Below are 57,671 nucleotides of genomic sequence, written 5' to 3' on the forward strand. Positions count from 1 at the left end.
ATCCACCTGGCCGGCCTCACCCACGGCGCGTTCACCCCCGACAGCGTGATCCTCGGCCCCGACGGACCCCGCGTCTGCGACATCGGCCTGGGTCTAACCGGCTCCGAGCCGGACTACCGCGCCCCCGAACGCCTGCACGCCGAACTCAACCCCGGCAGCATCCCCGCGCCCGGCTCCGGCAGGGCCGCTGACCTCTTCTCCTGGGCGGCCACCCTCGCCTACGCCGCGACCGGACAGCCCCCCTTCGAAGGCCAACCCGCCCACGTCATCGAAGGCCCCGCCAACCTCACCGGAATCCCTCCGGAGCTGGCCGCTCTCCTCGCCGCCTGCCTCGACAAGCGACCGCACGGACGACCCGACACCAAAACCGCCATGCTCCGCCTCCTCGGCGAAGAATCAGCAATCCAGATCACCGGGGAGAGCCGGGAGAGCCGTACGGCCGGTCCCGAAACAGGGCCGGACTCCCCGGGCGGAACCGCTCCGGCGGCCGGCACGGGAAACGACGCCGGAGCGCGAGCCGGAACCGTTCCGGGAACCGGAGCGCCACAGCCGACGGCGCCGCCGGCCTGGGGAGCTCCGGCACTGCCGGTGAACGCTCCCCCGGCGGACGCGCCCCCGGCTCCGGCAGCCGCACCGGCCGGGAACCGGCCGAAGAGCAGCCGTTTCCCCCTCGTGCTGGCCGCCTGCGTCGGTGTGTTCGCCCTCCTGTCCGGACTCGGGCTGTGGGCCGCCGGAAGTTCCGCCCCCCTCGGCGACGCGCAACGGGCGGCGGCCAACGAGAAGATCACCGATGTCCTCTCAGCGCCGGCGGGGCAGCGACAGGGTGGCGGGGAGGCCCCGGCGGACGGGATGACCACGCCCGGAGGCACCACAGCCGATCCTCAGGCCCCGGATGTCAGGCAGATACAGCTGCCCACGGAGAACCCCGCGGCCCCGTCGCCGGTCTCGTCCGTCGCCCTGCCGCCGAGCACGGTGCCGACGTACCCGGCGACCACGGCACCGGAGGCCAAGAAGCCCGGCGACGGAACCACCCCCACATCGACCGCCAAGCCCAAGAGCGCGCCAAAGAACACGGGGAATCCCAAGTCCGGTCGGACGTCCAAGCCGACCTCCAGACCCACGTCGACGCGTGCGCCCAAGGCGGACTCGGGGCGGAAGTCCTCGCAGGCTCCCGCCCCGACACCCACCAGAACGGCCCAGCCCATGAAGACCGCGCAGCCGACCAAGACCGCGCAGCCCGCGCAGCCGACCAAGACCGCACAACCCATGAAGACCGCGCAACCCACCTCCGCGCCGAAGCCGACGCAATCGACGCCCCCTCCCTCGCGTCCCAACCCCTACAGCCCGCAGCAGGTCTGCGGCTCGGGCTACTACGTGCAGCGGTCCGCCTCCTTCAGCGGCGGAACCGTCTACCAGCTCTACAACACCTCCACCGGCTCCAACTGCGTGGTCACCATGAAGAGCACCGATGTGGGCACCGCCACCTCGGTCTTCGCCACCCTCGAAGTCCAGGGCGGCGGCAGCAGGACCGACCGCGGCAACTACGAGTACTACGCCGGACCGGTCATCCTCTCCGCCAAGGGCAAATGCGTCCGCTTCACCGGCGGCGGCTCCACCGGCAGCACCGGCGCCGACTGGGCCAATTGCGGATGACCCAGTCGGCGGACCTGACCGGCCGGCTCGGTCCCGGCCGGCCAGGTAGCGCAACGCCACCGTTTACCACTGTCGATGATCTCGTTCCTTGATCACGCTTCTATGCTGATCGGTGACAGCGCACCTGGCGATGTGGAGGTGAGATGCAGACCCGCCGCGATCTTTACCAGGCGTACAAGCTGATGACTCAGCGTCTGGGCATGGCCCTGCTCCAGGGGGAGCCGGACCTGCCGGAGTCACCGATGCGCAGACAGAACGTGGCGATGTTCGGCGGCGTGCTCGTCGCGGTGCTGGTGGCCGCCGTCTTCGGCGTGCTGGGCCTGCTCCGTCCGGGCAATGCGACCGCGCTCACCGATCCGGGGACCGTGATCGTGGAGGAGGAGACGGGCGCGACCTTCGTCTACAGCGATCCGCAGAAGAAGATGATCCCCGTCGTCAACGTGACCTCCGCCAGGCTGCTGCTGGGCGAGCAGGAGGTGAAGGTGCGCACGGTCACCGCCGCCTCGATCGCGAAGTACACGCGCGGCACGCTGGTGGGCATCCAGGGCGCCCCCGAGTCGCTGCCCGCCCACGACCGCCTGGTCCGCACCCCCTGGTCGGTGTGCGTCACCGAGGGCGTGGAAACCAACGGCGAGCGCAGGCCGTACACCTCGCTGATCGGCGGGTTCGGCGTCGGAGGCAATCCGATCGAGCAGGGTACGGCCATGGTCGTCGCGGAAGGGGGCCAGGCCTGGCTGCTCTGGGCGGACCGGCGGATGCGCGTTCCCGCCAAGGGCGTGCGGGCGCTGACCCAGGGGCAGCCCCGCCAGGTCCCGGCCGCCTGGCTCAACGGGGTGCCCATCGGGCCTGACTTCCAGAGCCCGTCGATCCCGGGCCTCGGCGGCAGGACACGCGGACCCGACGGCAAGTGGTCCGCGGTGGGACGGGTGTTCACCGTGCCGGCGGTGACCGGCGGACCCGCGAAGTGGTACGTCCTGCTCGCCGACGGCCTGGCGGACCTCACCCCGACCCAGGCCACCCTGTTGCTGGCGGACCCCGTCATCAAGAAGGCGTACGGCCAGGCGGAGCCGCTGCCGAAGCCGTTGGCTCCCGCGACCGCGAACGGGATGCGGCAGTCCGGCACGCGTCTGGACGGCAGCGGGCTGCCCACGACCATGCCGAAGATCATCCCACCGTCGCCGACGAGCCCTCTCTGCGCCGTCTACTCCGACACGGAACGCGGCTCGACCCGGGCGGCGCTGACGGTCGGCAGCACGGCGCCCCTCCCTCAGCCGCCGAAGGGATGGTTCAACCAGAGCACCGTCGACCAGGTGACGCTCTCGCCGGGCTCCGGCGCCTTGGTGGGGACGCTGCCGGGGAACGGCAGGACGGACTCCGTGACGTCGCTCTACCTGATCGGCGACCAGGGGCGGCGGCACGCCATCCTGTCCGCGAACGTGCTTCCGAGCCTCGGCTACTCGTCGGAGGACATCGCCCCGCTTCCGGCGCAGCTCGTGCACCTGATCCCCGAGGGCCCCACGCTCGACCCCGCGGCCGCCCGCAATCCCGTCCAGGCCAACCCGTCGGCGGCGGTCTCCCCGCAGCAGCGATAGGCCCCGGGGGTTCGCCCGGCCCCGCGCCGTACGCGTGGGGCCCGCAGAGACGCGACGGTCAGACGATGCCGGGAACGATCCTGTCCATCGGCGACGGCATCGTCGGGTCTAACCGGAGGTCTTCTTCGTCAGGCCGGTTGCATTGTTGTACTGCAGGCCCGCCTGGGTGAAGTCGGGCTTCTTCTCCGGCAGGACCCTCATCCCCATGAACAGGTGTTTCTGGTTGTACTGAAAACCGTTGACCACCGCGAGGATGGCCCCGGCGCCGCCGACGAGCGTCATCTTCCTCTTGACAACGGCTTTGACGACAGTGTCGATCCTGTCGAGAACGGGGTTGATCATAAGATTCACCGCCGTCCTGTACGGAGGAAAGGGGTAGCTGACAATGAACGCCATCGCCATCGCGCTCATCGCTGCGGCCACGACGACGGCGAAATCGGCGCCCGCGTGATAGGCGAACGCCGTCTGGTCAAGTGTGTCGGCTGCGCCCTTACGACATTTCTGGTTCTCGTCCAGCGCCGCGGTGAAGGCGTCCGCCGCGGCGCTGAAGGCCTCGTAGGCTTCGCCTTCCCAGTGCTTGTCCGCCTTGACCTGATTCTTCAGACGGGTTATCTCGTCTCTGAGAGATACGAGATTGACCTCGGTGCCGCTCTCTCGCCATTCCTGCGCGCATTTCTTCATGCTGCCCGGGTTGGACACCATCAGGCCGAGCGCCGCGGCGATGGCCAACGCCTTCCGGCGCTTGAGGATCAGTGCGGCGGCGGCCGTCGTCGCCACCGCCCCCGCGTATTTCCAGACGTCGGCTTCATACTCCACGACGATTCCCCTCCGCCCTGCCGCTCCGCCGCGTCACTGCTCCTGGCCGATCACGGGAGGCGCCACGTCGATGTCGGCGTCCCAGTCGCTCTCGTCCCCGGTCAGTAAGGAGGATGTCTCCTTGTCCTCACCGGGGTTGCCACCGGCGCCTCCTCCCATCGGGGGCATCATGGGCGGGAACATCGAGCCGCCGCTCATGCCGGCTGCTCGCGGGCCGGTCAGAGGGGAGGAGCCTCCACCGCCTCCCGCTCCGCCGGGGAGGGTGGCGCCACCGGAGGTTGTACCGGCTCCCGTCTGACTCCCCTGATTCCCCGACCACGTTCCGGGGTCCGGAATCTTCGTCTGAGGCGTCGTCAGGCTGTTCGGATCGTAACCGGCCAGGTCGGTCAGCCTCGGGTCCTTGTTGGAGAGGTTGCCCAGGTCCGGGCTGGACAGCTTGTCGTTGACACCGCCCGGATCCAGGTTCGAGGTGTTCGGGATGTTCGGATTGAGGGAGTTCGCCAGATCGTCCTTCATACCCGGCACCTCCGGCATTCTCGGCACGTCTGGTCCGGTGTGGTTCAGATCGGGCAGCGTCCTGTTCCCCAGATCGGAATCGGGCAGCTTGCCACCGTCGAGACCCGAACCCGATGGCATGTTCCCCAGACCGGAGCCGGGCAGCTTGCCACCGTCGAGACCCGAACCCGATGGCATGCCCCCCGGATCGGAACCGGGCAGCTCCCTTGCTCCAGCACCAGGCTTGGCCGGACCAGAGTCTTTATCGTCAGATTTGGTTTTTTTCCGCTCTGTGTCTTCGGCGATCGAACTCTTCTCGTCAGCCGTCTTGTAAGCCTGGTCCGCCTGCGTCAGGGCCGTCTTCCATGAAGACAACGCGGATGCGGCGGCATCGAGGGCGTCGGCCGATGCTCCACAGGTGTTCTCATGGGCGAGGTCCAACCCGATGCCAACAACGCCGCATTTAGGCCATTGCAAGCCGTTATTCCGAGTTTTATTCGCTTTCTCTTTGAAGCCTGGGACGTACTCGCCGATGGAACTCCCCAGGGCCTTCACCTTCCCTTCGGTGAAGCCCACCTCTGGAGCGGTCATGCCGCGACTCCCCGACCGGCTGAGTTACCTGATGTCTCGCCCATCCCACCCCTCCGTTTCACGCTTCCCGGATGGATTCCCGGATCTCCGAGGCATGATCACATCGTCGGCGCAGGCCGATCGGACTCTGCCCCCGCAATACCGGCTACCCCGGCCAACCAGGGCAGAGGCGGCATCGCGGGAGACTAGCAGAGCAGTGGAGGGGTGCCTCCCTGATCGCCGCCCCAGACGTTATGGATCTCCTCAAGCCCGGGACCGCGCGGGCGGTCTTCCTGCTCCTCACCGGCCGCGCCACCCATACCGGGCATGAAGGGTGCCATCGACGCGCCGTTGCTCATCACGCCCCGCGACAGCACCGGAGAGGTCGCTCCTCCTGCCCCCGACCCCGCTCCGGGAAAACCGGTGCCCGCTCCGGGCCCGCCCAGCACCGGCGAGACGTTCGGAACGCTGGTCGTGATATGGGGGAAATTGGTCGTCGGCCCGATGTTCCCGACCGTGTTGGGCGGCGGCACGAGGTTCGTCGTCGGCTGGGTGGAGCTCGCCATCTCGGTGCTCCGAGGATCGTGCCTCTCGTCCCCGCCGATCACCGGCGACACGGTGCCGTCACCGCCCTTGCCGGTGCCGCCGTCCGAGCCCGGACCGCCGGACCCCGGGTCACCGGAACCGTCCGAGCCTGGGCCGCCCGTCCCCGGACCGTTCGAGCCGGGAGCGTCCGTTCCCGGCTGGTCCGTACCGGGACCATGCTGACCGGGATCGCCGGCCCCGGGATCACCGGAACCAGGACCGTGCGTACCGGAGCCGCCCGACCCCGTTCCGCCCGATCCGCTGCCTCCGGAGGAACCCGACCCGCCCGACCCACCGGATCCGGAACCTCCCGGCCAGGCGGAGGAGTCGCCCCCGCCCGCGCCCTGCGAACCGGACCCGGGCGAGCCGTCCTTGTATACCGAGCCTCCGCCGTAGTCGACGTTCTTGTGCTCGGACGTTCCGCCCGGCAGCGACACGGTCGGCAGCTCATACGACACGTAAAGGGGGACCTGGATGGTGTAGAGCTCGACGATCTTCTCGTTCAGCTCGCGCATCACCTTGCGCGCCGTCTTGGTGTCCTCCGATTCCGTCGCCGTGCCGGGGAGCTCAATGAGACCGAGATCGGGAGCGAGCCCGGCAGTCTTCGCCCTGGCCTCGGGAAGGTAGGTCTCGCCGTACAGCCGGAGAGCGGTGGACATCATCTCCATTTTGGAGGACAGCTCGGTTCCGGTGGCGTGCAGCATCTGCATCGCCTTCTGGACCTCGACGGCGGTTTCCCCACCCCATACCCGCGCGAGCTCGTTGGCGACCCTCTGCATGGCGCCGCAGGCCAGATCGACCGTCGATGCCGCGTGCCCGTAGGCGAACCCCGCGTCGTTGACCACGGCGGGCGAGGTGTCGTTCAACCACTTCTGGATCTGGCTCCTCGATGCGAGGACATCACCTGCCTCGGGGACCGCGGCACCGGACCGGATCAGTAGGAACTTCGCTTTGCTACCCACAACGACCTTCCCTACGCCTTCGTGCTGTTCCCGCCGTTGTTCGCATGAGCGGCCCTGGAATACTCGTCGGCGTTCGCACGGATCGCCTTGATGACCTCTTCCAACCGGGTGACGAACAGGTTGTACACGACCCCGAGGGCTCTGCCCCCGTTCTCACCGTCGGAGGCACCCACTGTCTGAACCAACGCGCTCGCCGCCGGCCAGGCTCCGATCTCCGCCTCGGTCAACAGGGAATCCCCCTGAAGCCCTTCCTTGGACCCGGTGGTGTAGCCCTCCGAGTAGGCGGGTCCCTTCATGGCCCCGATGTACTCTTCCAGCTCACCCGCGAGCGTTCTCATCTTGACGGGGTCGAACTCGGAGACGGCGGCCCCTCCGTCCAGTCCGGGCCAGCGCGGGTCGACCGGGAGGGGTTCCGCCTCTCCGGCCTCCAGGGCGTCCTTCCTGGTCATGTTTCTCCTTCGGCGGGAAAGCGGACCACGGGTCGTTCAGACGTGCCGGATACGAAAGATCTCGGCCACCGCGTCACACGGTGACCGAGAGGGACGCGATCATCCACTGATCACGTCAGCCGGCCCAGATGGCCTTGTTCCTCGCCTCGGCCGCCTTGTAGTTGTCATTGGCGACGCCCAGAGCGATCGCGGCCTCGTTGAGCTGACGGCCCATCTCCGCCTCGGCGGCGTCCCAGATCTTTCTGTGCTCTTCGAAGTAGGTCGCCGTGGCGCCCGTCCAGGAGTCGCCGAGCGTCGCCTTGATCTTGGTGATGAGCTCGTCGGTGGCCCTGTCCATCTCGGAGACAACCCCGAGAAGCGCCTCTCTGGTGTTCTCCATCTGTGTGAAGTTGACTCTTGTGTAGTCGCTCACGCTTATCTCCGTTCTTGACCGTTGGCGGGATTACGTCACTTCGCGGCGTTGATGAGTGAGTCGACCCGGTTCATACCGCTCTGCACGTCCTGGTCGTTCGCGCTGTACGTGACGGAGTTCTGGCCCATGTTCGAGGCGATCGTCTCCAGGTCACGCCGTACGATCATCGCCTGCTCGTCCCATTTGGTCATCGCCTGCAGGAACTTGGCCGACGCCGCTCCAAGCCATCCCGAGGCCGTCAGCGCCTGCGTGTCCTCGGCGACCTTCCTCCGCAGACCATCGACGAACTGTGCGGTGTCGACGACCTGCTCCGACGCCAGCTTGATTTTCGCTGCGTCCGCGCCGTATTCGTCAAAAACGTCCTTGATGTCCGCCACTGCTTACCTCCGTGACACGGGAATTGCTTCTTCGTCGCGGTGCCATGCCCTCGCGTCAGCCGTACGAACGCGACACCCCATAGGCAGACAGACGGCACTACTGCCGCGAACATCATCAAATGGCATGCTAGCGATCTAGTGCCACATGGATAACATGGATATATATCACGGATATGTAACGCCTTAGCTCCATCGAAGAAAACGCGCAGGTCAGAGCCTTGCCACTGCACGGCGGACGTCACGGCGCGGGCGCCGTGGTCCGTGTGCGGAACGTAGCGTTTCGCACCTTTCTGTACGGCCCAGCACGGTTGGGCTACTGTTGACGATCACTGAGAGGGCCGCGGGGTGGAGGCTGGGCTTGGCTGGCAATCTGGACATCGACAAGCTGCTCAACTGGGGCAACTCTTCCTCCGATCTCCCCACCGTCGGCCCGGTGGAGATCCACCATCCCGATGCCGGTGGAACCGGAGCCCCCTCTTCCTTCGCCGGGACGTACGAGGGGGCCCTGTTCTCCCCTCCTCAGGAGGACCGGGCAGTCGACGTCTTCGGCACGCAGTCCGGGGCATCCGGCCTTCCCGGCGACGCGTCCCAGCCGCACTCCATCGCCCCTGAGGCTTCCCTGGACGACGGGGCCAAGCAGGTGATCATCACCAACCCGGACGCCCCGGACCGGGACGGCCCGCACGGCGAGAACGACCAGGCGCAAGGATCGGATGACGGACAGGGCCCAGACGACGCGCGGGACTCGGACGGCGTGCAAGAGGCGGACGGCTCCGAGGGGCCGGAAGACCTCGAGCCCGGCCAGGTCGAGCCCGGCGAACCGGGTGACTCGGATGGCCCAGGCGATGAGATCTACCCCGATGATCCGAACGGCGACGTGACCGAGGACCCGAACCCTCCCGCCGAGGACGGCTCCGGCGACTCCAATGGCTCAGATGGCTCAGACGGCTCCAATGGCTCCGGCAGCTCAGACGGCTCCGGCGACTCCAATGGCTCCAACGGCTCGGACGACCCGACGACCCCTATCGAGTCCAGTGACCCGAAGAACCCGGACGATCCGGCGCAGCCCGACGATCCGGCGCAGCCCGACGATCCGGCCACACCCGAGGCCCCGAGCGACTCGGGCGACCCTGGAGCCCCCGCCGACCCGGCGGGACCGGACACACCCGAGGTGCCCAGCACGGACACACCCGGGGTGCCCGGCACGGACACACCGGGGACGGGCACGCCGGGAACGGGCACGCCGGAGGTGCCGGCCGTGGCCGGCGAGCCATCGGGCGGCGGAGGCGCGGGCTCGGGGCTCCCCAGCGGCCTCGGAGGCGGCGGAAACAACGGCCTCGGGGCCGCCGACGCGCAGAAGGAACTCGAAAGGCAGAAGGCCGCCGCCGACGCGCAGGCCAAGAAGGATAAGGCCGCCGCCGACAAGCGGGCTCGGGATCAGGCCCTCGCCGACCAGGGTGTCAACGACCATTGGCGCAACTCAGACACCGATGCGCTCGGCAAGCTGAAGACCGAGTTGACGCACATGGGCGACTCAGGCTCGCATTTCGACCAGGCCAGCCAGAAAAGCAAGGCCATGGACCCCGGTTTCCCGGGGTTCGGCCTGGTCGGCTCCAGCGTGCTCGGCATGGTCGGCATACCGAACCTCAAATCCCAGCACGACATCGCCCGAGACGACATCGCGAACTACATACAGCAGGCCCGTGACCAGGTAAGCGTCCAATTCAGCAGCCAGGTCAAGAACACGATCGGCGTTCTCGACGGCGCCAACAACGCCAGCACGCTGAAAAACGTCTGAGGGGATAGCGGACATGAGTGCTTACGACACCGGCGTTCCTCTTTATCTGGAAGGCATCACGGCGGCCGCGACCGCCTCCTACATGGGCGCACCGAACATGGTGTACACCCACGCGTGCCGGACTGTGGCGCTGCTGGGCGGCTTCAACCTCTCCAGTCCGAGCGACATCGACAAGCTCGCTCAGATCTGGGACCCGGAGCTGAAGAACATCCTCGTCGAGATCCAGGGGCAGATCAAGAAGTCCGGGACCACGGTGACCACCGAAGAGTGGAAGAACATGGGCCGGACCGAGTACGACGCGGCGAACGGCAAGGTCGTCGAGGGGCTCGACTCGGTCATCAAACTCACCACCAGTCAACGGGAGACCCTGGCGGGGATAGCGCGGCTCTCCTTCGGGATGGCGGTCTTCTGCGCCGCCACGGGAAGCGTCCTTCTGGCTATTTCCTTCGCGAAAAGGGCGGCGTGGGTGACCCCGGTGTCGGGCGCGGCCGCCGAGGGGACGGCTACGGCGGCCGGCGAGGCGGCGAAATCGGCGGTGCGGAAAGGGGTGTGGAACAGCGCGAAGGCCTGGGGCGTGGCCGCGATCATCAGCGGGCTCATCTCGACTCAGTTGCGCAGCGCGACGGGGAATTTCCCGAAAACCGCCCCTGACACCAGCAACGCACCCCAGTTCGAGCAGATCAAAATCGATGGCCTGGCGCAGGCGGACCCGCCTAAGACATCGGGCATGTCGGGCGGCATGCCGACCATGCCGAGCATACTGGGCTAGCCGCAGGGACTGCTGGAGAGCGCCTTCAAGGCCGAGTGCGGACATGCCATCCGCACGGTCCGCGGAGCCGACGCCCCCTACCGGTGCGGTCTCACCGGCCTACAGGTCGAGGCGGCGGCGGATGCGGTCGAGCTCCCCCATGACGTCCTCGAACGTCCGGTTGTAGGCGGCCTCCGCGTCCTTGATCTGGTTGATCGCCGCGTCCGGGTCGTTGATGAACCTCATCGGGTTGTCCTCTTCACCGAACACCTCGCCCATGGCCTCGTTGACCTGCTTCTGCAGATCCTCAGCGGCGGCGGCGATGACCATCTTGATCTTCTCGGCGAGCTCGCTCGCGCTCAGCCGCAACGCCTTCGGGTGGAGCACGAGCTCACGGATCCCCCCGGCCGCGTACTCAACGGTGACCAGACCATCGTCGTCCGACGCGTGGCCGACGAGCGTCTCCATGCTCTTCTGGAGCTCTTCCATCCGGGCGAACTGACCATCTGCCCCGTTCAGCAGCTTCTCAATGTCAATGTTCGCAAAATCGCCGAAGCCAGCCGTCATCGACCGTTCTCCCCCACTTGGGCACTGCCGGCCCCACGAGTAACAACCGGCCGCTTCCGGAGCAGGCTAACCGCACCGCCCGTTTCCCCGCAATCCAGGCACCGGCTACGGTTTCGGCTCGTCAACCTTGGGCGCGATCCAGTCGAAATTCTGGTAGTCCTTCGGGAGCCGGTTCGGGGCGGGAGGCTGCTGGTAGGACGGATACTCGCCGGAGTCGATGGTCGCCTGCTTGAAGTCCACCTTCGCGTCACCGTCCGGCGTGATGTAGCCGAACTGGTGCTCCTTTTTGAGCATGGTCAACATGACCTCGCTCGCCGCCTTCAGCGCTGATCCCAGCGTCAGGGTCAAGACGGCGACCGTCCCGTTGGCCGCGGTCGTGACGAACTTCTCCAGCAGCATGCCCCAGAGCTTGGTCTGCGGCAGAAGCTGCATGCGCTTGGCGAAGACCAGCAGGGTGGCCGTGGTGACGGCCAGGCTCGCGAGCTTCAGCCAGTAGCTCCGGTAGCCCGCGGCCACCTCGTCGAGCATGCCCCCGACGTCGCCGAAGATGCTGCGCAGGACGCCGATCTCCCGGTGGAAGAGCCAGATGACCCGCTCGAACTCCTGCTGGTCCATCGCGATCCAGTTGGTCCGCGACGTGGCGACGAGCTGCGGGAGAAGCTGCTTGATCCCGTCGTCCAGCCGGCCGGCGATGCCGTGCTCCCAGTTGCTCGCCGCCTGCGCCATACCGGGCTCGTTGACGATCGCCATACTCGCGATGAAGATCGCTGGAGCGAGGTACGCCGACCATCTGCCGGCCTTCTTCAGCTTGTCAAGTACATTCGGGCCGATCGGCTCCGGTGCAGGGGGATTAACCGTCACCGTGCGAACCACGTTCCTGTGGGCGTCCGCGATATACAGCTGTCCTCCCGTTGTGGGCATCCGCTCGCCCGGGAGGTACAGCTTCCCTGGCGCCCCTCCCTCCGGAGTGGACATAAAAAGGCATCCCTTCAGATCACTTCAGCTGGTGCGCGTACAGCCCACCACGAGACATGCGAGACCGCCCGCTGCGGATCCCGCACCCGGCTCAGAAACCGGGCATCAGCGATACCTGACGATGCTGCGGTCCTCGGCGGTCCGCCAGTTGCGCTCCGCGACGGCGAGCGCCTGGCACCAGCCGTCGACGGCCTTCTCGGCATCGCCGAGCAGCGCGTCCCCCTGCCGGCACATGCCCTCATAGGCGCCATTCATGATCATCCCACCGAGGATCCCGAACCCCGGAGAGTCGACGTGAACCGTGCCGATCAGGCTCCGGACGAAGACCACCGCCTCCTTGAGCTCGTTCTCGACCCGGCTACGCGTGTGGGAGATCGTCGCCGACGTGACGTGGATGTCCTGGCTGGAGGAGCCAGACTGCCCAGCGAGCGAAGAGGCGCTGACAGCACCGTTTCTGTCCATAATCCGATCCTCGCCGACAGCCCGCCCGGACCCGGCCCCCACCAGGGTAACTTCATGATCATTTAACCGGACGGACAGCCGGCGCTGGCCGCCGGTTAACCCACGGCGAGTGGCCTGGCATACATGGAATCCAATGATCCGGAGTTCCGCCTCGACGACCTCGACCATGTCGTGCGGGACAGCGAGCGGTCCCTGCGCGACCTCACCGCGGCGATGGCCGGACTCGGTGAGATCACCGGGTCGGGCGAGAGCCGCAGCGGCCTGGTCTCGGCACAGGTCGGCGCCGACGGCCGCGTGACAGGTGTGACGATCGCGTCCCGGGGGATGCGGCTGGACAGCGACGCCCTGTCCAGGGAGGTGGTGGAGGCGGTGCAGGCCGCGCAGGACGCCCACGGACGTCAGGCGCGGGAGCTGGCGGCACCCCCGCTCGGCGGGGAGGACGCGATCCAGACGGTCCAGCGTGAGTTCGAGGGCCTCCAGCAGTCCTTCGCCGCGGAGATGGGCGAGCGGATCGCCAGGTGGGAACGGATGAGAGACCGCGACCACTGGGAGCGGTGACGCCCGTCGCGCCTCATCCGGCCTCCTGCCCGCCGTACCTCATCCCGCCAGTCCGCGCACCCAGGAGTAGACGTCCAGCACTCCGAGGGAGAGCGGGAACAGCGAGACGATCAACAACAGCTCGATGATGTCCCCGGCACGGCCCCAGAACGGCGACGGCTTACCCGACTGCAGCCACAGGCCCATGCTCACGGAGATCACCGCGACGCATAGGAGCCCCATCAGCACGGCGATCGCAATGGCGCCTCCCGCCCCGGCGGCCTGCGAGATCGCGAACATGGCGAGACCGGCGAGACCGGCGATCGTCAGCCAGAGCCGCTGGCCGACCCCCTGGAAGACGCGGATGCGCAGAATGAGGACCAGCGACAGCGCCAGCGCGTTGGCCAGGGCGACCCAGTCGGTGTCCATCAGGAGATACACCTCGGCCACCAGGGCCACCAGCGCGATCCCCACGACCATCCCGGTCGAGTAGGCCCGTGCGTGACCGGTGCGCTCCTTGAGGTCGGCGCCGTCGATCTGCTGGTTGTCGTTGCGCAGTTCCTCGGCGCTGGTCGGCATGGCGGGCATCTGCACGCCGGCGAGCCGGAACGACAGCACCGGGATCAGCGAGCTGAACGCCAGTATGATCGACAGGGCCACCGCCGCCACTCCCGCGGGGGAGGCCCCGGACACCATCACGACGGCGGCGCTCACCGCTCCGACCATCGAGGCGATGGCGGAACCGAGGAAAATCGGCACGCCGTCGGCGATCGCGATCATGCCGATGGTGGACACGAGGCCGACGGAGGCGAGCGCGGCGAGCATGTGCGCCGAGCCGAGCCCGGACAGACTCCCGGCGCCCATCGGCGCGAGAAGTCCGGCCAGGAAGCCGTACGGCAGAGCCGCGTAGCCGATCAGCGCACCCGCCGACGAGTCGCCCACCACCCGGGACATCGCGGTGCCCCCGATGATCAGGAGGAGGGCGAACACCCCGGCGACCACGGCGGACACCGTCCACGGTGGTCCCGCCAGCACCAGAGCGGCCACCCCGGTGATGAGGAGCGCGGCCCCGGCGCCCACCCCGACCAGGCGGGTGTGCTGCGAGCCCCATCTGTCGGGACCCTCCTTGACGCCCGTGGCGACCACGTCGGCCACGTCGTCGTACAGGGCCGGGGGCAGTTCGGCCTCACGTGGCCGTAGATAGAGCACCTCGCCGTCGAGGACCCCCAGGGCTCCCAGGCTCTGGCCGAGGTCGAGCGGGGTGCCGCCGAGCCGCTGGAGCACCCATCCCGGACCCGACGCCGACTCCCCGCCGGCCTCCCCGACCGCGCGCAGCAGTCCGGGCAGGACGTGGGGCAGCGGAATGTCCGCGGGCAGTGCCAGGTCGGCCTTCCTGCGCGGAGCCACGATCGTGACATGGCACAGCGACGGCAGCGGCGCGGCGAACTGGGCCAGCGCACCCTGCGGCATCGGCCCCTGTGCGGGCGTTTGAGCCAGCGACCTCACAGACGTACTCCCCGTTAACCACATGCATCACGGACATCACTGACATCACGGATACGGTATCGGGGAGGGTGGGGATCACGCGCGACAGCCACAGATAAACGTTCTCTGGTAGGAAGTAGCGCAAACAACCAGGAAGGCGATTCCAGGGTGAGCATCGTCATCGTACGGCGCCCAGAGCGACGGCCACCGCCCAAGTCTCCCCGGGGCGAAATCCTGCTCGAGTCGCCGCCGGAGATCCCCGAGGTCCAGTCGCAGGGTTTCACTGCGGTGCTCACCTACCTGCCAATGCTCGCGGGCGGTGCCGCGATGGGCCTGATGTTCACCGCGGGCGGCAACTCCAGCCCGATCATGTATGTCGCGAGCGGCCTGTTCGCCGTGTCCATGATGGGCATGACCGTGGGCCAGATAGGCCGTCAGGCCGGAGAGCGCAAGCAGCGGCTGAACGGCCTGCGCCGCGACTACTTCCGCTATCTCTCCCAGGTCCGCAAGAAGGTACGGCGGGCGGCGACGCAGCAGCGCGAGGCCCTCGAATGGAGCGGCCCCGCCCCCGACTCGCTCTGGTGGGTCGCCATGAGCCAGCGCCTGTGGGAACGGCGGCCCCGCGACGACGACTTCGGCACGGTACGGCTCGGCACCGGCGTCCAGAAACTCGCCATCCAGCTGATCCCCCCCGACTCCAGGCCGGTGGAGGACCTGGACGCCCTGACGTCCGGCGCGCTGCGGAGGTTCGTCCGGGCGCACTCGACGGTGGCCGGACTGCCGGTGGCCGTGGCCCTGCACTCCTTCGCGCGGATCAACCTGACGGGCGACCCGGTGGCCGTACGCGAACTCGTGCGCGCGATGATCGCCCAGATGACCGTGTTCCACTCCCCGGACGACATGCGGATCATGGTGTGCGCGAGCAAGGAGTGGATGCCCCAGTGGGACTGGGCCAAGTGGCTGCCCCACGCGCTGCATCCGGAGGAGACCGACGCCGCCGGCCAGGTACGGCTGATGACCGAGAACCTCGCCGAGCTCGACCGGCTGCTCGGCCCGGAGCTGAAGGAGCGTGCGCGGTTCCGGCCCGGCGCCTCCGCCGACGCGCTGCCGTACCACGTGCTGATCATCGATGGCGGGCACGTGCCGCACGACTCCCAGCTTGGCATGGACGCCATCCAGGGCGTCACCGTGATCGACCTGTCCGGAACGGCGGGGCCGATCGAGGAGAAGAACACGCTGCGGCTGGACATCCAGCCGGACGGCTTCTTCATGATCAGGATCGACCACACCGGCAAGCAGAGCTCGACCCGCCTGGGCGAGCCCGACAAGCTGGACTTCCTGCGGGTCGAGGGCCTGGCCCGGCAGCTCGCCCCCCTGCGCGCCTCGACCGCGAAGGGAGGGGAGGCTCAGGACGTCCTGGCGGTGAACACCTCCCTGACCGACCTGCTCGGCGTCGGCGACCCGGGGCGCCTTGACCCGGCGGTGACCTGGCGGCCCAGGGCAGGGCGTAACCGGCTCCGGGTGCCGATCGGTCTCGGTGTGGACGGCCGCCTGGTCGAACTCGACATCAAGGAGTCGGCGCAGGGCGGCATGGGGCCGCACGGCCTGGTCATCGGCGCCACGGGATCCGGCAAGAGCGAGCTGCTGCGGACCCTGGTGCTCGGTCTGGCGATCACCCACTCGTCGGAGATCCTGAACTTCGTCCTGGTCGACTTCAAGGGTGGCGCCACCTTCCTCGGCCTCGACACCCTGTCCCACGTCTCGGCGGTCATCACCAACCTCGAAGACGAGCTGCCCCTCGTCGACCGCATGTACGACGCCCTGCACGGGGAGATGGTCCGCCGCCAGGAGCTGCTCCGCTCCGCCGGCAACTACGCCTCCCTGCGCGACTACGAGCGCGCCCGCGAGCAGGGTGTCGACCTGCAGCCGATGCCCACGCTGTTCGTCGTGATCGACGAGTTCAGCGAGCTGCTCTCGGCCAAACCCGAGTTCATCGAGCTGTTCGTGATGATCGGACGGCTCGGCCGCTCGCTCGGCGTCCACCTTCTGCTGGCCTCCCAGCGCCTGGAGGAAGGGCGGCTACGCGGTCTGGACACCCACCTGTCCTACCGCGTCGGCCTGCGCACCTTCTCCGCGATGGAGAGCCGGGTCGTGCTCGGCGTGGCCGACGCCTACGAACTGCCGTCCGCCCCGGGCAACGGCTATCTCAAGTTCGAGACCACCGGGATGACCCGGTTCAAGGCCGCCTACGTGTCCGGCGCCTACCAGGCGGACCCCCTCAGCGCGGCGGCGACGGGCGGGCAGGGTCCGCTCCGGCAGGTCGTGGAGTACGGTCCGGAGTTCTCCCCGGTCCCCATCGTGGAGGAGCCCAAGAAGGAACCGACGGCGGCACCGGACGCGCCGGCCGACCGGGGGGCGCTCAGCATGCTGGACGTCGTGGTCGGCCGGTTGAACAGCCAGGGACCGCCCGCCCACCGGATCTGGCTGCCGCCGCTGGGCGACTCCCCGACCCTCGCCCAGCTGCTTCCGGCGCTGTCGGCGACACCCGAGTACGGCCTGAGCACGGCCGGATGGGCGGGCCGGGGACAGCTGCACGCCGTCGTGGGCATCATCGACAGGCCGTTCGAGCAGCGGAGTGACCCGTTCTGGCTGGACCTGTCAGGCGCGGCCGGCCACGTCGGCGTCGCCGGGGGAACGCAGAGCGGCAAGAGCACGGTGCTGCGCACGCTGATCGCCGGCATGGCGCTGACGCACACCCCGCGCGAGGTGCAGTTCTACTGCCTGGACTTCGGCGGCGGCTCCCTCGCCTCGCTGGAGGGGCTGCCCCACGTGGGCGGGGTCGCCAGCCGCCTCGACGCCGACCGCGTCCGCCGTACGGTCGCCGAGATCTCCACCCTGCTCCAGCAGCGGGAACGCGACTTCACCGAGCAGGGGATCGACTCGATCACCACCTACCGGCGGCAGCTCGCCGACGGGACGATCCAGGGCGACCGGTTCGGCGACGTCTTCCTGGTGGTCGACGGCTGGCTGACCGTCCGGCAGGAGTTCGACACACTCGAACCCGTCATCACCGACCTGGCCGCACGCGGGCTCGGCTACGGCATCCACGTCGTGGCGGCCACCAACAAGTGGTCGGAGTTCCGTCCCGGCATCCGCGACCTCTTCGGCAACCGGGTGGAGCTCAAACTCGGTGACGCCTACGAGTCGGAGGTCAACCGCAAGACGTCGCTGGCCGTACCCGAAGGCGTGCCGGGCCGCGGGCTCACCAAGGAGGGCCTGCACTTCCTGGCGGCGCTCCCCCGGATCGACGGCGTCCAGAAGGCCGACGACCTGTCCACCGGTGTCCGCACGCTCGTCCACGCCGTCAAGGACGCCTGGCAGGGACCTCCCGCCCCCGCGGTACGGCTGCTACCGCCGGTGCTGCCCGCCGAGACGCTGCCCGGCCCGGAGCAGATCGGGCCGGACCGGATCCCGATCGGCATCGACGAGGCCAACCTGGCGCCCGTCCTGGTCGACTTCGAGGCCGACCCGCACTTCATCGTGGTAGGCGACACCGAGAGCGGGAAGTCCAACATGCTGCGCCTCATCACCGAGGGTCTGGTCGCCCGGCACACGCCGCAGGAGGCCATGATGATCGTGATCGACTACCGGCGGTCCCTGCTGGACTCCGCCGCCACCGAGCACCGCATCGGCTACGCGGCCTCCAGCGCGGCGGCGATCGATCTGATCAAGGACGTGCGCGGCGCGCTGCTCAAGCGGCTGCCTCCGGCGGACCTGACGCCGGAGCAGCTCCGGTCCAGGAGCTGGTGGCAGGGTTCGGACCTGTACATCGTCGTCGACGACTACGATCTCGTGGCGACCTCGGCGAATCCGCTCCAGCCGCTGGCCGACCTGCTGCCGCAGGCCCGCGACATCGGCCTCCATCTCGTCATGTCCCGCGCGATGGGCGGCGTCGGGCGGGCCATGTTCGACTCGGTCATCCAGAAGATCAAGGACATGGCCAGCCCCGCCGTGATCCTGTCCGGCAACAAGGACGAGGGCTTCCTGTTCGGCAATGTGCGTCCGCACCCGCTCCCACCGGGCCGGGGCTACCACGTCGACAGGAAGCACGGCGCGCGCCTGGTGCAGACCGCCTTCCTGCCACCCTCCACACTGGAAGATCATCAATAGCGTCCCCGGCAGCTGAGAGAGGATTGGATCTGTGGTCGGCCGGGTCCACGTGGATGAACGCCTGGCCCATCACAGGTCACGGCCGTGGCTGCGCGGCGCATACGGAGCGTGCCCAGACCGCTCCGGTACCGGCAGCCCGAACTAAACGCCGGCGTCGTGGAGCGGAGCCGCCTGTCCCCCATCGGCCCAGGAGCGGATTCACGGACCGCCCTGCTCGGCGGGGAGATCCGGCCATCCGCCGTCGAGCAGGGACTTGGCCCGGTCCCAGACCCCGCCCGGGATCGGGTCGTCAGGCAGGAATATGCGCAACCCACCGCGCTCGCTCAGGAAGCCGCCGTCATCACTGGAGCCGACGGGAGTCATGTCGCCGTATTCATTGACCGCCATCAGGGAGTCGGCCGCGATCACCACACGGCCGGTCTGTCGCGCCAGCTCCAGCGCGGCAGGAGCCTCTCCCCAGCCGATACGGCAGTTGCCGAGGTAGATCACCACGTCGTCCGGCCCCAGGCGGGGCTCGTTCAACAGCAGCATCGCCTGCTCACCGGCTGTGAGCTGCGTGTCTCCGATGACGATCCCATCCGGGTTTCCATGACCGTCGACGTAGAAGGCACCGTCCATCGCGGGCACGGCGCGCGCGCTGTCGGCGAGGGCCATGTCACCCTCATCACCCGGGTCGCGGTACCACACCCCCGCGTCGGTCTCTTCCCTGTGCTCCTCGAAGTGCCGGAGAAGCTCCCCGGTCAGCTCCGGCCGGGCCTTCGGGTGCCCGCCCTCCCGCGCGGGGAGGGCGACCTCTCCCCCTTCGGAGAGGTGGACCAGGAAATAGCTCTTGACGCCGTAGGAGGACTCGTGGATCGCGAGCACCCGGTACCGCGAATCCGCGCCGAACATCACATGGTGCGGTCTGCCGGACAGTCCGTCGACCAGGACGTGGTCGCCGCGGATGATCAGCTGCGCGCTCCGCGGCGCGTCCGGCAGGAAGCGGGGATCGTCGACCCCGTCGAGGAACCCCCTGAAAGCCAGCTCCCCGCCGGGGGCGATGTCGGCGGGGATCCAGTCCACGGGCACGCGCGCCTGAACGGTCCCGTCGCGGTGCGGCAGCCGGGTCAGGGCGGCATCGGCCAACTCCGCGTACGCCTGTGCCCTCGCGGCGTCTCCGGAGTCCCCGGCCCGCCCGGACGCCGCCTCGTTCAGCTCCCGGAGGTTGTCTCCTTGCAGCACATGGGTGAGCGCCTCATGGGGCTCCGTCTCGGCGAGGTCGTGCGGCCATCCCGGCGGATCCGCGTGATGGTCCACGGCATGCCCGTCGGCCCCGGCATGCCCGGGGACACCGTCCAGGTCTCCCAGAACCGGCTGATCTCCGTCGGCATGCCGCGCGACGTGCCCCAGCCGGTCCATGAGATCGTCATGCCAGTCCAGCAGGCCCCGGCGCTCGAACTCGGGCCGGGTCGCCTCCAGCCGCGCCGAGACGGCGGCGATGTCCGCCTCGCCCAGTTCGTTGCGCCTGAGAGTGAAGTCGACCAGCTCGCCCTGGGAGAAGATGCTCCGTTCGACGAATATGTGGTTGAGCGGCTTCTCCCAGGCGTCGGCGAAGTCACGGTCGATCTTGAGCGCGGGCCGGCCCAACTCGTCCGCCCCGGGTACGTGCCGGTGGAAGCCCTCGCCAAGGGTCAGCACGTCATACAGGGAGCGCCTCATGGATTCGGTGAGGGACTCGCTCCACGCCAACGGCTTCAGCGCTTCGAGCTTTGTCCAGGCGACGCGGTTCTCGTAGACGACGGTCTCGCTCGCGCGATGGATTCCGCCCTCGCCGTCAGCGATGGACTGCGGCGGCAGAGCCCCCAACTCGTGGTAGTCCGCTTCAGCGATTTCTTGGTACTCCCGGCGGAACGAGCGCGCGCCATCGTTGAAGGTGACGAGTTCCAGCTTGACGCCGCCTCCGAGGTCGACCCGCTGGGAGTCGCGGATCCCCGTCTCCACGCTCCTGCGCAGCGCGGTGTTGCCGTAGTCCTGATAGACAGAGCCTCCCGATCGGTGGATGGCGGGGCCGTCCAGACCCATCGTCTGCCGGACCAGTGCCGCCGCCTCCGCCGCGTCCGCGTCCCGGCCGGTGAACCGGATGGCGGATGTCCCGTCGCCGAAGGTGACGATCTCCAGTCGGGTGGCCCCGTTCTCGACGGTCCGGGAATGGTGGACGCCGCTGTCCGCGCTCCTGCCCAGCCATCCACCGGCATCAGGAGGACCAGGCGAGAGGTCCTGCGGAACAGGCGCGTCACGGACCGGCGTGACGTCAGACGTGTTCGGCGACCCGCGCACCGGGTCCGGATGCGCGGAAGGCGAGGTTCCCGTGTGGACAGTCGGCGGGTCGAAGGGGACGACGGGCAACCCCCGAGGCGCGTCGAGGAGCGACGTCGTGCCCGCGGCCTGCTCAGCCACCTTCGAGAACGCGAACGTGACGTTGGCATGCCAGTCGTCCCGCCCCAAGGCGTGGAACTCGCCGGCCAGGGCGTCGATCCGCGCCCCGATGATCCGGACGTCTTCCGGGCTGAGCGGATTCCTCGCCCACTCGAAGCGCATCGGCGCCACTTCCTGGAAGAAGTTGCGGACGAGTGGGTTCCGTACATCGGGAAGCACCCCCTGGAACGCCTGCTGGTGGTCGAACCCCCGCAGGACGCCGCCCGCGCCGACTCTCATGTCCTCGTGGCCGTGGTTGGTGCCGACGCGGTCGTGATGGCTGGTGAGCGTGTCGAGAAGGCCCAGCAGAAAACCGTCGCGCGTGTTGTGGTGTCCCGGGACCTCCCAGCTTCCGCCGGGACCGCGGTGGACGGCCGGTCTCTCGCCGTCGACCCAGTCGATCAGGATGTGGCGGTCTCCGACTATATGGGTGGCGGGCACGTCCGCGCCGACGGCCTGCCCCAGCCGTGAGGCGAGATGCTCGCGGTCCCGGGCCTCCGGCCCGGCCAGTTCCTTGAGGGCCGCACGCGTTCCGTCGCCCAGGGTGACGGCTTCGACCTTCACGGTCTCGGTGCCGGATCTGAGCGGCTCGCGGGGACCCACGATCCCGGTGGCCACGCTCTCGGCGAACTTCCCGTGGTCGCGGAGGGCGGCGGGACGCGACGGCGTTGCGGCATCCGCCCTGGCGTGGTGGGGCGCGGCCGGACCCACCTGCTGTGGAAGGACGACGGCACCGGAGGGATCCGGCCGGTTGATCAATCCGTCGATGCGGTTCACATCCGGGCGCGCGGCAGGGACGCCGTCCGCATGCACCGCGTCCGGTACGGCCTGGCTGTCGGGCACCGCCTGGGCCAGGCTGGTCGCCGGATCGGGGCGGGCCCCGTCAGGGACGTGCCCGGCGGCGCCGGGAGGTCCCTCCGGCTTGGCCGTGTCATTGGCCGTGTCCGCCCGGTGGGCGTCGCCGCCCGGTCCCCCGCCGACGTCCGGACCACGGCCGGTGGGGGTCATCCCCGCCCAGTGCGCGTCGGCGGCCCCGATCACGCCCGCCGAGGTCCCCTTGAGCACCATCTCCCAGTCGAACTGGCCGCTGAGCCCGAGAGTCACCGCCGTGGCCGCCCCGTTGGCCACGCCCGACTGGGCCATCATCCCCGCCATCGACTGGGTGGCGGTCGCCAGCCACTTCTCGGCCGCCGTCATCTCCCCCCGGGCCAAGCCCGCCCGCAGCCCGCTGGTCGACAGCCGCGACAGCCCACCGGACAGGCCGGTCAGGAAGACTCCGGTCAGCGCCCCGGTCCCCGCCGAGGTCAGGACCTGGTGCCAGTCGATCGCGTCGCGTCGCGACTGGGAGGCCTGCACCCCCAGATCCATGCCGCCGACCAGGGTGCCGAACAGGCCGATGTTGAACAGCAGCCGGGTCGCGATCTGCCGGATCGTCAACCGGGTCAGCTGCGCCCGCGCCCCGATCAGCCCCAGTGTCAACCCGCCCGACACGAACGCCGCTCTCGCCAGCCAGATGATCTGGAGGAGCAGGAGCCAGACCGACACCTCGATCATCCGCTTGGTGTACTCGACCTGGACTCCCGCGCCGTTGAACTCCAGCGCCGCGGCGACCAGGCGGTCGACCAGTTCGGCCTGCCTGCCCCCCGTCACCAGCCGCACGTGCTCGGCGAACGCCTTGAGCGCCTCCCCGTCCCAGTCCGCCGGACCATCCGGTGGCTCCCCGGGTCTGCGGCCCCCGGAGGCCGGGTCGCCCTCCGCCACCCGCCGTGCCGTCGCCGCGCACGCGTCAGCGAGCCGGAAGCACTTCGATTCATCGCCTTCGGGCCAGTCCATCCCCACGACCCAGCCGGCCATCGGCTTGAACCAGTCAGGGACGAGGAGCCCGTCGAACCCCACGGACGATCACGTGCCGGACGGGGAAGAGGGAAGACTGCCCGCCTGGTCGGCCGCCTCGTACACCGCGGCATTGGCCCCTAGCCGCTTCCGGACGCCATCGATCTCCTCGATGTACGCAGCGAACGCGTCGAATATCCCCTCCCTGATGCGCGGGAGGTTCTTCTCCAGCTCCGCGCCGTACTGGTCGCTCCCCAGGGGGCGCCCCTCCCTCAGGAACGCCTCACCCAGCGAGATGTACGCCTCCCGCAGGAAGTCGTGCTCGTCACCGTAGTCCTGGGCTCTGCGGCGCAGTCCCGCCCATTCCGCGTAGTAGCCGTCAGGCACCGTCACCGGTGCCCCTCCGATTCCTTCGACGGCGACGTCACCGGCTGGGGCAGGAACGAATCGAAACTCGCCCCCTCCCCGAACAGCTCCTCGTACGGCAGGCCGTCCGGCACGAACGGAGCCATCAGCTCCCGCGTCCGGGCCGACACCTCGCCCGTCGCCACGCCGATCTGCTCCATGATCGACTGCGAGAGCTCCGCCGACGACAACTTCCGGTAGACCCGCGGATCGAACTCGATGTCCTGCACCTGGCCGCGCGGTCCCACGGTCACGGTCACCATCCGGTCGTCCGAGCAGGCGGTCACCGTCAGCTCGTTCAGCTTGCCGTACGTCTCGCGGAGCTGCGCCGCCTGCCGGTTGTACTCGTCGGCCAGTTCCTCGATGGCCGTCCGAAACTCATCGCTCACCGCAGTCACCCCTCGTAAGCCGTGCAGACCCGCCCGCCACAGAGACACCAATCGACCCAGAAATATCAGGTGATACCCGCCGAGGCGAGCAAAAAGGGCAAAGCAGTCAGGGGTTGTGAACTGTTACGTGTCTTGTCCGGGGGCAGCGGTCTCACGACGCATCTGATCGAGGATCGCGAACTCCTCGGGCGTGAGGTCGGCCGCGACGCTCAGCGTCCCCGTCGAAGTCTCCAGCACGATGGGCGGCTTCGACGTGCCGGGTTCAGAGACGACCGTGAAGGCGGGCACAACCGGGTCCACGTCTTCGCTCATGGCGGATCCTCGGAACTAGGGAACAGACCGGACAGGTTTCCATCCTGCCGGATGCCGGGCGGCGACGGCTATCAAGGGGCCGCGGATCCGACTCCCGAACTGTCCGGCGCGCCGACCAGGCCCCTTTCCGTGACCTCCCTCGGAAGATCCATGTCCACTAGGATCGACATTCATCGGCTCTGCGCCAAGCCGGAAGGGGCCAGCTGGGTGGCGGGTACAGATATCCACTTCGACGCTCTCGATCAGTGCCGTACGACCACGAAGAAACTGGCCGGAAAGTACGGCGACCTCGGCGGCACCTATCCCGCCACGTCGACCGACTCCTCCATCTTCGGGAGACTGGCGGACTCCGGCGCTCTGGCCGGCGCCGTGGACATGATCGAGAACACGGTCGACAGCGAGCTGGGCCAGGTCAAGAGCAAGCTCGAAGGCGTCGAGCGCGCGCTCGACGACGTGCAGGAGAACGTCCGCAAGGTCAACAGGGCCACCGGGCACCAGTACGCGGGCGGGGTCGGCCGCCCGTGACCGGCGGGGACCGCGGCAGAGAACCACTCACCGACAGGGGTGGCGGCAGGGAACCGCTCGCCCCCACCGTCCCGGGCAGCGCGGAACTGATCGACATCGCCATGAAGGTCAACGGCGAACGGGAGTCGATCACGGCGATCGCCACCAGGTGGCGGTCCGCGGCGGGCAAGGTGCACGAACACACCCGCGAGCTCAACGGTGCGGTGAACACGGTGGACGGCGCCTGGCAGGGCGAGTCGGCAGACGCTTTCGACACCTATATGCGCAAGTACGGCAAGGCCGGCAACGCGCTGCACGATGCGCTGTCGCACTGCGCGACCTCTCTCGACACCGTCGCCGAAACGCTCAACACCGCCGAGACCAAGGTGAACGCCATCACCGGCGACCTCGTCACCCGGTGGAACACCTACCGTGCCGACAACCCCAAGAGGACGGACACGGAGCTCGCGGCGGGGATCAAGGAGGCGGTCGACCAGGCCATCGCCGACGCCCGCGTCCATCTCGACGACGCCGGCAAGGCCGTCACCAAGGCGGCGACCGACCTCAGGAAGCACATGGACGACCGGTCGATCACCTTCGCCGATATTCCCGCGCCCGGTGACGAGAAGTTCGTGCCGGCGCCAGGCCGGACCGTCGACTGGCGGAAGACCCCCCTGGCCGATCCAGCACGGACGACGCTCGCCGGCACGGACGGCGGCGGTTCCGGTGGCTACAGCCCCGGTGGAGACGGTTCCGGCGGATACGGCTCCGGCGCCCCCTCGTCGGGCGGGACCGTCCCCGCGCCGAAGGAGAGGGTCGTGGAGTGGATCAAGCAGGCACTCACGATCATCAAGTCGGAGGAGATGGCGGGGGTCCTCAGAAAAAGAGGGATCGACGTCAGCGACCTGGACCCGGACGACCCGAAGGACATCCAGCGGATCTGGACGATCATTTACCACGAGTCCGGGGGGAACCCCAACGCCCAGAACAACTGGGACGTCAACGCACGCAACGGCGTCCCCTCCCAGGGACTGATGCAGACGATCCCGCCCACGTTCCAGGCGAACAGCCTTCCCGGCCACAACATGATCAAGGATCCGGTCGACAACATCATCGCCGGGGTCCTGTACACCTACCGACGCTACGGGTCTCTCGCCCACCATCCCGGCATCGCGTCCCTGGAGAGCGGCGGCGGATACAAGCCGTACTGACGGCCGGTCACGCCGCCGTGGCGATGGTGGCCGACCCGATCACGGTGTCACCCAGGTAGAGGACGGCCGCCTGACCGGCCGCGACCCCGGTGGCGGGAGCGTCCAGCGTGATGTGGACCTCGTCACCGGAGAGCTGGGCGCGGCAGCCGTACACCTCGCCGTGGGCACGGAGCTGGACCGTGCAGGACAGCGGCTCGCGCGGCTCGGCGACCGGGCCGTTCCAGACCGGCCGGGTGGCCACGATGGCCGTGACCTCCAGGGCCGACCGGGGGCCGACCGTGACCGTGTTGGAGACCGGCTCGATGGACAGCACGTAGCGCGGGCGGCCGTCGGAGGCGGGGCGGTCGATGTGCAGACCCTTGCGCTGACCGACGGTGAAGCCGTACGCACCCTCGTGCCTGCCGATGACCTCGCCGGACTCGTCCACGATCGGGCCCTCGGCCGCGCCGAGACGGTCGGCGAGGAAGCCGCGGGTGTCGCCGTCGGCGATGAAACAGATGTCGTGGCTGTCGGGCTTGTCGGCCACCATGAGCCCGCGCCGCGCGGCCTCCTCGCGGACCTGCGCCTTGGTGGAGTCGCCCAGCGGGAAGATCGCGTGCCTGAGCTGCTCCCGGGTGAGGACGCCGAGCACGTAGGACTGGTCCTTGCCCTCGTCGGGGCTGCGGCTCAGCACGCCGTCGACGATCCGGGCGTGGTGCCCGGTGGCCACCGCGTCGAAGCCCAGCGCGAGGGCCCGGTCGAGGACCGCCTCGAACTTGATCTTCTCGTTGCAGCGCAGGCACGGGTTGGGCGTGCGGCCCGCGGCGTATTCGCTGACGAAGTCCTCGACGACGTCGCGGTGGAACCGCTCGGCCATGTCCCAGATGTAGAAGGGGATGCCGATCACGTCGGCGGCCCTGCGCGCGTCTCGGGAGTCCTCGATCGTGCAGCACCCGCGGGCGCCGGTCCGGTACGACTGGGGATTGGCCGAGAGCGCCAGATGCACGCCGGTGACGTCATGGCCCGCCTCGGCGATACGGGCGGCTGCCACGGCGGAGTCGACGCCGCCGGACATGGCGGCAAGCACACGGAGTCTCATAACACCTTGAGCGTACCCGTGATGGCGGGCGTCCCGCCGTACTCGATCAGCTGAGACCCGCGCGACGGGCGCGCTCGACGATCAGCGCGATGACGTCGACCAGCCGGTCGACGTCGGCCTCGGTCGAGGTGTGGCCGAGGGAGAAGCGGAGCGAACCCCGCGCCCGGACCGCGTCGGCGCCCATGGCGAGCAGGACGTGGGAGGGCTGGGCCACCCCCGCCGAGCACGCCGAACCCGTGGAGCACTCCACCCCCTTGGCGTCCAGCAGCATGAGCAGCGCGTCGCCCTCGCAGCCGGGGAAGGAGAAGTGCGCGTTGCCGGGGAGCCGGTTCACCGGGTCACCGTTGAGGATCATGCCGGGTACGGCCTGGCGGACCCTGCGGATCAGGTCGTCGCGGAGGGCGGACAGCCGGGCCGACGTCTCGGCCTGGCGGGCCACCGCGGTCCGCACCGCCGCCGCGAAACCGGCGACCGCCGGGGCGTCGAGCGTGCCCGAGCGCACGTCGCGCTCCTGGCCGCCGCCGTGCAGCACCGGCACCGGGTCCACGCCCCGGGCGAGCAGCAGCGCGCCGACGCCTATCGGGCCGCCGACCTTGTGCCCGGAGATCGTCATCGCGTCGACGCCGGAGTCGGCGAACACCACGGGGAGCTGGCCGACGGCCTGGACGGCGTCGGTGTGGAAGGGGATGCCGTGGTCGCGGGCGATCCCGGCGAGCACGCGGACCGGCTGGACGGTGCCGACCTCGTTGTTGGCCCACATCACGCTGACCAGCGCGACGCTGTCCGGGTCGCGTTCGATGGCGGCGCGGAGGGTCTGCGGGTGCACCCTGCCGAACTCGTCCACGTCGAGCAGCTCGACGGTCGCCCCCTGCCGCTCACCCAGCCAGTGCGCCGGGTCCAGCACGCCGTGGTGCTCCACCGCGCTGACCAGGATCCGGCTCGCGCCCCCTGCGCGGCGGGCCCAGTAGAGGCCCTTGACGGCCAGGTTGTCGGCCTCGGTGCCGCCGGAGGTGAAGACCACTTCGCTGGGCCGGGCGCCGAGCGCGTCGGCGATCGTCTCTCGCGACTCCTCCACGACCCGGCGGGCACGGCGGCCCGCCGCGTGCAGCGACGACGCGTTGCCGACCTGGCCGAGGAGGGCTGTCATCACCTCGATCGCCTCGGGAAGCATCGGCGTGGTCGCCGCGTGATCGAGATAGGCGGACTCCACGACCGCACTCCCCTCCCCCAGCCTTCTTTCTGCCCTACAAGCGTATCCGGGGCCGCGGGGAACGCCGTCCCTCGCTTGCCACTGAACCGTCCAGACGGTACAGTAAATGGGGTGAGACGAGAAGAGTTACTGGATGCGGCGGAGGATCTGCTCTGCGACCAGGGCTCCTCGGCGCTCACCCTGGCAGCCGTCGCCGAGCGCGCCGGATGCAGCAAGGGCGGCCTTCTCTACCACTTCGGTACCAAGGAAGCCCTGATCAAGGGCATGGTCGAGCGGCTGATCGAAGACTTCGACCAGCTTATCGCCGCCCAGGGCCACGACACCTATACCAAGAACTATCTGGCCGCCACGTTCGCCGCCGTACAGAGCGGCAGACTGCGACGTTGGGCTGTGGTGACCGGAGCGTCCGGCAACCTCTACCTGCTCGCCCCGCTGCGCACGGCGATGGCTCGCTGGCACCGTGAGGGTCTCGACACCGAGCCCGACCCCGCGGCCGCGCAGATCGTGCGTCTCGCGTGTGAGGGCCTGTGGGACGTGGCCAGCCACGACCCCGACCTCTACGACGACGACCACTACGCCGACCTGAAGCAGCGCCTGCTCGGCCTGCTGCCCGCCTAGGCGGGATCACTCTCCGCACACATGTGGTGGTCGCTTCCGTTCCACGGAAGCGACCGGTCTGTGTGTGCCCATTTTCCAACGTCAGAAACATCATTGAAGGGATCGAGCATGACCCGCGACCTGAGGACCGCTCGCAATGGAGCGGTCCTCACATTTTTGCTCGCCGGACTTATGTGTGGATCGATGACCGTACGGATTCCGGCGCTGTCCGACAAACTCGGCCTGTCCGAGGGGTCGATCGGCGTCGCCCTCCTCGTGTGGGGCCTGGGAGCACTGGTCACCATGCAGTCGATGCGCGGCGTGATGACGCGCTTCGGCAGCCGGAGCATTCTGCGGGTCGGCGCTCCCCTCTGCGCGGCCGCCCTTGCCCTGCTGGCGTTCGCGCCGACGTTCCCGATGCTGCTGGTCGCCGTCGGGCTCTTCGGCCTGACGTTCGGCGCGATGGACATCGCGATGAACGCGCAGGGTTCGACGGTCGAGCGCGCCCACGGCCGCCCGCTGATGAACGGCATGCACGCGGGCTGGTGCGTGGGCGCGATCTCCGCGGGCCTGCTGGGCACCGCGGCCATCGCGGCGGGACTGTCGTTCACGGTCCATCTGACCCTGATCGCTCTGCTCTCCCTGCCCCTGCTGGTCGTCATCAGCCGCACCTACCTGCCGGATCCCGCCGTCACCGCCGGCCGCGAGACGGGTGGTCGCCGCCACCGGATGCCTCCGGTCGTCTACCTGCTCGGCGTGATCGCGTTCTGCGCGTTCATGGTCGAGGGCACGGTCGCCGACTGGAACGGCCTCTACCTGCGTAACATCCTCGGCGCTCCCGAGGCCGTGGCCGCACTGGGATATCCGATCTTCGAGGCGGGCATGCTGCTCGGCCGCCTCACCGGTGACCGCGTCCGGACCCGTTTCGGCGCCCGCGGCATGATCATCACCTCCGGCCTGGCCACCGCCGCCACCTTCACCGTGGTCATCACGGCCTCGACGGCCCTGGTCGCCATCTCCGCCATGTTCTTCGTGGGCGTCGCGGTGGCCACGGTCTCCCCGATGGCCATGTCCCTGGCGGGCGGCGCGGTCGACAACCCGGGCCCGGCCATCGCCCAGACCGGCGCGATGGGCTACGCGGGGCTGCTGCTCGGCCCGGTGATCATCGGCTTCCTCTCGGACGTGGCCACGCTCGGGACCGCGCTCGGCATCGCCGTCGTGCTCGGGGTCCTGATCGCGCTGGCTGCCCGCTTCCTGCCCCGTCGCGGCGCGGCCTCCACCCCGGCGGGGACCGCAGAGCGCGAGTTCTCCATGGCAGCCTGACCTCACGGCAGAAGAACAGCGCCGCACACCGTGTGCGGCGCTGTTCTCATCCCGCGTCTACTTGCGCTTGGTGATCTCGTCGGTCAGCTGCGGGACGACCTGGTTCAGGTCACCCACGACACCGAAGTCGGCGAGCTCGAAGATCGGCGCCTCGGCGTCCTTGTTGATGGCGATGATCGTCTTGGCGGTCTGCATGCCGGCCCGGTGCTGGATGGCACCGGAGATGCCCGCCGCGATGTAGAGCTGCGGCGAGACGGTCTTGCCGGTCTGGCCGACCTGGAACTGGTGCGGGTACCAACCGGCGTCGGTGGCGGCACGGGAGGCTCCGACGGCCGCGCCGAGCGAGTCGGCCAGCTTCTCGATGATCGAGAAGTTCTCCGCCGAGCCCACGCCACGGCCACCGGAGACCACGATGGCGGCCTCGGTGAGCTCGGGGCGGGCGCCCTTCGCCTCCTTGACGCGGTCCACGATCTTGGCGCCCTTGGCGGCGTCGGAGACGGTCACGGAGACCTGCTCCTCGGCGCCGGCGCCTGCGGCGGCCTCGACCGGCGTCGCGTTGGGACGGACCGCCACGATCGGGGTGCCCTTGGTCACGCGTGACTGGACGTTGACGCCGCCGCCGAAGATCGACTGGTCGGCGACCAGTCCGTCCTGGATGCCCACGACGTCGGTGAGGACACCGGAGTCGATCTTGATGGCCAGCCGGCCCGCGATCTCCTTGGCCTCGGCCGTCGCGGCGACGAGCACCGCGGCCGGGGACTTCTCGGAGACGAGCTGGGCCAGCAGCTCCGCCTTGGGCGCGACGACGTAGTCGTTGATGTCGGCGGAGTCGGCCACGTAGATCGTCTCGGCGCCGTGCTCAGCCAGCCCGGCTCTGGCGTCGGGACCGTATCCCGGTCCCACCCACACGGCCGACGGCGTGCCCAGCTTCCGGGCGAGCGTCAGCAGTTCCAGCGTGACCTTCTTGACCTGGCCTTCGACGTGTTCGACCAGAACGAGAACCTCAGACATATCAGCTAACCCCCCGTTCTCAGACGAACTTCTTCGACGCGAGGAAGTCGGCGGTCTTCACGCCGCCGTCGCCCTCATCCTTGACGATGGTGCCGGCCGCGCGCGGCGGGGCGACGGCGAAGTCGGCGACCTCGCTCCAGGAGCCGGCGAGGCCGACCTTGGAGACGTCGATGTCGGCGTCGGCGACGCCGAGCTTCTCGACCGGCTTCTTCTTCGCCGCCATGATGCCCTTGAAGGACGGGTAGCGCGGCTCGTTGATCTTCTCGACGACGGAGACGACGGCGGGCAACGAGGCCTCCACCCTGTCGTACCCGTAGTCGGTGACACGCTGGATGGTGATCGCTCCGCCGTCCACCTCGACCTTGTTGGCGAAGGTGAGCTGCGGCACGCCCAGGCGCTCGGCCAGCATGGCGGCCAGCACACCGGTGCGGGCGTCGGTCGACTCGGAGCCGAGCACGACCAGGTCGAACCCGATCTTCTTGAGCGTCTGCGCCAGGGCGTAGGAGGTGCCCAGCGCGTCCGAGCCGTGCAGCGCGTCGTCCACCAGGTGGACCGCCTTGTCGGCGCCCATGGCCAGGGCCTTGCGGATGGTGTCGGCGGCCTTGTCGGGGCCCATGGTGAGGACGGTCACGGTCGCCTCACCGCCGTGGGCCTCCTTCAGACGCAGCGCCTCCTCGACCGCGTACTCACACAGCTCGTTGATGACGCCGTCCGCGGCATCACGGTCGAGCGTCTTGTCATCGGACCTCAGCTTGCGCTCGGTCGCCGTGTCGGGGACCTGCTTCACGCAGACGACGATGTTCATGACCGGTGGCCGACCTCCCGTGTTCGCGTGCGCCACCGCATCGCTGCGGTTGACGCCGGATGCTCGGTACGTACACGCGGGGCACGTGCACGTGATGCCAAGACTGCCAGACGCCCGAGGACGACATGACAGTGGGTGACCAAGTTTGGGACATGCCCGCCCCAGTTCCCGGCTCCATGTTACTTGTCGGTAGCTTAGGTGCAAATCCCCAGGCCACACAGCCCGCATCGGATGGTCCGACAGCGGCCCGCTCGGCAGCCCTCCACTGTACCGAACTATGTTCCGGAACCTGTGCGCACGATCCCCGTCACCGCCACGTCACCGGGGAGATCTCAACTGGCGAAAAGGATCGCGACCAGGACGAAGACGACGGTACCGAGAGCCAGCGCGAGAGTGAGAGTGCTGAAGAACGCGCCGAGGGCGGCCCAGAGCGCGACGGCGCCGGCGGCGCTGCCCAGGTCGACGATCATGCGTGCGCGGTTCCGGCGGACGGACAGGGCGATCCCCCCGTCGACGAGCGTCACCAGGCCGTAGACGGTGAGCAGGAGCAGCGACACCTCGGGGAGCGGATCTCTGGCCGTCGCCGCCATCAGGGCGACGAGCAGACCGGTGCCGATGACCCAGCGGCGGTGCAGGACCGCCCTGCGGCGCTCGCGGGTCTCCTCGGCCGAGGGCCTGCCGGACACCGGGCGCCGCCCGGGACGCCACTCCCGGGTGGCGAGCTCCTGCACGACGTTCCCCGCCGCACCCGCCTCGTGCAGGGCGGTGTCCTGGGCCTCGGGGGCCTCCCGGCCCCTGACTGCCTCGTGGACCCGGGTGGTCACCGAGGAGGGCCGGGGCCTGGGGATCGCCGGGTGGACGGCCGGGCCCGCGGCGCCCAGGCGGTCCAGGACCGCGACGGCGGCCGGACGGGCGGCCGGATCCCGTCGCAGACACTCCTGGAGCACCGGTTCCAGCCAGCCGGGCACCCCCTCCAGATCAGGAGCGTGGTGGACGACGCGGTAGCCGATCGCCGAGGCCGGGCCCGTGCCGAACGGGTGCCGTCCGGTGGCCGCGTAGGCCAGCGTGGCGCCGAACGAGAAGAGGTCGGCCGCCGCTCCCGAGCCGGTGCCCTCGATCACCTCGGGCGCCAGATAACCGGGCGTGCCGAGGATCACGCCGGACACGGTGACCGAGACGGAGTCGAGCGCGCAGGCGATACCGAAGTCGATCACGACAGGCTCGCCGTCGGTCAGGATCACGTTGGCGGGCTTCAGATCGCGGTGCACGACCCCGGCGGCGTGGATGGCGGCCAGCGCCTCGGCCAGGCCACACGCCAGCCGTACGAGATCGTCGCCCTCGAGCGGTCCGTCGCCGGCGACCACCACGCTGAGCGGGCGGCCCTGCACGTAGCGCGTGACCAGGTAGGGGCGGGCACCCTCCAGCGAGGCGTCCAGGACCTCGGCGACGTGCGGCCCCTGGACCCGTCGCATGGTCTCCACCTCACGGGCCAGCCGGGCGAGAGCCGTCACGTCGGCCGCGACCTGGGGGTGCAGGATCTTGACGGCCACCGTCTGCCCCTCGGGATTCAGCGCGAGATGGACCTCACCGAATCCGCCCGCACCGAGCGTCGACAGCAGGTGGTACGGGCCGAGGCGTTCACCGTCCGGCGCTCCCATGCGACTCCCTCCGGTATGTCCCCTTCATCGTGCCCTAGAGGTGCCGATCGCGCACGGGTCACCTTCCGAAGGTGAGGAACCCGAGGCCGAGACTCCTCATGAGGTCCTTGACGAGGCCACCGATGAGGTCGAGCGCCCCCATCGTGCCGTTCTCCACCTGGGCCTGCCACTCCCTGCTGAGCTGCTTCACCACGGCGCTCGGCTGGTCCCACGGCGCGAAGGACGGGGCCATGCCAAGCACCGCCATCACCGAGAGGAACGCCAGCGTGCCCAGGATGATCGTGGTCACCATGGCCGCTCCGGGGCTGCGGATCACGCCCGTCAGCGCGCGGGAGACGGCCTTGCGCGGCTTACCGCCGCCGGGCAGCACGAACAGCCCGGCCACGAACGCACCCGCCGCGTAGGCGGCGGCCGGGTCGGTCTTCATCTGCCCGACGTAGACCAGCACTCCCCACGCGCACATGCCGAACATCGCCGCCAGCGGGGCCGTGACCAGCGTCGCGAACACCGCCTTGACCAGTGCCCACGGGGCGCCGAGCACCACCAGCAGCGGATCGGTGGCGCTGTTTCCCCGCACCGAGCGACGCTGGGCCAGGTCCCCGAAGAGATATTCGCCGACCCGCAGGCACGCCACCGCGACCAGCGCGAACGCGCTGACCATGACCGGCCGCACGCAGGCCAGCGCGACGAAAATCGTCAGCAGCAGCAGCGCGGCCAGCGGGTGGCCGGTCCGGTAGGACGGGCGGTCCTGCGGCGGGGTGTGGGGCCGGGGCTGGACGGCCGGCGGGGCGTACGGCCGGGCCGGGCCGGTCGGCGGAGGCGGCGGATAGCCGGCGACCCGCTGGTCGGCGTAGGGCGGCGGCACTCCCCTCGACTGCTGCGCCGAGGACGGCGCCGGGACGTACGGCGGCGGGGTCACCTCCGTGGAACGGGGCGGTTCGGAGCGCGGCCTGCGCTCCCGCCGCTCCGGCTTGGCGTACTCCACCGGGGTCAGCAGGTCGGAGTAGCTCCCGTCCTGCGGCAGCACCCGGGTGCCGTTCGGCGCGGGCGGCGCGGACTGTGCGGACTGTGCGGACGAGGAGAGCTGCGCGGACGAGGAGGGCGGAGCCTCGCCGTCCAGGATCTTGGTGCCGTCGTCCACGCCGAACACCCGAGTGCCGCCGTCGAGGACGGTGGTGGGCGGTGTCTCCTGAAAGGCCGTCACCGAGGGGTCGAGGGCACGTGCCATCCGGTACAGCGCCTGCGCGCCCGGCCGGGCGGCCGGATCCACCGCCAGTGCCTGGCGGAGCCAGCCGCGCAGCCAGACGGGGGCCAGGTCGATGTTGGCCCGGCCCTCCATGATGTTGAAGCAGACGACCTCGAAGCTGCCCGTGCCGAACGGCGGTTTGCCGGTCGCCCCGAAGAAGACCGTCGAGGCCAGCGCGTGCACGTCGGCCGCCTGGGTGATGTCGGTATCCCGGATGATCTCGGGGGCGAGGTAACCGGGCGTGCCGACGAACATGCCCGTCTGGGTCAGCCGGGTGGCGTTGACCAGGTGCGCGATACCGAAGTCGATGACCAGCGGGTCACCATTGACGATCATCACGTTGGACGGCTTGAAGTCGCGGTGGATGACGTCGGCGGCGTGGATCGCCACGAGCGCCGCGCACATGCCCTGGGCGAGCCTGATCACCTCGTCGGGCGCGAGCGGCCCGTCGGCGAGGACCGTCTCCTCCAACGTGCGGCCCGGGGAGAAGCGGGTCACGATGTAGGGCCGCCCGCCGGCCAGCTCGGCGTCGAGGACCTCCGCCACCTGCGGGCTGCGCACCCGTCGCATGGTCTCCACCTCGCGGGTGAGCCGGTCGCGGGCCTTGAGGTCGGCGGCCACGTGCGGGTGCAGGACCTTGACGGCCACCTCCCGCCCGTCCTCGTCGAGCCCCAGGTGGACGACCCCCATGCCACCTTCGCCGATCTTTCTGAGCAGGCGGTACGGTCCCAGCCGCTCAGGCGCCTGCGTGTCCCCCGTCATCGCGCCGCCTTCCGTAGATCCGTCAGTTCCGTCACCACCGTCCCGACATCGACCGGCGCCCACAGCGCCGGCCGCGCCCCGTCTCTCACGGTGCCGCTCACAAGAAAGATCATGAATGCGGCCACCACACCCAGCAGCGCGGCCATGGCCGTGGCCGCGTTACGCGAGGGCAGCAGTGATGCCAGCGTACGTCGTAGCTGACGGCTGGGGCCCTCCACACCGGGCCCCGCGCAGGCCGTCCACAGCGCGACCGCCGCGCCCCAGCTCAGCGCGTTGGCGGCGGGCATCTTCGCGACGGCCACGGTGAGCAGCAGCGTCACCGGCAGGCCGAGGATCAGCGCGTACGGCACGAGCGCCAGGGTGATGCCCAGCGACTTCAGGAGCGCGGCCGGCTGGCTGAGCACCCGGAACACGTCCGTGGCGGCCGCGCCCGCCGCACGGCGGGTGTTGAGCCTGGGCTGGGCGATGTCGGCGGCGCGGAGCAGGATCACGACCGGGATCGCCAGGACGGTGACGGCGATCGGCATCATGACGGCCGTGGCCGTCATGACGACCAGCAGCATCATGCCCGCGACGCCGTACGCCTTGGAACGCTGCAGCGTGTGCTCCGGCCGCAGGCCCGGGTACGGCGACGCGGGCACCTGCTGCTGCGGAGGCTGGGGTTGCGGAGGCTGGGGCTGCGGGTGCGCGTACGGGTAGGGCTGCGGAGCCGGCCGGACGTGTGGTGTCTGCTCGAACAGCGCCTGCTGCGGCGGGTACGGTGGTGGGGGGGCCTGTCCGGGCTGGGGAGGGTGAGCGCGGATGTACTCCTGCAGGTCCTGGGGGCGGACCCGCCGGGTCGGGATGTCGCCGTCGGCCACCGGAGCCGGGGGCTCCCGCCATCCCGCGCGGTCCGGGCTGATCTGGTCTCCGGTGGAGAACCGGGCTCTGGTGGGGATGTCCTCGGGGCTGAGCCGGCCGGTGGGCAGCTCGTGCGAGGCCTGCTGGGCCGTCGCGGCCTGGCGCAGTTCCTCGGCCGTCACCCGGCGGGTGGGCGCCTGCTCGGGCACCTGCTCGCCGAGCAGCGAGATGTATTCGCCCGGCTGTGCCACCGGGGCCGGGGGCCACGACGTGGGCCGCGGCGAGGTCTCCGGGCGGGAGGCCACCGGCGTGGGCACGTCGCCGGGGTCGTCGAAGTGCGAGACCGTGGTGATCTCGTCGGGCACCCGGGGCCGGCCCGCGCGGGACATCAGGCGCTCCACCTGCGCGGTGAGCTCGGCGGCCTTGGGCCGCCTGGCGGGGTCACGCTGCAGCGCGGCCCGGAGCACCGGCTGGAGCGCCTGCGGGACGGCGTCCACGTTCGCCTTGCCCGCGGTGATGTTGTAGAAGATCATTTCCAGCGTGCCCTTGCCGAAGGGCGGCTGGCCGGTGGCCGCGAAGAGCAGCGTGCCCCCCCAGGCGTGCACGTCCACCTCGGGGCCCGCCTCGTGGCCCTCGATGATCTCGGGGGCGAGGTAGCCGGGCGTGCCGATGAACATGCCGGTCTGGGTGAGCCTGGTGGCGTCCACGGCCTGGGCGATGCCGAAGTCGATCAGGACGGGCTGGCCGTCCAGGATGAGGACGTTACCCGGCTTGAGGTCACGGTGGATCACTCCGACGGAGTGCACGGCGGCCAGCGCCGCCGCCACCCCGTGCGCGACCTTCAGCAGCGCGGGCAGCTCCATCGGGCCGTCCTGCTTGATCAGCTCATCCAGCGGCTGGCCGGGGACGTATCGGGTCACAATGTAGGGCCGGTGGCCGGTCACGTCGGCGTCGAGCACCTCGGCGATGTGCTCGCTGCGCACCCGCCGCATGGTCTCCACCTCGCGCGAGAGCCGTCGGCGCGCGACGTCGTCGCCGGCCACCTCGGCGCGCAGGACCTTCACCGCCACCTGCCGCCCCTGCGGATCGACGGCGAGGTGAACCACACCCATGCCACCCTCACCGAGCCGCCGGAGCAGTCGGTAGGGGCCCAGTCGGTCGTCCTGATTCATGGCATGAAGAACCATACCGGCTTAAACACCGCCCAAGAGATGAACCATCAGGCCATATTCTTCGATCGAACAACGTCTGCCAGAGCTCAACGGTTTCCCAAAGGCCGGAAACACTCAATCTCTTTTCGGCGTCAGTTGGCCAGGCGGAACACCTCCGCGGTTTTCAGACCGGCGAGCACCGCCCCCGGGACCGCCAGCTTGGAGTGGCGGACGCCGCTGCCGATCACGACTCCCGGATGGGCCGCCACGGCCTCGTCCACGAGCACCGGCCATCCCTCGGGCAGCCCCAGCGGAGTGATCCCGCCGTACTCCATCCCCGTCAGGCCGACCGCGTCCTCCTGCGGCGCGAAGGAGATCTTCCGCGCGTCCAGATGCCGCCGGACCACCCCGTTGACGTCCGCCCTCGTGGTGGCGAGCACCACGCAGGCCGCGTAACGGACCTCGCCGCCCCGCTTGGCCGCCACGATCACGCAGTTGGCCGACTCCGCCGGTTCCACGTCGTAGCGTTCGCAGAACGCCGCCGTGTCCGCCAGCGCCGGGTCGATCTCCGCGACCTCCACACCGTCGAGCTCCGCGACCGCCCGTGCCACCGGCTCCGCCAACAGGTCGAGCCGCCCGGCGGCCTTCGCCCAGTCCAATGTCCCGATCGCCATCGTCTCTCCCTCAGATCAACTACTCCTGAGACTTTACGGGCCGTGCGGCCGGCTCAGGACAGCGTCTGGAGAACCCGGCGGTGGAGTTCGGTGACGGCCTTCCTGGCGGACTCCATGGCTCCGGCCTGCCAGGCGACCAGGTGGGTGAGCCAGTCACCCGCGAAGTAGACCCGGCCGGCCGGGCGCTGCAGGAGGGCGAAGGCCCCCTCGTAGGAGGGCCAGGCGACCCAGCCGCCCTCGATGTGCGGCCGGTTCTGCCAGGCCATCGAGACGCCGGAGCGGAGCTCCCTGCGGTACTTCTCGCCGTGGATCTTCCCGCCCTCGGTGAGCGCGCGGTTCAGGCGGTCGCGATGGGACAGCCCGCCGTACGTCACGGCGTCCGGCCCCGTGTTGTAGTAGCCGACGACCAGGCCGCTCCTGGAGTGGTAGCCGTAGGAGGGGTACCAGATGTGGGTGATGTCCAGTTCGGTCTCGGTGATCCCGCCGTAGATGCGGTCATCGATCTCCCACCACCGCCTGCCGTACTCCAGGCCGAGCTTGCCCGCCGCGATCGGGACGGGGGTGCGGAGCGCGGCCGTGACCGGGGCCCCCAGGTTGTGCGGGATGCGGGCGAGCAGGTGGGGCGGGAGTGCGGCGACGCAGTAGTCGGCGCGGAGCACGCCGTCCCGGTGGGTCACCTCGACGCCGTCGGACAGGTTCCTGACGCGGGTGACCGGGGTCCCCGTCCTGATCCGGTCGTGGCCGACCTCCCGCGCGAGCGCGGTCACGATCGCGTCCATGCCGCCCACCGGCTGGAACATGGGCATGGCCTGCTCGTAGCCGAAGTCCATGGTGATCGCCCGGCCCGTACCGGCGGCGAGCACGTCGGTCAGGGAGGGCGGCCTGCCGTCGCGGACGCCGCCGGTCACCCCGGGGTAGGTCTCGAACCCCCGGCGGGTCGAGCCCCGGTAGGTCAGGTCGGGCCCGAGATCGCCGAATTTCCGCAGGAACTCCGCGAGCCGGTCGCGGTCCTCCTTGGTCAGCCGCTCGTTCAGCGCGCCGGTGTGGGCCGCCTTGGCCAGCAGCTCCGCGACGTATCCGTAGACGTCGGCCCGGGCCGCGCGCGCCCGGACGGGGGTGGCCATGCCTGCCGTGTGGACGTAGGCCGAGGCGTTGTTGTTGACGAACACCTCGATGGGCACGCCCAGCTCGCGGCAGTAGTCGAGGGTGACCATCCACTGCGCGATCCGTCCCGGACCGGCGTTGAAGTAGGTGCCCTCCTCGAACTCCACCGTCTGGGTCTCCCCGCCCGTCTCGACCAGCCGGTCCCCGCCGCGCAGCGTGAGGTTCCGGCCGCCCACCCGGTCGGCGGCCTCCAGGACCGTGCAGTCGTATCCGGCCTTGCCCAGCTCGTAGGCGCAGGTCAGACCGGCGACTCCGGCTCCGAGGATCACCACCTTGGCCGCGCCCCTGCCGCGGAGGGAGAAGTCGGAGGGCTGCGGGGGGACGAAGGACTTCTCCTGGGAGTCGGGGGCGAGACCGAGCGCGCCCATGGCCGCGAACATCGCGCCGGCGCCGCCGGCCGCGCCCACGCCGACCAGCAGCGCCCTGCGTGTCATCCGGGGGGATTCACTCATCGCGTCAGCCGTACGCGCCGCTGCCGCAGGCGATCCGGCCGCCGATCGTGGCGAAGATGCCCATCACCGCCATGATCTGGGAGAAGTCGTCGGTGGTGAACTCGGTGTGGCGGGGGCCCGCCGACCGCACGCCGGGGATGAGCGCGCAGCCGGCGGCGATCGCGGTGGAGTTCCACTCGACTCCCAGGGTGAACGGCGGCTTGGGGACGCAGGGACGGAAGTCCGCGACCCGGTTGAGCGCGCGGGCGGTAGCCTCCCGGATGCGGGCCTGGGCGACGGCGGGCGGCAGGAGCTCGGCGGAGAACCTGTCGACGCCCGTCTTGACGGCGACGGTCTCGACGTCCCCGAGCAGCTCGCGGGCCTCCTCGCAGACGGCCTCGTCCCCGGTCACCAGGGCCACCGGCACGCCGAGCGACCCGGCGAACGACGCCACCAGGCGGGTCTCGCCGCAGATCTCGCCGTTGAGAGAGACATTCTGGATCTCCCTGCCCATCCAGGTGTGGTTGAGGACGCCGTGCTGGACCCCGGCCCGCGCGTGGTATCCGGCGAAGCAGGCCGCCCGGTAGCCCCGTTCGAGCCCCTGTCCCATCCGCAGCGGCTTGCCCGGTCCCCGGATCAGCGTGGCCCGCTCGTCGAGGAGGTCGATCCTGAGGTTCTTGGTCGATCCGTGGGCGTCGTTGACGCGTACGGCCTCGGCGCCGGCGTCGAATGCACCCTGGATGACCGCGTTGGCGTCGGCGGTCATCAGCTCGCAGCCGCGCTCGTACCCCCGGCCTCCGGCGTGCATCTCCTCCGGGTCGGTCAGACCGGTGACACCCTCCATGTCCACCGAGACATATACCTTCATGACATCCCCCAGGTCTCGACGTGGCGTGCCTCGTCGTCGCTCATGAACCCGATCTCCGCCGCGACGAAGTCACGGACCTGCTTACGCCACGGCTCGGGGATCTCCTCGATCGCGGGCGGGTAGCAGCGGTCCAGCCAGGCCGTCGACGCCTCGGTCGCGCCCAGGAAGGCCGCGGCTCTGCCGAAGACCGTGTCCTCGATGCCGGGTACCCGCGCGCAGCCATATTCGATCATCTCCTGACCACCGTACGGCGGAGGTTCCTGCCACCTGCGCGCCACCGGACGGCCAGGGGCGACCGTGGTGCGCAGCGGGCGGCGTTCGACGGCGGCCTGGATGAGCTCCTTGTAGAGGCACTTCCCGCAGGTGCCGCAGGGGCCGTTCACCCCGCGCAGGCACCAGCGGACCTGCTCGCGCAGGCCGGATCCCAGGGCGAGCCGCATGGTGACGGCCTCGCTGACCCCCCCGGCCGGGAGCACGATCTGCAGGCCCGCCGCGGCGAAGGCCCGGCCCCAGGCGCCGTGCGGGGACCACATCGGGTTGTCGGGGGTGTGGCGGAGCAGGTAGCGGTCACCGCCCAGCCAGCGCGAGCCCAGCTCGTAGCCGAAGGCGAGGCCGCCCAGGTCGAGCTCGTCGGCGAGCAGCAGCGCCCCGGCGGCCACCGCGTGGTGTTCGGGGTAGCCGGGCCGGGGCTCGGCGAGAGTGAACTCCAGGTCGGAACGGACGACGGTGAGCTCGCGGCCGGTCTTCTCGGCCAGCGCGGCCAGCACGTCGGCGCGGTAGTGGGTCCAGCGGTTCGGCACGCGCGGGTGGGAGACCCGCTGGAAGTGCACGAACGGCGCGTCGGGCAGCATCGCGGCCACGGCCGCGGAGTCGGCGCCGCCGCTGTAGGAGATCGCCAGCCTGCCGCCGGAACGCGCCGTCCCGCCGACGGGCCCCGCCTCGATCCCCCAGCCCGACCGGATCGCGGTGGCGAGCTCCGGCGAGATCGGCCGGTCGAAGACGATCGCGCGCCGGGTCCACGGCGCGACAACGGTCCACGCGGCGAGTGCCGGCAGGTCGGGGTGGACGGCGCGCGGCTCCCGCGGCAGCTCGACCCGGCAGGAGTTCGTGGCCAGTCTCAGCGGCTGGCCGTCGGCGCAGAACCCGGTGATGGCGTCCTCCGGGTCCAGCCTGAAAGTGAGGTGCCACACCCCGCCGTCCGCCGTCCAGGTCACCCTCACGCGAGGCTCCCGGAGTGGCGCTCCAGGCTCGTGGACGCCGCGCTCCCGGAGGGCACGCTCCCCGGGAGGCGATCCACGGCCTGCCAGAGCAGGACCTCGTTCTGGAGCACCCGGTCCAGCGCGACCGCGGTCTCCCGGGCCAGCCGGTGGGCGTCGTCCCAGCGTTCCGCCCGGTCCTGGCCGACACCGGCCTGCGCCACCTGTTCCCGGAGCCTGTCGACCTCGGCCCGCAGCGCGGCCACCTCCCGGCCCAGCGTCTGGACCTCCCAGAGCGCATCCCTGATGTCCTGCCGATGCTCGGTCAGGGAGATGTATCGGGAGTCGAACCACCTACGCACCGCCCGCCGTAGCGGGGCAGGCACCAGCGCACGCTTCGCCAACCGCACCATAATCCGGCACGATACAGACAAAACTTGATCTATCCAGCCGGTCTTGTCACAGATCGGTATCTGGATCGACGCCCGCGGCGCCTCTCAGGGAGGCGCGTCAGCGACCGGTGAACTTGGCCTGGGATTTCTCCGCGAAGGCGCGCATGCCGATCCTGGCGTCGTCGGTGGCGAACAGGGACGAGAACTGGAGACGCTCGATTTCGAGGCCGGTGCCCAGGTCCACCTCGAGGCCGCGGTCGACGGCCCGTTTGGCGGCGCGCAGGGCCAGCGCGGGGCCGCCGGCGAACTTGGCGGCGTAGGAGAGCGCCTCGGTGTAGACGTCGGCGTCGGGGACGACCCGGTCGACCAGTCCGATCGCCAGCGCCTCGGCGGCGGGGACGTGGCGGCCGGTGAAGATGAGGTCCTTGGCCCTGGCCGGGCCGATCAGCCGGGGCAGCCGCTGGGTGCCGCCCGCCCCGGGGATGATGCCGAGCAGGATCTCCGGCTGGCCGAGCTTGGCCGACTCGCCGGCGATCCGGATGTCGGCGCACAGGGCGAGTTCGCAGCCACCGCCCAGGGCGTAGCCGGTCACGGCCGCGATGACCGGCTTGCCGATCGTCGCGACGGCGGTGAAGCAGTCCTGCAGCACCCCGGAGTGCGCCGCCATGTCCGCGTAGGGCATGTCGGCCATCTCCTTGACGTCGGCCCCCGCCGCGAAGACCCGTTCCCCGCCGTAGAGGACCACGGCGTGGACGTCCGGGTCGGCGTCCACCTGCCGGGCGCACTCGGCGATCTCTTCCTGCACCTGACGGTTGAGGGCGTTCATCTTCGGCCGGTCCAGCCTGATCGTCGCAATCCCCTCGGCTGTCTCCACCCGCACGAACTCACCCATGACCATCCCTCCGCCGAAAATGCCGTCCCCCCAACATAGGGGGCACATCAGTTGACGGGCAGTACCAGGTCCCTGGTTCCTCCCGCGGGCTCGGAGAGACCTCTGACCATCCGGCGGTAGATCCTCTCGTACTTCTCACTCATCACGTCGACGCCGAAACGGCGGGCGACATGGGACCGGCAGGCATGCGGGTCGAGCATGTCGGCCGCCTCGATGGCCTCGGGCAGCTCGTCCGCATGGTCGCGGACGAACCCGGTGACCCCGTCCGCGACCACCTCGGGCACGGCTCCCCGGTCGAGCGCGACCACGGGTGTCCCGCAGGCCATGGCCTCGATCATGACCATGCCGAACGGCTCCTCCCACAGGACCGGGAAGACCAGGCAGCGGGCCGCCGACAGCAGCTCGCGCTTGCGGGCGGCGTCGGCCTCGCCGACGTACTCGGCGTGGGTGCCGAGCCGGGGCCGGATGTGCTCCTCGAAGTAGTCGTGCTCCACCTGCTCGGTGAGCTTTCCGGCGAGCAGGATCCGCCGTCCGGCCGCCCGGGCGGCGTCGATGGCCAGATGGGCGCCCTTGTCCTCGTTGAACCGGCCGAGCCACAGGACCCAGTCGTCCTTGTGCTCCCGGAAGGGAAAGGACTGCGCCTCGACGGCGTTGTGGACGACTCCGGCCCAGTTCAGATGCGGGGCGAGCCGCCGCTGCGCCGCGGAGATGCCGACCATCGACACGGTCTCGGAGAGCACCCGGTAGTACGCGCCGAACTCGCCGTCCACCTCACCGTGGCAGGTGATCAGGGTGGGCACGCGTCGCGTGGCCGCGGTCAGCGGCCCGGCCAGCGAATGGTCGTGGACGATGTCGGCGTCGAGGCCGGAGATGATGTCCTGCGCCATGGCCGCGTGCAGCACCTCGGGCATCGCCTCGCCGATGCGCTCGGAGGGCGCCGGATCGTAGGTGCACAGGAAACGCGCCGACGTCCCCGGGCTGCCCGCGCCGATCAGGGTGATGTCGTGCCCGCGCCGCGACAGCCCGTCGACGAGCCCGGCCAGCATCGACTCGATGCCCCCGTAGCCCAGGGGCGGCACGTCGTACCAGGGAGGCGCGATCATCACGATGCGCATCCCGCCGCCGTGCAGCCCCTGGAGTTCTGATGTGGGGATCACGTCCACCTCGCTTCCGGGCCCTCCGGCCCTTAGGAAACCTCTGGATTAACCGATCAGGGGGTCGGGGGAGATTCCGCAGTGGGCCGACATGGGCGAGCGCGGCTCGCTGCGCAGCGTGATGCCGTCGGGCAGCCCGGTGATGGACGTCTTGCCGTTCCTGACCTCGATCGTGATCCGGGAGTCCGCGAAGGGGATCCCCGTGATCCGTATGTCGTCCAGCCCGACGGGGGCCAGCCAGACCTGGCCGTAGGGCACCCACGGATCGAAGCGGAACAGGTTGCGGACCAGGTGGATGGGGGTCGCGGCGGCCCAGGCCTGCGGGGAGCAGGAGGTGGGGTACGGCACCGGCGTGGGGAACTGCGCCCGGTCGAACCCGCAGAACAGCTCCGGCAGCCGCATGCCGAAGGCCTCGGCCGCGTCCAGCAGCCCGGAGGCGATCCGCCGCGCCTCCTCCACGAAGCAGTAACGGATCAGGCCGGCGACGATGATGGAGTTGTCGTGCGGCCAGACCGAGCCGTTGTGGTAGCTCATCGGGTTGTAGGCACCCATGGTGGAGGCCAGGGTGCGCACGCCGTACCCGGTGAACATCTCCGGCGAGAGCAGGTGCGCGGCCACGGAGGCCGCCCTGTCCTCGTCTACGATGCCGGTCCACAGGCAGTGCCCCATGTTGGAGGCGAGGCTGTCGATGGGACGCCCCCCGCCGTCGAGTCCGATGGCGTAGTACCCCCGGTCCGGCAGCCAGAACCGCTCGTTGAACGCCTCCCGGAGCCGGGTCGCGCGGCCGATCCAGTGCTTCTCCAGGTCCTCGTCTCCGGCCTCGTGCGCGAAGTGGGCCCGCGCGTTGTAGGCGGCGTAGACGTAGCCCTGGACCTCGGCCAGCGCGATGGGCGCGCGGGCCATGGTGCCGTCGGCGAAGTTGACGCCGTCGAAGGAGTCCTTCCAGCCCTGGTTGACCAGGCCGTGGTCGGTCTTGCGGCGGTAGAAGAGGAAGGGGTCCGCGGATCTGGTGATCCAGTCGAGGGCGTCGTCGGCGTGCGGTAGGAGCTCCTCGACCTCCTTCGGGTGCAGGCCCCAGCGGCGCAGCTCACCCAGGAGCATCACGAACAGCGGGGTGGAGTCGACCGAGCCGTAGTAGGCGAGGCCGCCGTGCGGCGAGACGCCGAACTGCATCCCGAAGCGGAGCTCGTGCAGGATCTTGCCGGGCTCCTCCTCGGTGAGCGGGTCGTCGGTCCTGCCCTGCAGCCGTGACAGGCGCCGCAGGGTGCCGAGCGCCGGCGACTGGTCCAGGGGGAGCGCCATCCAGGACGCCAGCAGCGAGTCGCGGCCGAACAGGGTCATGAACCACGGTGCGCCCGCGGCGAGGCTGGGCGGCTCGTCGGGTCTGTCGGGCTCGAACAGCCGCAGCGCCCCCAGGTCCTCCCGGGAGCGGTGCAGGATCTGGGCCAGAACGCGGTTGGAGGTGCTGATGGTCGGGCTGTGACGTTGCCAGTCTGCACGGCGCCGGACGGGCTCGGCGTGCTCCAGCGGGTGGCGGGTGGAGAACCAGCTGGGCGTCTCCTCCCCCTCCAGGACCGGGTTGACCTGCAGGGTGACGGTCCAGTCCGCTCGGGCCGGAACGACGATCCGGAAGACGAGCATGCCCGGGACGGCGAACGGCGCGGGCTCGGCCAGCACCCTGGTCCCGCGCGACCGGGTGGCGGAGAAGATCATCAGTCCCGACCTGTCGGGGGTCATCTCCACGTCGGTCACGTGGCGGACCCGGCCGCTCTTGACCTCGAACAGATCGGCCATGTCGGAGCCAATGTGCATGTCGAGCACACAGCCGGCCGGTTCGTCGGACAGGTTGCGCAGGGTCAGATCCTCGCGGAGACCCGCGCCGACGTAGCGTTCCCTGATCATCAGCAGGGTGCTCTCCGCGTGCCCGGGCCGGGGGGCGGCCCGGCCGACGAACGTCGCGTGGTACGGCTCGCTCGCGAGCACGGTCAGCGCCTCGATCGGCGCCTCGTCCACCCTCACCTCCCAGCGCGACAGCAACCGGGTGTCGGCGTGGAAGATCCCCTGTGCCCCGCCCTGCACGATGTCACCGTTACGCGCGCACACGCAGAAGGACCCACCCTCGACCAGGGTCACCGTGGTGTCGCCCAGAGCACCGGGCTGACCTTCGAACGTCCACCCGTCCAATGTTCTCTCCCGGTGTGAGTGGGTGTCGCTCTCTAGCCTTTTCCCCCTCGTGCGGACAGAGAACAACACACCGGGCGCTCATCGAAACGTTTTGCCTGATCAGGAGGGTTATCACCTTCCCCCGCGCCGACACCGGGAGGGACAACGCCACCTCTCCACCGGCGAGCCGTACGCTCCCGATCCCGAGGATCACCCAGCCGTGAGCGGATTGATCCATTCGAGCTTCGGAAAACGGGCGAAGTCGGAGTCGACCGAGCAGACACCCACACCGTGCTCGATCGCGAGTGCGGCGAGGTGGGCATCCGTAACCATGTTTCCTCGCAGGTCACCGTCAACGAGAAGATCACGCAGCACCTCGGCGTGCCGGCTCGTCGGCGCGGGTGTCCATACGGTCTCAGCGGCCAACCACTCCTCGACGAAGCTCCACGCCTCGTCTATCGCCAGCGGATTGGCCGACGCCCGTGGATGGGTCGAGATCCTGATGAACGCGCACAACGAGTTCCACGGCAGGCCGACGCGGACCGGGCCGTTGAGGGCTGTCTCCAGCCACGTTTTCGAGGCATCGTGAAACGGGTTTCCGCTGTCCACCGCGTAAAGCAGAACATTCGCATCCACGATCATCAGTCATGCCCCAAGCCGTCGAGCAGGTCGAGGGCTTCCGCCACATTCGACACGTCCACCCGCAGTCCCATCGCCTGGGTCCGCTGCCGGAAAGGGCGGCGCTCAGGGCGAGCGCGCATGCCTGCCCGAACGAGCTCGTTGAGCGCTTCACTGAGACCGATATGTCTTTCGTGCCTCAGCCGCTCGATCGCGGCGACCACATCCTCGTCAAGACGCACAGTCGTCCTCATCTCCTCAGCGTGGCATCAGAGATGCACGTGATCAAGCATCAAGATGCGCATCAACGCCACACCGAAAGATGACTCTCTGTTTATGTTCGAACACTCTAAGTTGGAGTCTCGCCCCGGCGGGCCAGGCCGGACGGCCCGGCGGTCACGACGGAGTCCATGCCTTTCCCCATGACAACCCAGCCGCGCCGGCCCGGCATGGTGAAGGAATTCTTCTCTGTCTGTCAGAAAAATGAAGAAACTTATTGACATCGCGATCTTAACTTCGCAGTCTGACGTGCACCGGATCCCCCAGTCGAGGAGCCCCCCATGCAACGATCCACGCCGCTCCGGATGACGGTCGCCGCCGTCATGACCGTCGGCGGCCTCGCCTTCCTCCAACCGGCCTCCGCCCAGGCCGCCCCCGGCGACCGGCAGGCGGCCTTCACCGCGGCGGCCCAGGCCTACGACGTACCCGAGAGCGTCCTGCTCGGCGTGTCCTACCTGGAGTCCCGCTGGGACGCCAACGCGGGCCGGCCGAGCAACTCCGCCGGGTTCGGCCCGATGCACCTCACCGACGCCGCCGCACTGTCGGACACGAACCACCACACCGACGGCGAGGAGGACCCTCGCGGCGACACCAACCGTCCCCTTGCGCTCCCCGAGCAGACTCCGGCGCCGGTCGAGATCCCCACATCGCTCAGGACACTGGAGAAGGCCGCCGAACTCACCGGCGCGAGCCGTGAGGAGCTGCGCGCCGACCCGGCCGTGAACATCCGCGGCGGCGCGGCCCTGCTGGCCGACTACCAGAGGCAGCTCGGCGCGCCGCTCAGCACCGACCCCGCCGAGTGGTACGGCGCGGTGGCCCGCTACTCGGGCGCCGCCGAGTCCGACGCGGCGAAGTTCTTCGCCGACGAGGTGTACGACACGATCAAGTCCGGTGCCGAGCGGGTCACCGACGACGGGCAGAAGGTCGGTCTGAAGCCGGTGCCCGGCCTGAAGAAGATCGAGAAGTGGCTGGAGAAGCTCGGGCTGCAGCGGCCCCGCCGCGACGGCGTCGAGTGCCCGCCCACCATCTCGTGCGAGTGGATCCCCGCGCTCTACCAGTCCCTGCCGGGTGGCGGCTACGGCAACTACGACCTGTCGAACCGACCGGTCAACCAGAAGATCGAATACATCATCATCCACGACATGGAGGGCTACTTCGGCCCCTCCGTGGACCTGGTGCAGAACCCCGCGCGGGCCGCGAGCTGGCACTACTCGCTGCGCTCCAGCGACGGTCACGTCGCCCAGCACATCAAGGCCAAGGACGTCGCCTGGCAGGCGGGCAACTGGTACATCAACGCCAAGTCGATCGGCCTGGAGCACGAGGGCTTCCTCGGCGAGGGCGGCGCCTGGTACACCGAGGCGATGTACCGCACCTCGGCCAAGCTGGTGCGCTACCTGGCCCGGCAGCACGACGTCCCGCTGGACCGCGCACACATCCTCGGTCACGACAACGTGCCGGGCACGATCCCGTCCACGGTGAGCGGCATGCACGAGGACCCGGGCCCCTTCTGGGACTGGGCGCACTACTTCCACCTGCTCGGCAAGCCGCTGCACTCCTCCGGCGGCCCGAAGGCGGAGTCGGTGATGATCCTGCCCGACTACGCCAGGAACCAGCCGTACTACTACGGCTGCGACCGCAAGAACCCCTCGGCTGACTGCCCGCCGCACGGCTCGGCGTCGGTCTGGCTGCGCACCGAGCCGCGTTCGGACGCCCCGCTGGTCAAGGACGTCGGCAAGCACCCGACCGGTGACTCGCTCTACAGCGTCTACGACCACAGCGCCCGCGCCACCACCGGCCAGCGCTACGCCGTGGCCGACCGCCAGGGCGACTGGACGGCGATCTGGTACCTCGGCCAGAAGGCCTGGTTCCACAACCCCGCCTCCCAGCCCACCGCGGTCCCCTCGCGTGGCCTGGTGGTGACGCCCAAGCCGGGCCTGGCTAGCGTCCCGGTGTACGGCAGGGCCTATCCGGAGGCGGAGGCCTACCCGGCGGGCGTGCCGTACCAGGAGATCACCCCGCTGCAGTACACCTTCGCCGCGGGCCAGCGCTACACCCTCGGCCTGGCCGCCCAGGGTGAGTACTACCGGGCGGTGACCTTCGACGCGTCCCCGCACACGGTGGTCCGCGGGAAGCTGAAGTACTACCAGATCCAGTTCGGCCACCGCGTGATGTTCGTCAAGGCCGACGACGTCGTGGTGTCCACCGCCTGATCCGGGACGGCCCCGAGCGGCCGGAGGGAGCCGGGCGTGAGCCCCGGTCTCCCCCCGGCCGGTCAGCGCAGGGTGCCGTTGGTCATGCCCGCGGGCTCCTCCGGGACGGCGATCAGGCCGAGCTCGGAGGAGTTCGCCATGAGGGGATGGTGGGGGACGACCCGGACGGTGTAGCCGAAGGCCCCGGTGCGTTCCAGTGGGATGGTGCCCCCGAAGACGGCCTTGCCGTCGTCGCCGACCGTCTCCAGGGCCAGGTCCGCGTAGGCCGGGCCGACCAGCTCGTCATGGAGCCCGACCAGGCCGTAGGCGGCCTGGACCCGGATGTCTCCGGGCTCCAGCTCGCCCAGGGCGATGGCCGCCCGCAACTCCAGTGCCGCGCCCACCTCGGGGGTCTCCCCCAGGTTGGAGGCCTCCACGTGCTCGACCCGGACCCCCGGCCACGCCTGGGAGACCCTCAGCTTCCACGCGGCGAAGCCCTTGGCCGGCTCGTACCCGTCCGCCAGCAGAGCACGCGCGGACCGGGCAGCCGGCGTGTAGAGGTCGATCACGTAGTCGCGGAGCATCCGGCCGGCGAGGACCTTGGGGCCGAGGGAGGTCAGCGTGTGCCGGACCATCTCCAGCCAGCGCAGCGGCAGACCGTCGGCGGTGCGGTCGTAGAACCGGTCCGCCACCTCGTGGTCGATCAGGTCGTAGAGCGCGCCGGCCTCCAGCTCGTCGCGGCGGTCGGGGTCGGCGACGCCGTCGGCGGTAGGGATGGCCCAGCCGTTGGTGCCGTCGTACCACTCGTCCCACCAGCCGTCGCGGATGGACAGGTTGAGGCCGCCGTTCAGCGCGGCCTTCATCCCGGACGTGCCGCACGCCTCCAGCGGCCGGAGCGGGTTGTTCATCCACACGTCGCAGCCCTGGACGAGCAGCTGGCCCAAGGCCATGTCGTAGTCGGGCAGGAAGACGATGCGGTGCCGGACGTCCTCGGAGTCGGCGAACTTCACAATCTGCTGGATGAGCTTCTTGCCGCCCTCGTCGGCAGGGTGGGCCTTGCCCGCGATCACGATCTGGACGGGCTTGTCCGGATCGAGCAGCAGCTCGCGGAGCCGGCCGGGGTCGCTCAGCATCAGGGTGAGCCGCTTGTAGGAGGGGACCCGGCGGGCGAATCCGATGGTCAGCACACCGGGATCGAGGGCGTCGTCGATCCAGCCGAGCTCGGCGTGGGAGGCACCCCGGTCGAGCCAGGAGCGGCGCAGCCGGACGCGGGCCGCCTCGACCAGCCGGGCGCGCAGCCGTCCGCGGATCTCCCAGATGTCCGCGTCGGAGATCTTGTTGACACCCTCCCAGCCCTGGGCCCGCTCGACCAGCGTGGGCAGTTCCCTGCCCGCCAGCTCCATGATTTCGCGACCGACCCAGGTGGGGGCGTGCACGCCGTTGGTTATCGAGCCGATCGGGACCTCGTCGACGTCGAAGCCCGGCCACAGGCCCTGGAACATCTCCCGGCTGACCGCGCCGTGCAGTTCCGAGACCCCGTTGACCCGCTGGGCCAGCCGCATGCCCATGGCGGCCATGTTGAACTTGCCCGGTTCGTCCTCGGCGCCGAGCGCCAGGATGCGGTCCTCAGGGACCGTGGGCCACGCGTTGTCGCCGCCGAACTGACGGGCGATCATGTCGCTCGGGAAGCGGTCGATGCCGGCGGGGACGGGGGTGTGGGTGGTGAAGACCGTCCCGGCGCGGACCACCTCCAGTGCCTCGTCGAAGGAGAGCCTGCTCTCGGTGAGCTCGCGGATGCGCTCCAGTCCCAGGAAGCCCGCATGCCCCTCGTTGGTGTGGAACACCTCGGGCTCGGGGTGGCCGCTGACCCGGGAGTAGGCCCGGATGGCGCGGACACCGCCGACGCCGAGCAGCAGTTCCTGCATCAGCCGGTGGTCGGTGCCCCCGCCGTACAGGCGGTCGGTGACGTCACGGGCGGCGTTGTCGTTCTCGGCGACGTCGGAGTCGAGTAGCAGCAGCGGGACCCGCCCCACCTGGGCCACCCAGACCTGGGCGTGCAGGGTGCGCCGCTCGGGCAGGCTGATGCCGATCCGCACCGGGGTGCCGTCCTCCTCCTTGAGGAGGGTCAGCGGCAGGCCTCCAGGGTCGAGGGACGGGTAGTGCTCCAGCTGCCAGCCCTCCGGCGAGAGGGACTGAGTGAAGTAGCCGTGGCGGTACAGCAGGCCGACCGCCAGGATCGGCACGCCGAGGTCGCTGGCGGTCTTGAGGTGGTCGCCGGCGAGGATGCCCAGGCCGCCGGAGTACTGCGGCAGGGCTGAGGCGATGCCGTACTCGGGCGAGAAGTAGGCGATGGAGCGGGGGGCGTCAGGGATGGTCTGGTACCACCTCGGCGCGGTCATGTACTCACGGAGGTCGTCGGCCGCGTCGGCGACGCGTCTGAGGAAGCGGCGGTCGGTGGCCAGCTCGCGGAGGCGCCTCGCCTCGACGGCGCCGAGCAGGGCGCCGGGGTCGTGGCCCACCCGCTCCCAGACGACCGGGTCGACCTCGGCGAAGAGATCGAGAGCCTCGGGATGCCACGACCAGCGAAGATTGTGCACAAGCTCGCCGAGGGAGGCCAGCTCCGGAGGAAGGACGGTGCGGACGGTGAACCTGCGGATTGCTCTCACTCTGCCAGACCCTAGTTACTCAGCGCCACAAGGGCGACCCCAACACTCACCCGTCTCCCCCTCGCCACTATCAATCGCCTCCAAACACATCAAAGCCGGGTTGATCATGTCTCCGTGCAACGCGCCGGGAGCCTGAGTTCCCGCATTCTTCCTCCGACACGCATGAAGATGGACTATTAGGGCAACGCATCTATGGGTCGTAACTCTCCGCTCTCCCGGACCCGGCCGTCCGTACGGGGAGGGCGGAACACCGGCTCACTCCCCGGGGCCGGCGGCGGGAATGTTTGAAAACGTGAAGATCTTTTTTGCCGAATTTTTCCGACGGTACCGGGCGTGCCGTCGCTACCTTGAGAAGCGATGATCGGACGAATTCCAATCCAGGACATCCAGCCCACGGTCGACTGCGGGCGCCGCCCCGCCAAGGCCGCCGCGGGCGAGACCTTCGAGATCGCCGCCACCGTGTTCCGGGAGGGACATGACGCGGTGGCCGCCGGAGCCGTGCTCACCGGCCCCGACGGCGTGCGCGGCCCGCTGCTGCGCATGAACGAGCTTGCTCCGGGCACCGACCGCTGGGGCGTCGAGGTGACACTGCCCACCGAGGGCGACTGGCACTTCCGCGTCGAGGCGTGGAGCGACCCCCTGGCCACCTGGTTCCACGACGCGGGCATCAAGATCCCCCGCGACCTGGACGCCGAGCTCATGTGCGAGGAGGGCGCCCGGCTCTTCGAACGTGCCGCCAAGGCCGTACGGCCCGCGGACTGCGGAGGCGTGACCCGCAGGTCGGCGAAGGCACCGGGCGGCAGGGCGGCGGCCGGAGCGTCGGGCAGGGCTGCCGGCAAGGCGGCCCTGAGCGCCGAGGCGGCCGAGACGGCGGTGCTGGAGGCGAGCGCGGACGTCCACCCCTGCGGGCACCGGGCCGCGCTCCTGGCTGTGGCGGCCAAGCTGCGCGACGGGGAGTTCGACCCGCGTGCCCGGTTCTCGGTGGCCCAGCTTCCGGAGACGGCGGAGCTGCTGCGTGCGCATCCGCTCCGCGACCTGGTGACGAAGTCGCCCGGACACGTGGTCAGGGTCGACCGGCGCCGGGCGCTGTTCGGGTCCTGGTACGAGTTCTTCCCGCGCTCCGAGGGAGCGATCGTCGAAGAGGGCATCGCCCCCAAGTCCGGAAATTTCACGACTGCTGCCAAGCGACTGCCTGCGGTCGCGAAGATGGGCTTCGACGTCGTCTACCTGCCGCCGATCCACCCGATCGGGCACAGTTTCCGCAAGGGCCGCAACAACACCCTGACGCCTGAGCCGTACGATCCGGGCTCCCCCTGGGCGATCGGCTCCGAGGAGGGCGGCCACGACGCCATCCACCCCGATCTCGGCACCTTTGACGACTTCGACGTGTTCGTGGCCAAGACCCGCGAGCTCGGCATGGAGGTCGCCCTCGACCTGGCCCTGCAGTGCGCGCCCGACCACCCGTGGGTCAGGGAGCACCCGGAGTGGTTCAACATCCGCGCCGACGGCTCGATCGCCTACGCGGAGAACCCTCCCAAGAAGTATCAGGACATCTACCCGCTGAACTTCGACAAGGACCCGGAGGGCATCTACGCCGAGGTCAAGCGGGTGGTCCGGCTCTGGATGGACCACGGCGTGCGGATCTTCCGGGTGGACAACCCGCACACCAAGCCCGTGGCGTTCTGGGAGCGACTGCTGGCCGACATCAACTCCACCGATCCGGACGTGCTGTTCCTGGCGGAGGCGTTCACCCGCCCGGCGATGATGCAGGCGCTGGCCAAGGTCGGCTTCCACCAGTCCTACACCTACTTCACGTGGAAGAACTCCCGGGAGGAGGTCGAGGACTACCTGGGCGAGCTCTCCCGCGAGACGTCACACTTCCTGCGGCCGAACGTTTTCGTCAATACTCCAGACATTCTTCACGAATACCTACAGCACGGGGGAGTCCCGGCTTTTCGCATCAGAGCGATCCTCGCGGCGATGGCGATGCCGACCTGGGGGGTATACGCCGGATACGAACTTACGGAGAATGTCCCTGTTCGACCAGGTAGTGAAGAATACCTAGATAGCGAGAAATATCAGTATAAACCGCGCGATTGGGCCGAGGCTGAACGCGAGGGCCTTAGCCTGGCCCCCTTCATCACGCAACTTAATTTGTTCCGAAGAGCACACCCGGCGCTCCAGGAACTGCGTAACCTACGGTTCCATAGCGTCGACCAACCGGACATGGTCTGCTTCTCCAAGCGGCTGCCCGGCGCCCACGACACGGCCACACGACGGCACGGCCTGGGCGACGTGGTTCTGACGGTCGTGAATCTCGATCCACACAACACCCATGAGGCCACGGTGTCGCTGGACATGCCGGCTCTCGGTCTCGACTGGCGTGCCGAGTTCTTCGTCGACGACGAACTGTCAGGCGAGTCGTACCGCTGGCGGCAGAACAACTACGTCCGCCTCGATCCCCATATCCACCCAGCACACATCTTCACTTTGCGTGCCGCGACGGCCAACCGGCGGTGAGCCGGCCGGGTACGCGATACCGGCAGAACAGCGGGGAGTCCACTGGTGAGTCAGCTACCTGAGCCCATTCCGAACACCTTCGACGAGGAGAAACCGCGCGACCCGTACTGGTTCAAGCGCGCCGTCTTCTACGAGGTGCTCATCCGGGGATTCGCCGATTCCAACGGGGACGGCACCGGAGACATCCGCGGTCTCATCAACAGGCTGGACTACCTCCAGTGGCTGGGTGTGGACTGTCTCTGGCTGCTGCCCCTGTACGAGTCGCCGCTCCGCGACGGTGGGTACGACATCGCGGATTTCATGAAAATCCTCCCCGAGTTCGGTGATCTCGGAGATTTCGTGAAATTGGTGGATGAAGCTCACAAGCGGGGCATGCGCGTCATCGCCGACCTGGTGATGAACCACACCAGCGACCAGCACCCCTGGTTCCAGGCCTCCCGCCACGACCCCGAGGGGCCGTTCGGCGACTTCTACGTCTGGAACGACTCCGACGAGATGTACCAGGACGCCCGGGTCATCTTCGTCGACACCGAGACGTCCAACTGGACACACGACCCGGTGCGGGGCCAGTACTACTGGCACCGGTTCTTCTCCCACCAGCCGGACCTCAACTACGAGAACCCGGACGTCCAGGACGCCATGCTGGAGGTGCTGCGCTTCTGGCTGGACCTCGGCATCGACGGGTTCCGGATGGACGCCATCCCCTACCTGTTCGAGCAGGACGGCACGAACTGCGAGAACCTCCCCAGAACTCACGAATACCTCAAACGGGTCAGGGCCGAGGTCGACCGCCTCTACCCCGACCGGGTGCTGCTGGCCGAGGCCAACCAGTGGCCGGCGGACGTGGTGGAGTACTTCGGCGACCCCGCGACCGGCGGCGACGAGTGCCACATGGCGTTCCACTTCCCGCTGATGCCGCGCATCTTCATGGCCGTCAGGCGGGAGTCCCGCTACCCGATCTCGGAGATCATGGCCCAGACGCCGAAGATCCCCGAGCACTGCCAGTGGGGCATCTTCCTGCGCAACCACGACGAGCTCACGCTGGAGATGGTGACCGACGACGAGCGCGACTACATGTACTCGGAGTACGCCAAGGACCCCCGGATGCGGGCCAACGTCGGCATCCGGCGGCGGCTGGCGCCGCTGCTGGAGAACGACCGCAACCAGATCGAGCTGTTCACCGCGCTGCTGCTCTCGCTGCCCGGATCTCCCGTGCTCTACTACGGCGACGAGATCGGGATGGGCGACAACATCTGGCTGGGCGACCGCGACGGTGTCCGCACCCCGATGCAGTGGAGCCCCGACCGCAACGCCGGGTTCTCCGACTGCGACCCCGGCCGACTGTATCTCCCGATCATCATGGACCCGATCTACGGCTACCAGGCGATCAACGTCGAGGCCCAGCAGAAGAGCTCCGGCTCGCTGCTGCACTGGACCAAGCGCATGATCGACATCCGTAAGCGGCATTCGGTCTTCGGGCTGGGGGCGTTCACCGAGCTGAACTCCTCCAACCCGAGCGTCCTCGCCTACGTCCGCGAGCTGGGCGACGACCGCATCCTGTGCGTGAACAACCTCTCGCGGTTCCCGCAGCCGGTGGAGCTGGACCTGCGTCGGTTCGAGGGATCGGTGCCCGTCGAGACCATGGGCGGAGTTCCTTTCCCGCCGATCGGCGAGCTCCCGTATCTTTTGACGCTCCCTGGGCATGGGTTCTACTGGTTCACCCTGCCACCCGTAGTCCAGGAGGCGTAAAGCCGTGTTGACGGAGCTCCTTACCGGCTGGATCACCCATCAGCGATGGTTCGCCGGTAAGGGGCGGCCTATAGACGAGCTCGTCATCGATTCCGACGTCAAGCTCGCCCACGGCCTCCGCCATCTGATCGTCTCAGTCCAGCAGGCCGGGATCCGCGACCGCTACCAGCTCCTGCTCGGCGACGACCCGGAGGGGGGCGGTGGCTTCAAACCCGCCCATATCGGCGCCGACTACTACGACGCCGCCTACGACGCCGACCTCACCGGCACCCTGCTCGAAGCGATGGCCGGCAACCGTGACATCGGCCCGCTCCGCTTCCGCCGCCTGGAAGGAGTGGAGATCGACACCTCCCTCCGTAGCCTGGTGCTGGGCGCCGAGCAGTCGAACACCTCCCTGGTGTTCGGCAGCACCTACATCTGCAAGCTGTTCCGCCGCCTGATCCCCGGTATCAACCCCGAGCTGGAGATCGTCAGTGCCCTGGCACGTCAGGACGGCCTGCACGTCGCGCGGCCGTACGGCTGGATCGAGACCGACCTCGACGGCGAACCCACCACGCTGGCGATGACCCAGGAGTTCCTGTCCAACGCCAACGACGGCTGGGCCCTGGCCCTGACCAGCGTCCGCGATCTGTACGCCGACCTCGGTTCCTCGGCCTCCGAGGCGGGCGGCGACTTCAGCTCCGAGGCCTACCGGCTCGGCGTGGCCACCGCCGAGGTCCACTACGAGCTGGCCACCGCGTTCCCCACCGGTGTGATGGAGACGCAGCAGGTCAAGCAGATGGTCGAGGACCACCGCCGCCGCCTGGCCGGCGCGATCAACGAGGTGCCCGAGCTCGCCAGGTACGCCCGGGTGGCCCAGGAGGCCTACCAGCGGGTCTCCGACGCGGTGGCCGAGATCCCCGTCCAGCGCATCCACGGCGACTACCACCTGGGCCAGGTGATGCGCACGACGACCGACTGGGTCGTCCTGGACTTCGAGGGCGAGCCCGGCCAGCCCCTCGCCGAACGCCGCGCCCTCTCCTCCCCGCTGCGGGACGTGGCCGGCATGCTGCGCTCGTTCGACTACGCCGCCCGCCACCTGCTGGCCGACCACCCCGACGCCGAGGAGCTGCGCCCCCGGGCCGTCGAGTGGGCCGAGCTCAACCGCTCCGCCTTCCTGGCCGGCTACTCCGCCGGCGGCGGTCGCCTGCACGCCGAGGACGCCGTCCTGCTCCGCGCCCTGGAGCTGGTGAAGGCCGTCTACGAGGTCACCTACGAGGCCCGCAACCGCCCGT

General features: G+C 69.5%; 46 protein-coding genes (1 of these 46 running past the window's edge). 14 read left to right on the forward strand and 32 right to left on the reverse strand.

Annotated elements, in window-relative coordinates; translation table 11 throughout:
* Both ACIN94_RS11190 and eccB read left to right on the forward strand, forming a co-directional pair.
* On the forward strand, positions 1-1,653 hold a 1,653-nt coding region (locus ACIN94_RS11190; protein ID WP_400703068.1), incomplete at its 5' end, for a serine/threonine protein kinase.
* Positions 1,654-1,796: 143 nt separating this feature from the next.
* Complete coding sequence (eccB, locus tag ACIN94_RS11195) at positions 1,797-3,245, forward strand: type VII secretion protein EccB (protein ID WP_400703071.1); 1,449 nt, start codon at positions 1,797-1,799, stop codon at positions 3,243-3,245.
* A gap of 108 nt (positions 3,246-3,353) precedes the next feature.
* On the opposite strand, the gene ACIN94_RS11200 is transcribed toward eccB, so the two are convergent.
* From ACIN94_RS11200 to ACIN94_RS11225, 6 genes are all read right to left on the reverse strand, one after another.
* Positions 3,354-4,061 (reverse strand): hypothetical protein, encoded by a 708-nt coding sequence (locus ACIN94_RS11200; RefSeq protein ID WP_400703074.1) that lies wholly within the window; start codon positions 4,059-4,061, stop codon positions 3,354-3,356.
* Between the two features lie 33 nt (positions 4,062-4,094).
* On the reverse strand, positions 4,095-5,147 hold the full coding sequence (locus ACIN94_RS11205; protein WP_400703077.1) for a hypothetical protein: 1,053 nt from the start codon (positions 5,145-5,147) through the stop codon (positions 4,095-4,097).
* 185 nt (positions 5,148-5,332) lie between these two features.
* Entirely contained in the window at positions 5,333-6,673 is a 1,341-nt protein-coding gene (locus ACIN94_RS11210; protein ID WP_400703080.1) for a WXG100 family type VII secretion target, read from the reverse strand.
* 11 nt (positions 6,674-6,684) lie between these two features.
* A complete protein-coding gene (locus ACIN94_RS11215; RefSeq protein ID WP_400703083.1) occupies positions 6,685-7,122 on the reverse strand; it encodes a hypothetical protein in 438 nt (145 codons plus the stop codon).
* A 115-nt stretch (positions 7,123-7,237) separates the two neighbouring features.
* Complete coding sequence (locus tag ACIN94_RS11220; RefSeq protein WP_400703086.1) at positions 7,238-7,534, reverse strand: WXG100 family type VII secretion target; 297 nt, start codon at positions 7,532-7,534, stop codon at positions 7,238-7,240.
* Between the two features lie 35 nt (positions 7,535-7,569).
* The gene (locus tag ACIN94_RS11225) at positions 7,570-7,911 is read right to left on the reverse strand and encodes a WXG100 family type VII secretion target (RefSeq protein WP_400703088.1); all 342 of its coding nucleotides are present in this window, start codon (positions 7,909-7,911) and stop codon (positions 7,570-7,572) included.
* A gap of 358 nt (positions 7,912-8,269) precedes the next feature.
* Here ACIN94_RS11225 and ACIN94_RS11230 point away from each other — a divergent pair, with 358 nt between their 5' ends.
* Together ACIN94_RS11230 and ACIN94_RS11235 are read left to right on the forward strand one after the other, a co-directional pair.
* On the forward strand, positions 8,270-9,709 hold the full coding sequence (locus tag ACIN94_RS11230; RefSeq protein WP_400703091.1) for a hypothetical protein: 1,440 nt from the start codon (positions 8,270-8,272) through the stop codon (positions 9,707-9,709).
* Positions 9,710-9,722: 13 nt separating this feature from the next.
* Entirely contained in the window at positions 9,723-10,478 is a 756-nt protein-coding gene (locus tag ACIN94_RS11235) for a hypothetical protein (RefSeq protein ID WP_400703094.1), read from the forward strand.
* A gap of 99 nt (positions 10,479-10,577) precedes the next feature.
* Here the strand turns inward: ACIN94_RS11235 and ACIN94_RS11240 are convergent, their stop codons facing one another.
* The 3 genes from ACIN94_RS11240 to ACIN94_RS11250 form a co-directional block, all read right to left on the reverse strand.
* Positions 10,578-11,024: a YbaB/EbfC family nucleoid-associated protein gene (locus ACIN94_RS11240; protein ID WP_400703097.1), complete on the reverse strand. Its 447-nt coding sequence runs from the start codon at positions 11,022-11,024 to the stop codon at positions 10,578-10,580.
* 105 nt (positions 11,025-11,129) lie between these two features.
* The gene (locus ACIN94_RS11245; protein ID WP_400703100.1) at positions 11,130-11,774 is read right to left on the reverse strand and encodes a hypothetical protein; all 645 of its coding nucleotides are present in this window, start codon (positions 11,772-11,774) and stop codon (positions 11,130-11,132) included.
* Between the two features lie 330 nt (positions 11,775-12,104).
* Entirely contained in the window at positions 12,105-12,461 is a 357-nt protein-coding gene (locus ACIN94_RS11250; RefSeq protein ID WP_400703103.1) for a hypothetical protein, read from the reverse strand.
* 123 nt (positions 12,462-12,584) lie between these two features.
* On the opposite strand from ACIN94_RS11250, the gene ACIN94_RS11255 reads away from it, so the two are divergent.
* Positions 12,585-13,019, forward strand: a complete 435-nt coding sequence (locus tag ACIN94_RS11255) for a YbaB/EbfC family nucleoid-associated protein (protein ID WP_400703106.1) — start codon at positions 12,585-12,587, stop codon at positions 13,017-13,019.
* Positions 13,020-13,058: 39 nt separating this feature from the next.
* Here ACIN94_RS11255 and eccD read toward each other — a convergent pair whose 3' ends face one another.
* Positions 13,059-14,504, reverse strand: a complete 1,446-nt coding sequence (gene eccD, locus ACIN94_RS11260; protein WP_400703109.1) for a type VII secretion integral membrane protein EccD — start codon at positions 14,502-14,504, stop codon at positions 13,059-13,061.
* A gap of 147 nt (positions 14,505-14,651) precedes the next feature.
* Here eccD and eccCa point away from each other — a divergent pair, with 147 nt between their 5' ends.
* Positions 14,652-18,653: a type VII secretion protein EccCa gene (gene eccCa / locus ACIN94_RS11265; protein WP_400703112.1), complete on the forward strand. Its 4,002-nt coding sequence runs from the start codon at positions 14,652-14,654 to the stop codon at positions 18,651-18,653.
* Between the two features lie 198 nt (positions 18,654-18,851).
* Here eccCa and ACIN94_RS11270 read toward each other — a convergent pair whose 3' ends face one another.
* The 4 genes from ACIN94_RS11270 to ACIN94_RS11285 all read right to left on the reverse strand — a co-directional run bounded on the left by ACIN94_RS11270 (position 18,852) and on the right by ACIN94_RS11285 (position 24,046).
* Positions 18,852-23,003: a hypothetical protein gene (locus tag ACIN94_RS11270; RefSeq protein WP_400703115.1), complete on the reverse strand. Its 4,152-nt coding sequence runs from the start codon at positions 23,001-23,003 to the stop codon at positions 18,852-18,854.
* 6 nt (positions 23,004-23,009) lie between these two features.
* Positions 23,010-23,333: a hypothetical protein gene (locus tag ACIN94_RS11275; protein WP_400703118.1), complete on the reverse strand. Its 324-nt coding sequence runs from the start codon at positions 23,331-23,333 to the stop codon at positions 23,010-23,012.
* Positions 23,330-23,734 (reverse strand): YbaB/EbfC family nucleoid-associated protein, encoded by a 405-nt coding sequence (locus ACIN94_RS11280; protein WP_400703121.1) that lies wholly within the window; start codon positions 23,732-23,734, stop codon positions 23,330-23,332. Before ACIN94_RS11280 ends, ACIN94_RS11275 begins: the two co-directional genes overlap by 4 nt.
* A gap of 123 nt (positions 23,735-23,857) precedes the next feature.
* Entirely contained in the window at positions 23,858-24,046 is a 189-nt protein-coding gene (locus tag ACIN94_RS11285; RefSeq protein WP_400703124.1) for a hypothetical protein, read from the reverse strand.
* A 150-nt stretch (positions 24,047-24,196) separates the two neighbouring features.
* On the opposite strand from ACIN94_RS11285, the gene ACIN94_RS11290 reads away from it, so the two are divergent.
* Both ACIN94_RS11290 and ACIN94_RS11295 read left to right on the forward strand, forming a co-directional pair.
* Positions 24,197-24,571, forward strand: a complete 375-nt coding sequence (locus ACIN94_RS11290) for a hypothetical protein (protein WP_400703127.1) — start codon at positions 24,197-24,199, stop codon at positions 24,569-24,571.
* Complete coding sequence (locus ACIN94_RS11295) at positions 24,568-25,761, forward strand: transglycosylase SLT domain-containing protein (protein ID WP_400703130.1); 1,194 nt, start codon at positions 24,568-24,570, stop codon at positions 25,759-25,761. Before ACIN94_RS11290 ends, ACIN94_RS11295 begins: the two co-directional genes overlap by 4 nt.
* A gap of 7 nt (positions 25,762-25,768) precedes the next feature.
* On the opposite strand, the gene mnmA is transcribed toward ACIN94_RS11295, so the two are convergent.
* Both mnmA and ACIN94_RS11305 read right to left on the reverse strand, forming a co-directional pair.
* Positions 25,769-26,839, reverse strand: a complete 1,071-nt coding sequence (gene mnmA / locus ACIN94_RS11300; RefSeq protein ID WP_400703133.1) for a tRNA 2-thiouridine(34) synthase MnmA — start codon at positions 26,837-26,839, stop codon at positions 25,769-25,771.
* Positions 26,840-26,885: 46 nt separating this feature from the next.
* The gene (locus ACIN94_RS11305) at positions 26,886-28,049 is read right to left on the reverse strand and encodes a cysteine desulfurase family protein (RefSeq protein ID WP_400703136.1); all 1,164 of its coding nucleotides are present in this window, start codon (positions 28,047-28,049) and stop codon (positions 26,886-26,888) included.
* 111 nt (positions 28,050-28,160) lie between these two features.
* Between ACIN94_RS11305 and ACIN94_RS11310 the strand changes: the two genes are divergently transcribed.
* Together ACIN94_RS11310 and ACIN94_RS11315 are read left to right on the forward strand one after the other, a co-directional pair.
* Positions 28,161-28,667, forward strand: coding sequence for a TetR/AcrR family transcriptional regulator (locus ACIN94_RS11310; RefSeq protein ID WP_400703139.1), 507 nt, complete (start codon positions 28,161-28,163; stop codon positions 28,665-28,667).
* Positions 28,668-28,775: 108 nt separating this feature from the next.
* A complete protein-coding gene (locus ACIN94_RS11315) occupies positions 28,776-29,969 on the forward strand; it encodes an MFS transporter (protein ID WP_400703142.1) in 1,194 nt (397 codons plus the stop codon).
* A 57-nt stretch (positions 29,970-30,026) separates the two neighbouring features.
* Here ACIN94_RS11315 and ACIN94_RS11320 read toward each other — a convergent pair whose 3' ends face one another.
* The 15 genes from ACIN94_RS11320 to ACIN94_RS11390 form a co-directional block, all read right to left on the reverse strand.
* A complete protein-coding gene (locus tag ACIN94_RS11320) occupies positions 30,027-30,980 on the reverse strand; it encodes an electron transfer flavoprotein subunit alpha/FixB family protein (protein ID WP_400703145.1) in 954 nt (317 codons plus the stop codon).
* Positions 30,981-30,999: 19 nt separating this feature from the next.
* Positions 31,000-31,785 carry an electron transfer flavoprotein subunit beta/FixA family protein gene (locus ACIN94_RS11325; RefSeq protein ID WP_400703148.1) on the reverse strand — a complete coding sequence of 262 codons (786 nt, stop codon included), beginning with the start codon at positions 31,783-31,785 and terminating at the stop codon, positions 31,000-31,002.
* Between the two features lie 332 nt (positions 31,786-32,117).
* Positions 32,118-33,443, reverse strand: a complete 1,326-nt coding sequence (locus ACIN94_RS11330) for a serine/threonine-protein kinase (RefSeq protein WP_400703151.1) — start codon at positions 33,441-33,443, stop codon at positions 32,118-32,120.
* A gap of 58 nt (positions 33,444-33,501) precedes the next feature.
* Entirely contained in the window at positions 33,502-35,451 is a 1,950-nt protein-coding gene (locus ACIN94_RS11335) for a serine/threonine-protein kinase (RefSeq protein ID WP_400703154.1), read from the reverse strand.
* Positions 35,448-37,463, reverse strand: a complete 2,016-nt coding sequence (locus ACIN94_RS11340; protein WP_400703157.1) for a serine/threonine-protein kinase — start codon at positions 37,461-37,463, stop codon at positions 35,448-35,450. Before ACIN94_RS11340 ends, ACIN94_RS11335 begins: the two co-directional genes overlap by 4 nt.
* Before the next feature lie 131 nt (positions 37,464-37,594).
* Entirely contained in the window at positions 37,595-38,116 is a 522-nt protein-coding gene (locus ACIN94_RS11345) for a YbaK/EbsC family protein (RefSeq protein WP_400703160.1), read from the reverse strand.
* Positions 38,117-38,169: 53 nt separating this feature from the next.
* The gene (locus tag ACIN94_RS11350) at positions 38,170-39,732 is read right to left on the reverse strand and encodes a flavin monoamine oxidase family protein (RefSeq protein ID WP_400703163.1); all 1,563 of its coding nucleotides are present in this window, start codon (positions 39,730-39,732) and stop codon (positions 38,170-38,172) included.
* Between the two features lie 4 nt (positions 39,733-39,736).
* Positions 39,737-40,579, reverse strand: a complete 843-nt coding sequence (locus ACIN94_RS11355) for a M55 family metallopeptidase (RefSeq protein WP_400703166.1) — start codon at positions 40,577-40,579, stop codon at positions 39,737-39,739.
* Positions 40,576-41,799, reverse strand: coding sequence for a DUF6395 domain-containing protein (locus ACIN94_RS11360; RefSeq protein ID WP_400703168.1), 1,224 nt, complete (start codon positions 41,797-41,799; stop codon positions 40,576-40,578). Before ACIN94_RS11360 ends, ACIN94_RS11355 begins: the two co-directional genes overlap by 4 nt.
* Positions 41,796-42,188, reverse strand: a complete 393-nt coding sequence (locus ACIN94_RS11365; protein ID WP_400703171.1) for a hypothetical protein — start codon at positions 42,186-42,188, stop codon at positions 41,796-41,798. Before ACIN94_RS11365 ends, ACIN94_RS11360 begins: the two co-directional genes overlap by 4 nt.
* 97 nt (positions 42,189-42,285) lie before the next feature.
* Entirely contained in the window at positions 42,286-43,059 is a 774-nt protein-coding gene (locus tag ACIN94_RS11370) for an enoyl-CoA hydratase/isomerase family protein (RefSeq protein ID WP_400703174.1), read from the reverse strand.
* Positions 43,060-43,106: 47 nt separating this feature from the next.
* Positions 43,107-44,216: a glycosyltransferase family 4 protein gene (locus tag ACIN94_RS11375; RefSeq protein ID WP_400703177.1), complete on the reverse strand. Its 1,110-nt coding sequence runs from the start codon at positions 44,214-44,216 to the stop codon at positions 43,107-43,109.
* A gap of 45 nt (positions 44,217-44,261) precedes the next feature.
* Complete coding sequence (locus ACIN94_RS11380) at positions 44,262-46,397, reverse strand: glycogen debranching N-terminal domain-containing protein (protein ID WP_400703180.1); 2,136 nt, start codon at positions 46,395-46,397, stop codon at positions 44,262-44,264.
* A 189-nt stretch (positions 46,398-46,586) separates the two neighbouring features.
* On the reverse strand, positions 46,587-47,018 hold the full coding sequence (locus tag ACIN94_RS11385) for a TA system VapC family ribonuclease toxin (RefSeq protein ID WP_400703183.1): 432 nt from the start codon (positions 47,016-47,018) through the stop codon (positions 46,587-46,589).
* Entirely contained in the window at positions 47,018-47,248 is a 231-nt protein-coding gene (locus ACIN94_RS11390) for a ribbon-helix-helix protein, CopG family (protein ID WP_400703186.1), read from the reverse strand. The genes ACIN94_RS11385 and ACIN94_RS11390 overlap by 1 nt, the downstream gene beginning before the upstream one ends.
* A 306-nt stretch (positions 47,249-47,554) precedes the next feature.
* Here ACIN94_RS11390 and ACIN94_RS11395 point away from each other — a divergent pair, with 306 nt between their 5' ends.
* Positions 47,555-49,483 carry an N-acetylmuramoyl-L-alanine amidase gene (locus ACIN94_RS11395; protein WP_400703189.1) on the forward strand — a complete coding sequence of 643 codons (1,929 nt, stop codon included), beginning with the start codon at positions 47,555-47,557 and terminating at the stop codon, positions 49,481-49,483.
* 62 nt (positions 49,484-49,545) lie between these two features.
* Here ACIN94_RS11395 and glgP read toward each other — a convergent pair whose 3' ends face one another.
* The gene (gene glgP, locus ACIN94_RS11400; protein ID WP_400703192.1) at positions 49,546-52,128 is read right to left on the reverse strand and encodes an alpha-glucan family phosphorylase; all 2,583 of its coding nucleotides are present in this window, start codon (positions 52,126-52,128) and stop codon (positions 49,546-49,548) included.
* A 357-nt stretch (positions 52,129-52,485) separates the two neighbouring features.
* Between glgP and ACIN94_RS11405 the strand changes: the two genes are divergently transcribed.
* The 3 genes in view from ACIN94_RS11405 to ACIN94_RS11415 are tightly spaced (at most 45 nt apart) and all read left to right on the forward strand, a layout consistent with a single transcriptional unit that may run on beyond the window.
* Positions 52,486-54,648 carry an alpha-1,4-glucan--maltose-1-phosphate maltosyltransferase gene (locus ACIN94_RS11405; protein WP_400703195.1) on the forward strand — a complete coding sequence of 721 codons (2,163 nt, stop codon included), beginning with the start codon at positions 52,486-52,488 and terminating at the stop codon, positions 54,646-54,648.
* Between the two features lie 45 nt (positions 54,649-54,693).
* On the forward strand, positions 54,694-56,397 hold the full coding sequence (treS, locus tag ACIN94_RS11410) for a maltose alpha-D-glucosyltransferase (protein ID WP_400703198.1): 1,704 nt from the start codon (positions 54,694-54,696) through the stop codon (positions 56,395-56,397).
* A gap of 4 nt (positions 56,398-56,401) precedes the next feature.
* Positions 56,402-57,671 carry the 5' portion of a phosphotransferase gene (locus ACIN94_RS11415; protein WP_400703201.1) on the forward strand. It continues 44 nt past the right edge of the window, so 1,270 of the gene's 1,314 nt are visible here — the first part of the coding sequence; its start codon is at positions 56,402-56,404; its stop codon lies beyond the right edge, outside the window.

This window comes from Streptosporangium sp. NPDC087985 (genome assembly GCF_044741965.1).
Lineage (GTDB): Bacteria > Actinomycetota > Actinomycetes > Streptosporangiales > Streptosporangiaceae > Streptosporangium.

Coding starts and splice junctions, on each gene's coding strand:
- ACIN94_RS11405 (WP_400703195.1), top strand. CDS start 52,486: ATGATCGGACGAATTCCAATCCAGGACATCCAGCCCACGGTCGACTGC.
- ACIN94_RS11335 (WP_400703154.1), bottom strand. CDS start 35,451: ATGACGGGGGACACGCAGGCGCCTGAGCGGCTGGGACCGTACCGCCTG.
- ACIN94_RS11235 (WP_400703094.1), top strand. CDS start 9,723: ATGAGTGCTTACGACACCGGCGTTCCTCTTTATCTGGAAGGCATCACG.
- ACIN94_RS11245 (WP_400703100.1), bottom strand. CDS start 11,774: ATGGCGATCGTCAACGAGCCCGGTATGGCGCAGGCGGCGAGCAACTGG.
- mnmA (WP_400703133.1), bottom strand. CDS start 26,839: ATGAGACTCCGTGTGCTTGCCGCCATGTCCGGCGGCGTCGACTCCGCC.
- ACIN94_RS11370 (WP_400703174.1), bottom strand. CDS start 43,059: ATGGGTGAGTTCGTGCGGGTGGAGACAGCCGAGGGGATTGCGACGATC.
- ACIN94_RS11215 (WP_400703083.1), bottom strand. CDS start 7,122: ATGACCAGGAAGGACGCCCTGGAGGCCGGAGAGGCGGAACCCCTCCCG.
- eccB (WP_400703071.1), top strand. CDS start 1,797: ATGCAGACCCGCCGCGATCTTTACCAGGCGTACAAGCTGATGACTCAG.
- ACIN94_RS11350 (WP_400703163.1), bottom strand. CDS start 39,732: ATGAGTGAATCCCCCCGGATGACACGCAGGGCGCTGCTGGTCGGCGTG.
- ACIN94_RS11240 (WP_400703097.1), bottom strand. CDS start 11,024: ATGACGGCTGGCTTCGGCGATTTTGCGAACATTGACATTGAGAAGCTG.
- ACIN94_RS11340 (WP_400703157.1), bottom strand. CDS start 37,463: ATGAATCAGGACGACCGACTGGGCCCCTACCGACTGCTCCGGCGGCTC.
- ACIN94_RS11290 (WP_400703127.1), top strand. CDS start 24,197: ATGTCCACTAGGATCGACATTCATCGGCTCTGCGCCAAGCCGGAAGGG.
- ACIN94_RS11330 (WP_400703151.1), bottom strand. CDS start 33,443: ATGGGAGCGCCGGACGGTGAACGCCTCGGCCCGTACCACCTGCTGTCG.
- ACIN94_RS11345 (WP_400703160.1), bottom strand. CDS start 38,116: ATGGCGATCGGGACATTGGACTGGGCGAAGGCCGCCGGGCGGCTCGAC.
- ACIN94_RS11365 (WP_400703171.1), bottom strand. CDS start 42,188: ATGGTGCGGTTGGCGAAGCGTGCGCTGGTGCCTGCCCCGCTACGGCGG.
- ACIN94_RS11250 (WP_400703103.1), bottom strand. CDS start 12,461: ATGGACAGAAACGGTGCTGTCAGCGCCTCTTCGCTCGCTGGGCAGTCT.
- ACIN94_RS11205 (WP_400703077.1), bottom strand. CDS start 5,147: ATGACCGCTCCAGAGGTGGGCTTCACCGAAGGGAAGGTGAAGGCCCTG.
- ACIN94_RS11385 (WP_400703183.1), bottom strand. CDS start 47,018: ATGATCGTGGATGCGAATGTTCTGCTTTACGCGGTGGACAGCGGAAAC.
- ACIN94_RS11325 (WP_400703148.1), bottom strand. CDS start 31,785: ATGAACATCGTCGTCTGCGTGAAGCAGGTCCCCGACACGGCGACCGAG.
- ACIN94_RS11255 (WP_400703106.1), top strand. CDS start 12,585: ATGGAATCCAATGATCCGGAGTTCCGCCTCGACGACCTCGACCATGTC.
- ACIN94_RS11395 (WP_400703189.1), top strand. CDS start 47,555: ATGCAACGATCCACGCCGCTCCGGATGACGGTCGCCGCCGTCATGACC.
- ACIN94_RS11285 (WP_400703124.1), bottom strand. CDS start 24,046: ATGAGCGAAGACGTGGACCCGGTTGTGCCCGCCTTCACGGTCGTCTCT.
- ACIN94_RS11315 (WP_400703142.1), top strand. CDS start 28,776: ATGACCCGCGACCTGAGGACCGCTCGCAATGGAGCGGTCCTCACATTT.
- ACIN94_RS11355 (WP_400703166.1), bottom strand. CDS start 40,579: ATGAAGGTATATGTCTCGGTGGACATGGAGGGTGTCACCGGTCTGACC.
- ACIN94_RS11320 (WP_400703145.1), bottom strand. CDS start 30,980: ATGTCTGAGGTTCTCGTTCTGGTCGAACACGTCGAAGGCCAGGTCAAG.
- ACIN94_RS11390 (WP_400703186.1), bottom strand. CDS start 47,248: ATGAGGACGACTGTGCGTCTTGACGAGGATGTGGTCGCCGCGATCGAG.